Source organism: Luteibacter flocculans (genome assembly GCF_023612255.1).
In the GTDB taxonomy this organism is placed as follows: Bacteria; Pseudomonadota; Gammaproteobacteria; order Xanthomonadales; family Rhodanobacteraceae; genus Luteibacter; species Luteibacter flocculans.
The window spans coordinates 1,940,708-1,998,378 of record NZ_CP063231.1; the positions used below are offsets into that span (position 1 = coordinate 1,940,708).

Annotated in this window: 29 protein-coding genes (2 of these 29 running past the window's edge); 12 read left to right on the forward strand and 17 right to left on the reverse strand. The window is 65.2% G+C overall.

Annotated features, from left to right (window positions below; all coding sequences use genetic code 11):
- The 5 genes from IM816_RS08250 to IM816_RS08270 all read right to left on the reverse strand — a co-directional run.
- Positions 1-5,170, reverse strand: partial view of a non-ribosomal peptide synthetase gene (locus IM816_RS08250; RefSeq protein ID WP_250340511.1) — the 5' portion only. It extends 1,181 nt beyond the left edge of the window; 5,170 of the gene's 6,351 nt are visible here — the first part of the coding sequence; the start codon lies at positions 5,168-5,170; the stop codon falls past the left edge of the window.
- Positions 5,167-11,820: a polyketide synthase gene (locus IM816_RS08255; protein WP_250340512.1), complete on the reverse strand. Its 6,654-nt coding sequence runs from the start codon at positions 11,818-11,820 to the stop codon at positions 5,167-5,169. The genes IM816_RS08250 and IM816_RS08255 overlap by 4 nt, the downstream gene beginning before the upstream one ends.
- A 540-nt stretch (positions 11,821-12,360) precedes the next feature.
- On the reverse strand, positions 12,361-15,324 hold the full coding sequence (locus IM816_RS08260; protein ID WP_250340513.1) for a hypothetical protein: 2,964 nt from the start codon (positions 15,322-15,324) through the stop codon (positions 12,361-12,363).
- A 51-nt stretch (positions 15,325-15,375) separates the two neighbouring features.
- Positions 15,376-17,328, reverse strand: coding sequence for a hypothetical protein (locus IM816_RS08265; RefSeq protein ID WP_250340514.1), 1,953 nt, complete (start codon positions 17,326-17,328; stop codon positions 15,376-15,378).
- 60 nt (positions 17,329-17,388) lie between these two features.
- Positions 17,389-19,410: a hypothetical protein gene (locus IM816_RS08270; protein WP_250340515.1), complete on the reverse strand. Its 2,022-nt coding sequence runs from the start codon at positions 19,408-19,410 to the stop codon at positions 17,389-17,391.
- Positions 19,411-20,178: 768 nt separating this feature from the next.
- Here IM816_RS08270 and IM816_RS08275 point away from each other — a divergent pair.
- Positions 20,179-22,320 (forward strand): autotransporter family protein, encoded by a 2,142-nt coding sequence (locus tag IM816_RS08275; RefSeq protein WP_250340516.1) that lies wholly within the window; start codon positions 20,179-20,181, stop codon positions 22,318-22,320.
- Between the two features lie 53 nt (positions 22,321-22,373).
- Here IM816_RS08275 and IM816_RS08280 read toward each other — a convergent pair whose 3' ends face one another.
- Positions 22,374-23,099 (reverse strand): hypothetical protein, encoded by a 726-nt coding sequence (locus IM816_RS08280; RefSeq protein ID WP_250340517.1) that lies wholly within the window; start codon positions 23,097-23,099, stop codon positions 22,374-22,376.
- 336 nt (positions 23,100-23,435) lie between these two features.
- Entirely contained in the window at positions 23,436-24,161 is a 726-nt protein-coding gene (locus tag IM816_RS08285; protein WP_250340518.1) for a hypothetical protein, read from the reverse strand.
- Positions 24,162-24,253: 92 nt separating this feature from the next.
- Here IM816_RS08285 and IM816_RS08290 point away from each other — a divergent pair, with 92 nt between their 5' ends.
- A complete protein-coding gene (locus IM816_RS08290; RefSeq protein ID WP_250340519.1) occupies positions 24,254-24,919 on the forward strand; it encodes a J domain-containing protein in 666 nt (221 codons plus the stop codon).
- 25 nt (positions 24,920-24,944) lie between these two features.
- Here the strand turns inward: IM816_RS08290 and IM816_RS08295 are convergent, their stop codons facing one another.
- From IM816_RS08295 to tviB, 4 genes are all read right to left on the reverse strand, one after another.
- Positions 24,945-26,345: a TIGR03013 family XrtA/PEP-CTERM system glycosyltransferase gene (locus IM816_RS08295; protein ID WP_250340520.1), complete on the reverse strand. Its 1,401-nt coding sequence runs from the start codon at positions 26,343-26,345 to the stop codon at positions 24,945-24,947.
- A gap of 182 nt (positions 26,346-26,527) precedes the next feature.
- Positions 26,528-28,189: a GMC oxidoreductase gene (locus IM816_RS08300; RefSeq protein WP_250340521.1), complete on the reverse strand. Its 1,662-nt coding sequence runs from the start codon at positions 28,187-28,189 to the stop codon at positions 26,528-26,530.
- 18 nt (positions 28,190-28,207) lie between these two features.
- Complete coding sequence (locus IM816_RS08305; RefSeq protein ID WP_250340522.1) at positions 28,208-29,254, reverse strand: NAD-dependent epimerase; 1,047 nt, start codon at positions 29,252-29,254, stop codon at positions 28,208-28,210.
- 14 nt (positions 29,255-29,268) lie between these two features.
- On the reverse strand, positions 29,269-30,537 hold the full coding sequence (gene tviB / locus IM816_RS08310) for a Vi polysaccharide biosynthesis UDP-N-acetylglucosamine C-6 dehydrogenase TviB (protein ID WP_250340721.1): 1,269 nt from the start codon (positions 30,535-30,537) through the stop codon (positions 29,269-29,271).
- 362 nt (positions 30,538-30,899) lie between these two features.
- On the opposite strand from tviB, the gene IM816_RS08315 reads away from it, so the two are divergent.
- The 3 genes from IM816_RS08315 to IM816_RS08325 all read left to right on the forward strand — a co-directional run bounded on the left by IM816_RS08315 (position 30,900) and on the right by IM816_RS08325 (position 34,800).
- Positions 30,900-31,553, forward strand: coding sequence for a response regulator (locus tag IM816_RS08315; RefSeq protein WP_250340523.1), 654 nt, complete (start codon positions 30,900-30,902; stop codon positions 31,551-31,553).
- A complete protein-coding gene (locus tag IM816_RS08320; RefSeq protein WP_250340524.1) occupies positions 31,550-33,838 on the forward strand; it encodes a hybrid sensor histidine kinase/response regulator in 2,289 nt (762 codons plus the stop codon). The genes IM816_RS08315 and IM816_RS08320 overlap by 4 nt, the downstream gene beginning before the upstream one ends.
- A 101-nt stretch (positions 33,839-33,939) precedes the next feature.
- Positions 33,940-34,800 (forward strand): aldo/keto reductase, encoded by an 861-nt coding sequence (locus IM816_RS08325; RefSeq protein ID WP_072320844.1) that lies wholly within the window; start codon positions 33,940-33,942, stop codon positions 34,798-34,800.
- 57 nt (positions 34,801-34,857) lie between these two features.
- Here IM816_RS08325 and IM816_RS08330 read toward each other — a convergent pair whose 3' ends face one another.
- A complete protein-coding gene (locus IM816_RS08330) occupies positions 34,858-36,159 on the reverse strand; it encodes an NAD(P)/FAD-dependent oxidoreductase (RefSeq protein ID WP_250340525.1) in 1,302 nt (433 codons plus the stop codon).
- A 358-nt stretch (positions 36,160-36,517) separates the two neighbouring features.
- Here IM816_RS08330 and IM816_RS08335 point away from each other — a divergent pair, with 358 nt between their 5' ends.
- Complete coding sequence (locus tag IM816_RS08335; protein ID WP_250340526.1) at positions 36,518-36,664, forward strand: hypothetical protein; 147 nt, start codon at positions 36,518-36,520, stop codon at positions 36,662-36,664.
- On the opposite strand, the gene IM816_RS08340 is transcribed toward IM816_RS08335, so the two are convergent.
- A complete protein-coding gene (locus tag IM816_RS08340) occupies positions 36,652-39,567 on the reverse strand; it encodes a TonB-dependent receptor (RefSeq protein ID WP_425602637.1) in 2,916 nt (971 codons plus the stop codon). The genes IM816_RS08335 and IM816_RS08340 overlap by 13 nt on opposite strands.
- 725 nt (positions 39,568-40,292) lie before the next feature.
- Between IM816_RS08340 and IM816_RS08345 the strand changes: the two genes are divergently transcribed.
- From IM816_RS08345 to IM816_RS08365, 5 genes are read left to right on the forward strand one after another with little or no spacing between them, the layout of a single operon-like run.
- Positions 40,293-43,028 carry a TonB-dependent receptor gene (locus IM816_RS08345; protein ID WP_425602638.1) on the forward strand — a complete coding sequence of 912 codons (2,736 nt, stop codon included), beginning with the start codon at positions 40,293-40,295 and terminating at the stop codon, positions 43,026-43,028.
- 2 nt (positions 43,029-43,030) lie between these two features.
- Positions 43,031-44,914 (forward strand): glycoside hydrolase family 35 protein, encoded by a 1,884-nt coding sequence (locus tag IM816_RS08350; RefSeq protein WP_250340529.1) that lies wholly within the window; start codon positions 43,031-43,033, stop codon positions 44,912-44,914.
- A complete protein-coding gene (locus IM816_RS08355) occupies positions 44,895-46,259 on the forward strand; it encodes an APC family permease (protein ID WP_250340530.1) in 1,365 nt (454 codons plus the stop codon). Before IM816_RS08350 ends, IM816_RS08355 begins: the two co-directional genes overlap by 20 nt.
- Positions 46,238-47,182, forward strand: coding sequence for a carbohydrate kinase family protein (locus IM816_RS08360; protein ID WP_250340531.1), 945 nt, complete (start codon positions 46,238-46,240; stop codon positions 47,180-47,182). The genes IM816_RS08355 and IM816_RS08360 overlap by 22 nt, the downstream gene beginning before the upstream one ends.
- On the forward strand, positions 47,160-48,575 hold the full coding sequence (locus tag IM816_RS08365) for a family 4 glycosyl hydrolase (RefSeq protein WP_256470272.1): 1,416 nt from the start codon (positions 47,160-47,162) through the stop codon (positions 48,573-48,575). The genes IM816_RS08360 and IM816_RS08365 overlap by 23 nt, the downstream gene beginning before the upstream one ends.
- Before the next feature lie 1,106 nt (positions 48,576-49,681).
- Here the strand turns inward: IM816_RS08365 and IM816_RS08370 are convergent.
- The gene (locus IM816_RS08370; RefSeq protein ID WP_083527363.1) at positions 49,682-50,503 is read right to left on the reverse strand and encodes an alpha/beta fold hydrolase; all 822 of its coding nucleotides are present in this window, start codon (positions 50,501-50,503) and stop codon (positions 49,682-49,684) included.
- A 517-nt stretch (positions 50,504-51,020) separates the two neighbouring features.
- On the opposite strand from IM816_RS08370, the gene IM816_RS08375 reads away from it, so the two are divergent.
- Positions 51,021-51,671, forward strand: coding sequence for a hypothetical protein (locus IM816_RS08375; protein ID WP_250340533.1), 651 nt, complete (start codon positions 51,021-51,023; stop codon positions 51,669-51,671).
- A gap of 3 nt (positions 51,672-51,674) precedes the next feature.
- Here IM816_RS08375 and IM816_RS08380 read toward each other — a convergent pair whose 3' ends face one another.
- The 3 genes from IM816_RS08380 to IM816_RS08390 form a co-directional block, all read right to left on the reverse strand.
- Positions 51,675-55,823, reverse strand: a complete 4,149-nt coding sequence (locus IM816_RS08380; protein WP_250340534.1) for a CheR family methyltransferase — start codon at positions 55,821-55,823, stop codon at positions 51,675-51,677.
- A gap of 77 nt (positions 55,824-55,900) precedes the next feature.
- The gene (locus IM816_RS08385) at positions 55,901-57,211 is read right to left on the reverse strand and encodes a sigma-54-dependent transcriptional regulator (protein WP_250340535.1); all 1,311 of its coding nucleotides are present in this window, start codon (positions 57,209-57,211) and stop codon (positions 55,901-55,903) included.
- A gap of 115 nt (positions 57,212-57,326) precedes the next feature.
- On the reverse strand, positions 57,327-57,671 hold the 3' portion of the coding sequence (locus tag IM816_RS08390; RefSeq protein WP_250340536.1) for a manganese catalase family protein. 546 nt of this gene lie beyond the right edge of the window; the window shows 345 of its 891 coding nt (coding positions 547-891); the start codon falls outside the window, past its right edge; the stop codon is at positions 57,327-57,329.

Here is a 57,671-nt window from a genome sequence, read left to right on the forward strand (position 1 = left end):
CGCCGTTGCGCACGTCGAGCGCGCCTGCCAGTCCTTCGACGATGGCAGCGAGCGCCCGATGCGACAGGGACATACCCCGCGGCTTGCCGTCCGTGCCGGCGACGTGAAACGCGATGGCTGCCGCGTCCGGCTCCGGCGTGGCGTATTCGCCGAGTTCGATGGTGACGCCATCGATATCGCCGCGATTCTGGTCGACCCACAGCGCGCATGCGCAGGGCCAGTCGAGAATGTCTTCCAGCGCCGCGTCACCCAGCAGCACGGTCATGCGCGCGTCCGCGACGAGATCGCGCAGACGTGCCGCCGGATCCGCACGGTCGAGCAGCAAGGCGGTGCCGCCGGTCATCGCAATGGCAAGCAGGCCTGCAAGGCGGTCCGCACCCGGGTCGACGCAGAGTCCGACGACGCTGCCACGCGTCGCTCCACGGTCGTGCAGCAGCACGGCCATCCGCGCGGCACGCTGACGCAGCTCGGCGTGGGTCACTTGCCGTGTCCCGTCCACCACGGCAATGGCGTCAGGCGCGGCGCGGGTCAGCAGCGCCTGCAGGTCCGCCGGCAGTTGCGTGGGTTGCAGGGTGTCGTTCCAGCCGCGCATGCGTTCGCACTCGGCGCGGGTCGCGGCGGTCAGCGTACCCACGGCGATGGAGGGATCGGCTGCCACGCGATGCATCATGTCGAGGTAGCGTTCGCGCATGCCGCGCGCGGTGTCTGCCTGGAGCAGGTCGGCGTTGTAGGTCACCCCGCCGACCATGCCCGCGTGACCTTCGAGGAACCACAGCCCGAGGTCTTCGGTGGCGCCGCTCTGGAACAGAAGGATCTGCTCGTGCGCCAGGCCACCCCAGTCGACCACGCGCTGTCGCGCATCCTGAAACGAAAACAAGGCCTGGTAGAGCGTGGCGCCGGCACCGTGACCGACGCGAAGTTCCCGCTGCAGGTATTCGAGCGGCACGTCCGGGTGGCCGAACGCCTCGATCGCCACGCGCTTCACGTGGCGGACGAATTCGAGGAACGACAGACCGGGGTCCACGCTCACGTGCAGCGGCAAGAGGTTATTGAAGTAGCCCATGACCGATTCGACCTCGGTCTGGTTGCGTCCGCGCACCGGCGTACCGACGACCAGATCGCGCTGGCCGGCGGCGCTCGAGAGCATGGCGAAGTACAGCGCCAGCAACGTCATGTTGAGCGTGGCGTCGGCCTGCCGGGCCACTTCGTGCATCGCATCGGTGTCTTCCCGCGACACGCGGATCCATTCGGTGCGACCGAGGCCCGACATGCCGGGACGGCGCGGATGATCGGTCGGCAGCGCGCGTACGTCGCCCATCTGTGCCAGGCGCTCGCGCCAGAAGGTCAACTGCTTGCCGAACGCGCACGAGTCCAGCCACTGGCCGTACCACTGCGCGAAGTCGCCGTAGGTCACCGGCAGCGGGGCGAGGGGCGAGGGCTGGCCGGCTGCAAAGGCGCGGTACAGCGCCGACAGTTCGTTGTAGAGGATGTCGAACGACCAGCCGTCCCAGATGATGTGGTGCGGCATGAAGAACAACGCGTGCTCGTTGTCGGCGAGGCGGAACATGCGCGCGCTGAACAACGGAGCGGTGCCGAGATCGAACGGCGTGTCGGTCAGCTCCTGCAGGCGCTGCATGAGGCGCGCCTCGCGTTCCTCGGCCGGAAGGTGGCTCAGGTCTTCCGCGGGAAACAGCGGGTACGTCAGCCGTGGTTGCACGACCTGGACGACCTCGTCGTGGTGATCGCGGAACGACGTGCGCATGATCGGCTGACGCTGGATCAAGGCCTGGAAGGCCATGTCGAATGCGTGTTCATCGAGCGGGCCACGCAGACGGTGCGCGGACGGCGCGTTGTAGGTGACGCGCCCCGGATGCATGCGTTCGAGTGCCCACAGGCGGCGCTGCATCAGGGACAGCGGTGCCGTGTCCTGGTCGGCATCGGCACGGTGGGCGATCGGGTCGGTGGCCGGTGCGGCACCGCTGGCGACCTGCGCCCCGATCGCTGCCGCCAGTTGTTCGATCGTCGGCGCATCGAACAGCGTGCGGAAGGACAGCGTGACACCGAACTCGCGGTTGAGTCGCGCGGTGAGCTGCGCGGCAAGCAGCGAATGACCGCCCAGGGCGAAGAAATCGTCGCGTACGTCGAGATCGGGCAGACAGAGCACCGCCTCCATGGCCGCAGCCACGCGACGTTCGTCGTCGTTGCGCGGTGCCACGCGTTCGCCGGCCGTGGCGATGGAATGCGCAAGCGGCGGTGGAAGCGCCTTCCGATCGATCTTGCTGTTCGGCAACAGCGGAATGGCTTCAAGCACGAGAATGTGCTGCGGCACCATGTAATCGGGCAGGCGCTCGCGCAGCCTCGCGCGCAGCGCATCCTCGCTGGGCACGACATCGCCGCGGCCCACCACGTAGGCCACGAGACGCACGTCCCCCGGACGGTCTTCGCGCGCCATCGCCACTGCGCGTGCCACCTCGGGCGCATCCGCGAGCACGCTTTCGATCTCGCCCGGTTCAATGCGATAGCCGCGCACCTTCACCTGAAAGTCGAGGCGCCCCATGTGTTCGAGCAGCCCGTTGCTCAGCCAGCGGCCGCGATCGCCCGTGCGATACATGCGCGAATCGGGTGTTTCCGACCACGGATCGACGACGAATTTCTCCGCCGTCAGCTCGGGCCGGTCGAGGTAGCCCAGCGTGACGCCCGCACCACCGATGTGGATCTCCCCGGGCACGCCGAGCGGGCAGTGGTTGCCGCGCTCGTCGAGGATGTGCACGGTGGTGTTCGCGATCGGGCGGCCGATGTAGATGCCTTCGCGCGGATCGGACACGCGCCAGTACGTGGAATACACCGTGGTCTCGGTCGGGCCGTAGCCGTTCCAGACTTCGCCGCAACGGTCGAGCAGCGCTTCCGCCAGATCGACCGGTAGCGGTTCGCCGCCGGAGACGGCGCGGAACGCGGGCCGGCCACGCCAGCCGGCGTCCACGAGCAGGCGCCAGCCGGCGGGCGTCGCCTGCATCATCGTGGCATCGCTGTCCTCGATGAGGCGACGCAACTGGCCGCCATCGCGCACGTCGTCACGGCCGGCGATCACGATCTCCGCACCGCTGGTCAGCGGCAGCAGCAGTTCCATGAAGGCGATGTCGAACGACAGGGTCGTGACGGCAACGAGGCGGTCGTCGGGCGCGATGCCCGGCACACGCTGCATGCTGGTGAGGAAGTTGGCCGCCGCGCGGTGCGGCACGCGCACGCCCTTCGGCCGGCCCGTGGAACCCGAGGTGAAGATCACATAGGCGACGGAGTCGGGTGTGGCGGCGCGACGATCGCGTTCGGGTCGGTCGAACGACGCGCGTACGACCTCGTCGCTGTGCAGCGCGAGGACGCGTGCCGGATCGAAGGCGAAAGGCAACGGCGCGTCGTCGTCGACGACCAGCGCAGCGAGTGCGGCGTCCTCCGCCATGAAGGCGAGACGGTCGGCGGGAAAGGTGGGATCGAGCGGCACGTAGCCCGCGCCGGACTTCAGCACGCCAAGCACGGCAGCGACCATGTCGATGCCGCGACCGAGGGACAGCCCGACCAACGCACCGTGGCCGATACCACGTGCGCGCAGCGCGTGGCCGATGCGGTTCGCGCGCGACTCGAGCGCGGCATAGGTCAATGACCGGTCGGCGTGGCGCACGGCGGCGCGTTCGGGCGCGCGATCGACCTGCTGTTCGAAGAATTCATGCGCGAGGCGCAATTCGGGAAACGGTGTCGGCGCAGGTTGCAGTGCCGCCAGTTCGCGATAGACGGCGGCAGAGACCACCGGCAAGGCCACGGCGGGCTCCTCCGGATGCTGCGCGGCCTCGCGTAACAGCGTGGCATACGCGTCGAGCCAGCCCTGGATCGTGGCGCCGTCGAACAGGTCGGCGTTGTACTGGCACTCCAGGCGAAGACCGCCATCGACCTGCACGGCATTGACGAACAGTTCGAAATTCTCGTATTCGCGCGGTACGGCTTCGACCTCGAAGCGCAGGCCGGGAAAGGTCACCGTGCTTTCGTCGAGCGTGGCATCGAGGTTGAACAGCACCGACACCAGTGGCAGGCGCGACGGGTCGCGTACGAGCGAGAGCCGTGCGAGCAGGCTGCCCAAGGTGTAACGCTGATGTTCGAAAGCGTCGAGCAGGTGATTCCGTACCTCGCCGAGCACGTTGGCGAAGCTGGCGCTGTCGTCCACGCGGGCGCGCAGGGGCAGCACGTTCACGCAGTGACCGACGAGCGTCTCCTGGCCTTCGGCCGCTTGTCCCGCAGTCGGGATGCCGATGACCACGTCGTCCTGGCCCGCCAGGCGACGGAGTAGGACGGCGAAGGCACTCAGTAGCGTCGCGTAGAAGCTGGCACCATGCGCCGCACCCAGTCGCTTGATCGCGGCCACCTCGAGCGGGTCGAGCGTGCGGTCTTCGCGCCGGGAGGCGAACGTCCGCCGACGGGGGCGGGAGCGGTCGGTCGGAAGATCCAGCACCGGGGTCGGACCGGCGAACCGATCGAGCCAGTACCGTTCGTCCTCTCGTGCCGCGCCGCTGCCGGCGTGCGCTGCCTCGGCCAACGCGAAGTTCGAGAACGCGCCCGCCTCAGCCGGACCGGGGCCCAGACCGAGACGCTGTGCGTAAAGGGCGGCGAGATCGCGAACGATCACGCCGAACGACCAGCCGTCGCAGACGATATGGTGCGCAGCCAGGGTCAAAAGGTGGCGGTCGGCGGCGAGGCGGAACAGTTCCGCCCGCACCAGCGGGCCGTGTTCGAGATCGAAAGGCGTCGTGACGATGCGCGAGAACGCGGCCTGGAGGCGTGCGTCGCTTTCGAACGGTGCGAGCAACGACAGGTCGTGAGACGCCAGTGGCAGCGTGGTGCGTTCGGCGACGAAAAGACCTTCGCCGTCAGCGCTGAACGTGGCGCGCAGCGCCTCGTGACGTTCGACGAGACGTTGCAGGGCCCATTCCAGCGCCGGCACGTCCAGCACGCCCTTGAGCGTCAGCGAGATCGCCTCGTTATAAGCCAGCGACGCTTCCGGCTCCAGACGCGAGGCAAGCCAAACTTCGCGCTGCGGCGGCGTCGTGGGTACGAGTCGGGCGAGCGGCGCACCCGCGAACGGGTCGTAATCCACGGCCGTAGCGGCGGTCACGTCATTCGGGGTCATGCGCTCACCCTCAGGTATTTGCCCGGTGCATCGGGGTTGGGTACGAACCATGCGGGACGGCCTTCCGGATCCTTGCCCAGCCGCGCGCCGGGTACCGGCGGCTGCGCCGCGTCGAAGGCGGCAGGCTCGCGTCGCCGCGGCAGGAATTCGGCTTCCTGCATTTCGAGAATCGACTCACGGAACGCCTGGGCGATCGCCGCGAAATCCGCCTCGCTGTGCGCGGTGGTGAAGAAACACGGGAAGTTGTCGAGAACGTGGATGCCGCGGCTGCGCATCATGGCGAAGAGCAGATCCTGCAGCGGATGGTCTTCGGTGAACACGGTTTTCCACACGGAGGCGAAGTGCACGGTCTGCACCGGCGCACCGACGCTCGCGCAGAACGCGTTCAGTTCCTCGGCCATCGCCGTGACCTTCGCATTCAGCGACGCCTGCAGCTCGGGGCCGTGCTCCTTCAGATGCGTGAGCACCGCATGCGCGGCCGCAAGGGCGAGCGGGTGACGCACGAAGGTGCCGGCGAAATAGGTCACGCCGACCGTCGGCGTGGAGTCGTCGCCGAACTGCCAGTGGCCACCGTCGAGCGCATCCATGAAGCGACGCTTGCCGGCGATCACGCCGATGGGGAAGCCACCGCCGACGACCTTGCCGTAGGAGCACATGTCGGCGTCGATGCCGAGCACGGCCTGCGCACCGCGCGGGTGTGCACGGAAGCCGGTCACCACCTCGTCGAAGATAAGCAGCGAACCGGAGGCCTCGGTAATCGCGCGCAGTTCCTGCAGGAACTCGATCGGCTGGAAGTCCGGACGGCGGCTCTGCACGGGTTCGACCATCACGGCAGCGATGGTCGAGGCGCGCTCGCGAATGATCGCCAGCGACTCGGGCGTGCCGTACTCGAGCACCAGCACGTGCTCGGACGTGTTGCGCAGGATGCCGGGCGCGGCCGGTATCGAGGTCAGTTTCTTCGTGCCACGCACGATCACTTCGTCGAAGATGCCGTGATAGGAGCCGGTGAAGATCACCAGCGTGTCGCGGCCGGTGACCGTGCGCGCCACGCGCACGCAGCCCATCACCGCTTCCGAACCCGTGTTGCATAGGGCAGCGCGGTCGAAGCCGGTCAGTTCGCAGATCTGCTTTGCCACGATGCCGGCGAGCGGATGCTGCGGACCGATCTCATAGCCGTCGTCGAGCTGCTTGCGCACGGTGTCGAGCACGAAGTCCGGCTGCCAGCCGAACAGATTCATACCGAAACCGTTGAGTGCATCGACATACGCGTTGCCGTCGAGATCCCAGACCTTCGAGCCCTTGGAACGCTCGATCACGATCTGGTAGATGATTTCCTTGAGCAGCGGACGGAAGCCGTTGACCACACGCGGATCGGCCAGATGCGGGCGGTGTTCCTCGGTATAGGCCTTGGACGCCTTGGTGCGTTCGATGTAGCGACGCATGAAGGCATCGAGCCGCGCGCGCTGGCGGGTGGAGAGATCGGTATGCGTCGAATGGATGCGCGCGATGGCACCGAAGGCCTTCTTGACGTCATAGGTCGTGTGGGCGAGCGCGGCTTCTTCGTCGTTGGCCGGGGACAACGCACTACTTGTAGGAGCCGCCATGGCGGCGAGGGGGGCTCGCGAAATCCCATCGGTTACGAGCGATTCTCTCGTCGCCATGGCGGCTCCTACAGGGGTAGGGTCCGCCGCCGCCGGCAGCGGCGCGGGAGCGGCGGCTCCCGCCAGCAACGCCAACTGTTCCCGCATGATCTGCATCTGCTGCGCGATCACGTCCTGGACCAGTCCGCCACCGGCGGCGATCGCCACCGGTGCCGCCGCCGCGGCGGGCACGGCGACCGCCGCGGCCACGGGCGCTGCCGGCTGGGCTTCGGCCGGCAACAGGCGATCGATGTGTGCCGCGAGCCGTTCGAACGAGGCGCAGCCGTCCATCAGTTCGCGGAAGGTGATCTTCAACGCATAGGTCTTCTGCAACTGCAAGGCGACCTGGGTCAGCGACAGTGAGTCGAGACCCAGTTCCACGAAGTTGGCCGACGGGTCGACACCTTCCAGGTCGCTACCGGACACGTCCTCGAACAGCGCCACGAGTTCGCCGAGAAGGCGCTGAGTCCGGGCGGGATGACTGGGGGCGGACGGCATGGGCATGGGAGACTCCGGAACGGCGGAAGGACGGGCGGGCGGGGCAGTGGGCACCGCGTTGGCGATGGGGGTGACCGAGGCGGGCAGGCGGGCGTCGATCCAGTGCCGCTTGCGTTCGAAGGGATAGGTGGGCAGACGCACGCGGCGCCGATGGTCGCGATGGTCCAGCGCCGCGACGGTGACCGGCGCGCCGGCCGACCACAGCGTGCCGGCAGCGCCGAGCCAGGCGGCGCGTTCGTCGGCCGGGCTGTCGCCCAGGCTGGCGACTATCGTGCGGCCGCGGCTTTGCGCATGCTGGCGAGCCAGTGAGGTGAGCGTCGAACGTGGGCCGACTTCGAGGAACGCATGCGTGCCGTCGTCGAGCGCATGCAGCATCGCGGGCGAGAAGCGCACGGTATGGCGAAGGTGCCGCGCCCAATAGGCCGGCGAGGTCGCTTCCTCGTCGGTAAGCGTGGCGCCCGTGAGCGTGGAAACGATGCGGAGGCGTGGCTTCGCGAGCGATACGGCCTGCACTTCATCAAGGAAGTCATCGAGCACCGGGTCCATCATCGCGGAGTGGAACGCGTGCGACGTGTGCAGCAACCGACACGCGACGCCTTCGGTTTCCAAGGTGGCGCGGAACGCTTCGATGGCGTCGCGTGTCCCCGAGACGACGCTTGCGTTGGGGGCGTTCTCGGCGGCGAGGGACAGTGTGGCCGGAAGGCGCGCATGCAGCTCGGCGGCACCCAGACGAACGGAGAGCATGGCTCCGGCTGGCAGCGCCTGCATCATGCGCCCGCGCCGTGCGACGAGGCGCGCGGCATCGGCCAGCGTCATCACCTCGGCGATCACGGCGGCGGCGAACTCGCCCACGCTGTGACCGATCATGGCAACGGGTTCCACGCCCAGGCTCATCCAGAGCCGCGCCAGCGCGTATTCGATGGCGAAGGTGGCGGGTTGGGTCAGGGCGGTGGCTTGCAGCGCCTCGGCGTCGTGGGCGAACAGGCGCTCACGCAGGTCGAAGCCGAGTTCGTCGCGCAGGGCGCAGGCGACCTCGTCGAGTGCGGCACGGAACACCGGCTCGGTGGCGTGCAGTTCGCTGCCCATGCCCGCGTATTGCGAGCCTTGGCCGGGAAACAGGAAAACCATACGCGGGGCAGGGTCGGCGCACGCGCGACACATCGCAGCGGCGGCGATGTCGCGCAGCCCCGCTACCGCATCGGTCGTCGTGTGCGCGACCAGGTGCGTGCGTTGCGCGAAGGCCTTGCGCCCGTTCGCCAACGTCCAGGCCGCATCGGCCAGGTTGCCGTCGGGATGCGCGGCAAGATGGTCGGCGAGGCGGGCTGCGGCTTGTCCGAGTGCGTTGGGCGTGCGCGCGGACAGCAGCAACAGTTGCGGGCCACTCGCTGCGTCCGACGGGCTGCGCTCCGGTGCTTCTTCCAGCACGAGGTGAGCATTGGTGCCGCCGACGCCGAACGAGCTCACGCCAGCGCGCAACGGGCCACCGTTGGTCTGCCACGAGCGCAGCGTGTCGTTGACGACGAAGGGCGAATCATCGAGTCCCAGACGGGGGTTTGGCGAACGGAAATGCAGGGATGGCGGCAGACGGCGCTCGCTCAGTGCGAGCGCCGTCTTGATGACGCTGGCGGCACCTGCCGCCATCACCAGATGGCCCACGTTGCTCTTCAGCGAACCGATGGCACAGAAGCCCTTGTCGGCGGTGCTGCGGCGGAACGCCTTGGTGAGGCCTTCCAGTTCGATCGGATCGCCCAGCGGCGTGGCCGTGCCGTGGGTCTCGACGTAGGAAATGTCGCGAGCGGACACGCCGGCATCGTCCAGCGCCATCGCGATCACCGCCGCCTGGCCGGCCGCGTTCGGCGCGGTGAAACTGGCTTTGACCGCGCCGTCGTTGTTCACCGCTGCGCCGCGGATCACGGCGTGGATGGTGTCGCCGTCGCGCACGGCGTCGCTGAGGCGCTTGAGCAGCACCACCGCCGCGCCGTCGCTGAACACGGTGCCGCGTGCGTCGACGTCGAAGGTGCGCGTGTGGCCGTCCGGGGAAAGCATGGAGCCTTCCTGGGCAAGGTAGCCGCTGTTGGGCGGGCAGGCAATGGACGATCCGCCAGCCAGCGCCATGTCGCAGCGTCCGGCGCGCAAGGCGTCGAACGCCTGCGCGATCGCCACCAGCGACGTCGAACATGCCGTATTGAGGCTGATCGCCGGGCCGGTAAGGTTGAGCTTGTGCGCCACGCGCGTGGCGAGGTAATCCTTCTCGTTACCGAGCATCACCTGGAACGCGCCGAGCTTCTCGATGAGATCGGGGCGGCCGCTGATGTGCTTCTGGTAGTAGGTCGCGTTGTGCATGCCACCGAAGACACCGACCGGCGTCGTCTGACCGTCGGGCACGTAACCCGCGCGCTCCATGCACTCCCAGCACAGTTCGAGGAACAGCCGCTGCTGCGGATCGGTCAGCTCGGCTTCGCGCGGTGACATGCCGAAGAAGCCCGCGTCGAACTGGTCCGCGTCGTCCACGACACCGCGCGCGGCAACATAGCCGGGTTCATCGCGCTCGGCCTGGCTCACGGCAGGATCGAGCTCGTCCGGCGCGAAGAACCGGATCGACTCGCGGCCCGCGCACAGGTTGTCCCAGAACGTCTCCACGTCGGGAGCGCCTGGGAAACGGCCTGCCATGGCAATGATCGCCACCGGCTCGCCCGGCGCGCGCGCGGCCGAGGCCATGCGCTCCACCAAGCCTTCGTTGGCGGTACGCCCCTCGATGGTGGCCGCGAGCGCGGCCGGCGTCGGTTCGGCGAAGAAGCCCACCAGCGAGGGCACAGGAGAAAGCTCCTCGTGTACGCGGGTCATCGCCCGCGTGGCGAGCAGCGACGTGCCGCCGAGGTCGAAGAAGTTGTCGTCGCGCCCGACCTGGGTCACCCCAAGCACGTCGGCGAAGATCGCGCAGAGTCGCGTTTCGACGGCGCCGCGCGGTGCCACAAAGGCGGCAGCCAGTTCCGGTCGTGTGCGATCGGGCGCAGGCAGGGCCTGGCGGTCGAGCTTGCCGTTCGCGTTGATCGGCATAGCCTCCATGCGTACCCAGGCCACTGGCAGCATGTAGTCGGGCAGCACATGCGCCAATGCATCGCGCAATGTACGTGCGCTGACACTGGGGTCGCGGCTCACGTAATAGGCGATGAGACGCTTCTCGCCGGGCGCATCCTCACGCGCCACGACTACGGCGTCCGTGACGCCGGGCAGGGCGCGCAAGGCGACGTCGATCTCGCCGGTCTCGATGCGGTAGCCGCGAATCTTCACCTGGCCATCGACGCGACCGACGAAGGCGAGGTTGCCGTCCGGCAGCCACTGCACGAGATCGCCGGTGCGATAGCGCGTGCCGCTGGCGACGAATCGCTCGGCCGTCAGTTCCGGTCGGTTGAGATAGCCGCGTGCGACGCCGCTGCCACCGATGTACAGCTCGCCGACGGTGCCCGCGGGCACGTCGCGTCCTGCCTCATCGAGCACGTGTAGCGAGGTCTCGCCGATCGCGCGGCCGATGGGAATCGCGCGCAGGTCGGCGGGCAGGTCGCGCGGGATCGTGTACGTCGTGGCGAACGTCGTGCACTCGGTGGGACCGTAGCCATTGATGAGCGTGGTGCCGGGCAGGGCAGCGTATGCCTTACGTACGTGCGGTACCGACAGCGCTTCGCCGCCGGTGAGCACCACGCGCAGACCGGCCAGGCGAGAGGCATCGTCGTCCACGATGGCGTTGAACAAAGCTGCCGTCAGCCATGCGATTTCCGCACCATGGCGCTCCACCGTGCGAGCGATGCCGCAGCCGGTCGGTACGCGTTCGCTGTAAACGACGCAGGTGCCGCCATTCAATAGCGGCGCAAAGATCTCGAACGTGGAGGCGTCGAAGCCCAGCGGTGCAGCATGCAGCACGTTCGGCGCATCGAAGTCGATGTAGTCGGAACGTAGCACGAGGCGAAGGATCGCGCGGTGACGAATCTCCACGCCCTTCGGCGTGCCGGTCGAGCCGGAGGTGTACATGGCGTAGGCCAGGTCGTCGCCCGACCCCTGGCGACCTAGCGCCAGTTCGTCGTCACGCTCCGTGCGTCCCGCGGCATCCAATTCGGCCAAGGTAAAGATGGGCGCTCCGTTGGCATCGACCTGTTCCGCCGCGTCGTCGACGACGAGCGCGGCCACGGTGGCATCGCGCAGCGCGAAGGCCACACGCTCTGCAGGCCAGCGCGTGTCGATGGGAAGATAGGCCGCACCGGCCTTCAACACGGCGAGGATGACCACGACGGCCCCGACCGAACGATCCATCAGCAACGCCACGTAGCTTCCGGGTTCCACGCCAGAGGCCAGCAGGCCATGCGCGACGCGGTCGCTGCGCGCGTCCAGTTCGGCGTAAGTCAGCCGTGCGTCGTCCGATACAAGCGCGACGCGGTCGGCGCAGGCGCGGGCAACGGCGGCAAAGCGGGCGTGGACGGTGGGCGTGTCGTGCCCGGAGAAGGAAAGCGCGTTGCTCATGATCTGGCCTCGTACCCGCGGGGAACACGTGAAGGCATAGGCCGAATGGTCGATGCGGCACACCGGGCGGTCGGACCGGCCCGGTCGCTACGCCGTTCACCGACGTGCGTGCCCCTGGTCATGCTCGTCCACCCCGCCGTGCCTTCGGCTTTCATGCGATCCCCTGTCACGCGTGCGGGCCGGGAGGCCCTGCGCGTCTGTGGCATCTTTTATAGCCCCGGGTTCCGAGGGGGCATATACAACTGGCGCGCTAGCCGGGGTTGGGCAAATGGCCGATTGCCGCTGTCGCTAACGGCTCATGCCGCGGCTGTGCTCACCACAAACACCCCTTGTAGGAGCCGCCATGGCGGCGAGGCATGCGAGTGGCAGCTTGCCGGTGGGAGCCAGCCTGCTGGCGAAAAGCCAACGAAGCGGTGTAGCCGTGAGTCATGTCCCCATCGCCAACAGGTTGGCTCCCACCTTTGCTTCGTTGGCGACTCATTGCTTCCGCGAAGCGACAAAAAAGGCGCCTCTCGCGAGGCGCCAGGCGCTGTCGGTGACTCAACGGCGGAACTTGAACGTGTCGAAGCGCACGACGTCGTTGGCGCGTATCTCCATGTGTCGGATGCGGCGGCGTCCGTTATCGTCGTAACGCACCTCGTGCTGTCTCGTGACGTCTCCGCCGGGAACAGTGATGACGCCGCTGATGATGGTCAGGTTCCGATCCTTGAAGGACACGGTGACGTCGCGATTTACGGATGTGATCATGAAACGCACCACGTCCCACGGTTCCGCCAGATCCACGAAGAACACGTTGTTGTGGCTCGTGCCTGTCGGATTGCCGACGTAGAGAACCTTGCCCTTGAACTCCGGTGTAGGGGTGAAGGCATAGGATTCCACGCCCATCCTTTCTTTTGTATCGGTGACTTCTTCCCAGTCGAACTTCACGCTCATCACGCTCGTGCCGTTCTCGGGGAAGTTCAGTTGTTCCTTGAGGCCTATGTCGCGGATGCGGTCGTTGTCGAAGTTGTATTCGAGATCCCATGTCGAGTTGAGAACCGTGTAGGTCGGCGACCTGAACGTCTTCGCCGTCGCCTCTGCGCCGCCATCGAACGCCACCTTCAATTCGAGCGTCACGCTTGCCTGGTCGGCGAGCGCCATGAGCCAGTTGCGTGACAGGGGATGACGCAGATTGCCCGGCGCATTGACCAGTTGCCCTTCGGCCAGTAACAGCGAGTTGGCTCCGGATATCGCACGAAGCCAGTAACGCTGACCACTGGACATCAGGGGCCAGGGCCGCGCTTCCACGGTGGCATCGCCGTTGAAGCTGCTCAGCACCAGGGTAAGGGCGCCGTTGGCCTCGACGATGACGGGGACGGGGACGCGCGGATCGCCGGAGGACAGGTCCAGCACGCTGAGTCGCAGCACGGGAGAGGTGCGAGGAGCACCGCCAAGTCTCGGGGTGACAATGTAGTAGACGTCCACCGGCTGGCCCAGGTTACGACCGATAACGGCAGCTTCCACGGCGAACAGCATGCCGGTAGAACTCCCTGTCTGTGGCGGAGTCACCGTGTTGCCGCCCGGGCCCGTAACCGTGACGGCAACCTGCTGGTCAGGCGTGATGGATACGGTCGCCGGGATGCGCACGGTGATACCGCTTCCGGCGAGGAAGGGGTCGAGATTCGCGCCAGTCGCCTCGTCCACCGTCGGCATCGGTAGATCCTGAGCAGCAGAGCCGATCCGGAACGTTTCACCAAGCGAATCGGCTCTGCCGCCTGCGGCTCGGGTGACGACGTATGCGGCGACCAGCGTTTGATTGCGGTTTGCTGTGATCACCTGAGCAGGTACGAGAAACGAAGGCGGTAAGGCAGGATTGGCGACCGGGATGGAGTCATCGTAGGGAACTACGCCACCGCGCAGGGTGACGTCGATCCGATCGTTGACGGCGATGCCCGTATAGGCGGGAATGTCGATATGCGGGCTGGGGTAAAGGTCGGGGTCGAGCACGCCGTTGACCGCTTCACGGATCGACGGTGCTTGCAGCAGCGGTTGCGGATTGGCCGTGCGAACGTCGAGTTGTAGCGCGTCGGAGCGGAGCGGCGCGAAGCGAATCTCCCGGAATTCACGGGTGCCGACCTTTCTTGCGAGTGCGAAGGGCTGCACCGTGTAGTAGAGACTCAGCGTGCCGTTCACCAGGGCCTCGATCTGCGCACGAGGTATGGTGAACCTGACGGGGCTGCCGACCATGCCGCTGGAAATCGGCAGGCTCTCGCTCCATCGCGTGGGCGACCCGTTGGAGGTCTGCCCGTCGAGAATGAGCTCCAGGACATCGCCGCTTCGCATGCCTGCCCACGGCGGCACGGTGGCATGTGCGCCGCTGGTCGGTACGTTGGCTGGATCAAGCGTGTTGCCAGTCGCCTCGTCCACGGCCGGAGGAAGCAGGCGAACAGCCTGGCCGACGAGCTGAAGATTACGACGGGCAGACTGCCGCGTGGTGCCGTTGAGCGCGGTGATCGCGTAGCCGGCGCGAGCCGTGCCCTGGGCCAGGGGCACCACGAAAGCGTTTGGGATGGTGAACACCAGCGTCTGGTTGTCACGAGTGGCCGTTTGCGGGGGCGTATTGAAAGTCACCGGGCCACCCGTTGCCGTTGTGCCGGCCCATTGCACGACCACCGATTCGCCGGTCAGTACACCACTGGCTTCGACGTATACGCGAACATCGTTCGTGCCGAGCGTATCGACGTCGATGGTCGTGCCCTGATTGCCCACCGTCGGTTCCACTGCGGGTGCCGGCGGTGCGTTGGGATCCGGCACGTTGACCAGGGCAAAAGGTGACCACAGTGACCAGTTCCTGACCTCGTCGTACACCTGGTAAGTCACGATGAGCCGCTCGCCGATACCACCGATGTCGATCATGTCGCTATCGATGTCGAATACGACCGGCCGCCCCACCTCGGCCTCGGTCAAGGGGCCATAGGTGACATCGTTGCCGTCCGCATTCCATTGGACGGTGACGATGTCGCCGGCCGCCATGTTCTCGTAAGGCGGCACCGTGACCTTCGCTTTCTTGTCGGTGCCGATGTCCGTCGGCTCGACGGTGGGAGGATCGAGATTCTCGTTCTGGTATGGCGTGGTCGGGTCGGGGTCGAGTCCACCCGGAACAGTGAGCTTGACCACAACGGTTATCGGCGGAGACTTGACCGTATTGCCGAGCAATCCGCGGACTTGCGCACGCACGTCGTGGATGCCAGCTCGTTGGTTGACGATCGCCGTCGCTGGGACGAAGACCTCCAACCCCTTGTTGACGTCTATGGCGTTTGCCAGGCGCGAGCCGACGACGGTTTCCGCAGCACCCCATAGAATCTCCAGTACGTCGCCGTCTTCGTAGCCGTCCCATGGCGGCACTTGGACGACGATCGATACATTCGGGTTGCGTTGCAGGTCTTCGTAACCCAGACCACCGTCGAAGGCATCCGGGATGCGGGGGCTCGGCAACGGCGCCGGCCCCTGGAGGGTGTCGTTCATGGCGGTACTCCTTGTGACGCGGGTCATCCCCGCGCGTTCCCTATGGTGTGTTCACTGGCGTGTTGCGACGTAGATCCATGCCTGCGTGGCTGGTGCGCTTCCGGCATCGTTCGTGGCAGCGTAGTCGAAGGTCGCGCTGCCGAAGGGGATGAGCAGCAACGTCTCGGTCGGGATGGTCACGTCGATGAAACGAGCCATCTCGGGTGGTGACACGCTGTCGTCCTGCCTTGGCACGAGATCCGCGGCGGTCACCGTGTGGGTCAACTCGAGTCGTGAACCGTCGATGGGGTCGACGCCGGGCGTGGTCTTGTCATATCCCTGAAAGACCATGTGCAACGTGTCGCCGACCTTGATGTTGTCGTAGGCATACACTCGGAGCGGCGTTCCACCGTCGCTCACCGCCTTTTCGTAGTCGATCTGATCGGGAATGCCAACGCCTGCCGGACCCTCCAGCCATTTCGCAGCACGCAGCGGATCGCCGCCACCGGGAATGTCCGCCACGTCCAAGATCTGAACGGCCTGGTCGGGCGATCGCGCGGCGTTCTCGAACGGCGGCATGGCAAGCTTTCGTGTCGCGACATAACGGACCATCCACGTGCCAGGGCCGTATGTCGTGAGCACCTCTTTCGGCACCGTGCGCTGCACGTCGTCGCCAGCCGTCGTAACGATGAAGGGCGCGTCTACGGCGACACCATCCCAGAAGAGCTGCACGCTGTCGCCGGGCAGGAATGCCGGCGCGGACGGCGTGCCCGCGGTCATCCCCGGAATGATCGCGGTAGCGTCTTCGTCGATCGCATCGGCAGGGATCACATTCACCGGACCGCCGGCGGCGGATTGGACCGATGGTGGTTGGATGCTTTCATGCACCGGCGTAGCCGGATCGGGATCCTTACCGCCAGGGGTCGACAAGTTGACCGGTGCGCGAGTGAGTTGCGCGGGGCTTCCGATGTCGTTGTCGTCACGAAACACGGTGTAGCCCACGAGTGCCAGCACGGTCCTGTTGTTATCCCCCGACCCCGACAACCAGTCGTCATAGACGTCGGCGTAGGGCGCGGTAACGGTTAACAGCGGATCTTGCCCGTTTTGTGTCACGGGTATGGGCGGCGAAAGCCGTGCGTTCCAGGACCAGACGATCGTGTCGCCGGTCTGGATGGCCGCGTTCGCGGGAATCTCCACAGTGACACCGCCATGGATGCGGGCATCGCTGTCCGTCACGAGTCCGTCCGCGGCCCCGGGGACGACGGGAGGCAACAGGTCCGGAATGGCGTCGCTTAGCCGCACGGAGAGGACGACGGCCATGGAAGGCGCCGATTCGTTCCCCGCGCGATCGGTGACGCGATAGGAGAACCGATGATCGCCGTCGCCGGCGGCTTCAAGTGCAGCCAGTGGGAAGGGTAGTTGGAGACGGGGGCCCACATCCTGAGGTACTTCAAGGGGCGTGCCGACCGGATTTTCATCCAGCAGCGCCTGTATCTGATCGCCCCAGGCTTGCTGAAAATAGGGTGCGACCATGGATGCCAAGTACTGCCCCCCTCCTGGGGCGACGGAAAGCTTGTCGGGTGTTACGCCGTCCGCGATGACTTCGTCGTCAAAAAGCAGTGAGGGGAGCAAGGCCCCGCCGGGTGCCGTGTAATCGGCAATGAACTGCTGTCCTGGTGGACCGAAATCCTCCCCGTGGCCACCGGAACGATAGATCACCTTGTAGTTGATGGCATGCGGCCCCTCACTTCGCACAGAGGCCGGAAGCGACACCGGTACGATGCCATCGAGGTAGGGATCCAGAAGGATCTCGTCACCGACGTTCGTATCGTCGACCAAGAGCTGGAGAACGTCTTTATTAATGGCACTCTTGGGACATGACACGGTCAGAGGGATTTCGATATTTCGGACTTGCGCCAACAGAAGATGGTCAGGCGCCATGCCTTCTGGCACCGGGGCCAATACATCACTGGCAAACACCAGCGGGTCTGGAAGCACCGCGTCCGGAGTGCGGTCTTGCGGCACTCCGGACCCAGCCTTCGACGAGGGAGTCCTTTCCACGTCGCTTGCTCCTTAGGGCGGAACTTAGGGAAGGGTGCCCCGTGAGTCCATGTCGACGAGGTATTCGGCTGAAGCAACAGGAATCGTGGGGTCCGCGACACCGAAGACCGTATAGCTAATGTGGAAGTGAAACCCGATGCCGAGAAGGTCATATCTCATCAGCGTGCTTTCCTCGATGTGAACACGTGTCGGGCTGGTCTCGTCGGTGGGATGCAGGTCTGGAATCTCGAAGTCGCGCTCCGAGACAGGAGTTTGCGTGGCCTCAGATCGATAAAACGGGCGGAAAGCCTTGGCGGTCACCGTGATTGCATCCCCTGGCTTCTGATTTACGTAGGCAGGAATGATGAATTCGGTGCCGTCCACTGCCTCTTTCCGTGAAATCAGTTGCCTGGTCGGATCGTCGGGGTAGGTGCCATCCGCTTCCGGTATGGAACCGACCGGCAGGGGATTGCCGCCCCCGGGGAGTTCGTCCGACCCTTTGACGAGGACATCCTGCGGCGGCGAGTAATCTTCATTGGAGCCGCCTGAGGTGAGACTGCGTGCGATGCGGTAACTGAGAGGAACCGTGCCGGAACCCACGGTCTTGATGGCCGCATTGTTGAGGACGATATCGTTGATGTCGACGGCTGCGGTGACATCGGCATCCGTGATGGGGCGAGGCGTGAGGTCGACACTCCCATAGCGCACGGTGAGGATGTCGCCCTCCACAAAAGGTGTAGCGGTGAGGGATCCCTCGAGCAACCACGGCACCGTTACGGTCGCATCTTCTTCGAAGTCGGGACCGGAAATTTCGTTTTCGGCGCCGCTGGACGCGGCGAGCGTGGGTCGGGTGAGGTTTTCGTTCTCGGGCGTTTCCGGATCCGGATCCTTCCCTCCCGCCACGAACAGGTTCACCTCGACGGTATGAGCCGGGGATCGACCGCGGGAGATGGTGTTGCGGTAAACCGTATAAGACACATCCACGGCGCGTGCTTCGTCTGCCGGGGCGCCGCCTGAATGCCACTCGTCGCTCACGATGGCATACGGCAACAGCACGGTGATCTCTGTGCCAGTCTGTGCGGGCACCCTCGTGGCGATCCGGGAGCCCCATTGGACCTCGATCTGGTCTGTGCTGCTGAGGGAAGGGTTGCCCGGAATAATCACTTCGAGACCACCTGGCTTGCGCGCGTCGGCCTCATCAATCAACGGCACATCGGCGTCGTCGTCGAAAGCCGGCACACCGGGTTTGATAAGATCTGTAAGGTAGTCTTTGAGCAGCGCGGTCAGCGTCACTACGCGCGACTCATCGGAAACATTTCCCGCGCGGTCGGTAACGATATAGCCAAAATCGTGCGGGCCATCTCCCTGGTCTTCGATGAACGTGCGGAAGTAAGGTATTTCTGTGGTCATGCTGACGGTCTGCACGATCACGGCTGCGGAATCGTCCGATATGCCGTCAATCTTCGGCGTAATCTTGTCGCCAGGCGCTTTCTGGAAATAGCTTGGTACTTGCGCCGGCAGATATTCGCGATCGCTCGCGTCGGTTTCGAGGGAGTCGGGAATGATTCCGTTTGCGATGACGGACGCCTCGAAGCGCGGTTCGCCGAGGAATGGCGCGCCCTCCGCCGTATAGTCGGTGATGTATCGTTGGCCGAGCGGCCCTGTGTTTGGCAGCCCCCCGCCGCTGAGGAAATCCACGTCGTAATTAATTTCGACCGTACCTTCGGGCACACTGTCCCTGTCTTCGCCTGTCAACGTCAGGGTTACTTGACCGGCCGAGTATTCCTCATCGGTGACCTCATGGGGAGAACCAACCCTAGTTCCATTGAGTTCAAGCTGAAGGGTGTCCCCGGGATAAATTTGCTCATTCAGGGGGAGAGTAAGGTCTAGGCTTGTCCCTCGGGTGGACGCGAGAAGGAGGTTATCTGCGAATCCGTTGGGAGGGAGTGGCGCGAGCGCGTCGCTAGGGAATGCCAAAACTTCCGGAAGTGGGTCATCGGCGAGCGCCCCAGGCGCTGGCGCGGTCGATGCTTTACGCATAGCCTTGTATGTCTTCGATCCATCCATGGTTCGTTTCTCCGTCGTGGCAATCATTAAGTCGCGGCAATCATGTTGTATCGCTTTCCCAGGCGCCCCTTCACGTTAGGTCGTTGCTATCGGCGCGGCAATATGGCGTTCGCTGTAGGGTAACTATGCGCAAAAAAGGGAAAGCAAGGCCCGCCATAAACGAACCGTGGCCGAATACGGAAGGATTCACGGCGTTATCACGCTCGTTGCGAGTACTAGGGGTGCGCGGAACAACTATGGCCCTTGTCGCTCCGGGGCCGTTCAACCCAGGGAACGGGTAAGGGCGATTTTTGGGAGTTTGCCGTATAGCCAGGGCAAATGATCTGGGATGGAATGCGGGGCTGCCCTGGATGGGTTTATCGATACCGCCATCGTGTTGGCGGCTTGCGAGGATCGGCTATGCCCCAGCTTCTGAATCATCTATCCCGTACACGCCTGGCGATCGCTGTTGTATCGGTTTCGCTTGCACCCATGTCAAGCGTCAGCGCCGGTGATCTCATCGGCACGTCGCATACGGTTCTGCCTGCGGATCCGGTGGAGGCATGGACGCTATCTCAGAATGCCTCGCTGACACTGTCTCCCGGGTCGAACGCGAACGCTATCGTATCTGCCCAGTCTTCGGTCCTCCTCGACAGCGGTACCGTAAGGGCCGCAGATGTCGGGTTGGAGTTGCTTAACGGATCCAGTGCCAGTGTACGGAACGGCTCGCTGATCGTCGGCGACAGTGTCGGTCTCCGGACTCGGACCGATACGAAACAGGCAAACGCGGTGCCCTCGACCGTCGGTGTCGTCGACAGCAGTATTTCCGGCAAGAGCATAGGCGTGCAGCTTAGTGGAGAGAGCTCGTTCGTGAGTTCCGGGTCGACCATCTCCGGCACGGGCACGTCGGGCATAGGGTTGTATCTGGTTTCTGGCGACGCCCGGCTCACCGCTGGCACGAGCGTCAGTGGGATACGTTACGGTATCCGGATCGTGCGCGACGACAGGGGGGGCATCGTGCCTTCGTTCCGCGTGCTGACCATCGATGCCGCTACCGTTACCGGTGTCAACGGTAGCGGGATCATCCTCGACCTCCTTGGAAGAGAGCCAGCGGCAGACGCGCGGATCGACATCCGCAATGGGAGTACCGTTTCCGGTGGCAATGGCGTGGCGATCGAGCTGGCTAAGGAGACCACCGCTGACGTAACGGTCGATCGCAGTACGCTGAGCGGCAGCCTCCGTGTGGCCGATGGCGGTGCGCTGACAGTGAGCCTCGATAACGGGGCGACGCTAATCGGTTCGACGACGGGCAGCATCGCAGCGACGTTGGGCGCATCCAGTCTCTGGCGAGTGACCGGCGATTCGGATGTGGATTCCCTCGCACTGAATGGCGGAACCATCGCGTTTCAGCCCAGTGGCGATGCGAGCCATCGATCCACGCTGGTGCGGGGCGATCTCTCAGGCACGGGCGGCGTTGTTGCGCTCAACACGACGCTTGACGCAGGCGGTCCGCTGTCCAACCAGTTCACCGACCGTCTATTGATTCAGGGCGACGTCACGACGACGGGGCCGATCCAGCTCCAAGTCGTACCGACGGGCGGCGGTGCCAACACCGACCTCAACAAGGACGGTGTGGTCGATGCACACGAGGGCATTTCGCTCGTACAGGTCGGAGGCAACTCGCGCGCCGATGCGTTCACCCTCCGCGGCGGCTATGTGGCCGCGGGCCCTTATCAGTACACGTTGCACGCCTTTGGCCCTGGCGAGGTCGATCAGGCACAGAACGCCCTGCCGTCCGGTCCTCTCCAGTGGGATTACCGCCTTGGCAACCGCATCGTGTGTGACGGCGACTGCAATCCTGTCGAACCCGAGAATCCCGATCCCGGCAATCCCGATCCGGGCAATCCCGACAATCCAACCGACCCGGGGAACCCCGATCCTGGCGTCACACCGGAAGAGCCCAGCCGCGAAGCCGTCGTGCCGCAGTTGCCTTCGTATCTCTCCGCGCCGGCCGCCCTGCTGACCTACGGGGACATGATGAACGACGGGCTCCGCCAGCGGCTGGGCGACATTCGCCAGGGCATGTCGCATGATCCGGTCGGTGGCGAAGTCTTCGCTCGTTACCTCGGTGGTCAGTTGCGCTATCGCTCGAACCTCTCGTTCCAGGACTATGGTTACGATTTCGATCAGCAGGTCAACGCGCTGCAGCTTGGCGGCAGCCTGATCGCGCTGGACGGCGACAACGGCACCTTGCGTGCCGGCTGGGCCGCCGACCATGGCACCACACGCGTCACGCCGAAGGCCGCCGACGGCAACAGTTCCGCCAAGTACACTGCGAACGGTATTTCGGGCTGGGTCACCTGGCAGCACGGCAACGGTTTGTGGGTGGATGGCGTGATCGGCGCTACGCGCTATCGCGGAGACATCGGGACGGATCTGCGCGGGGCGGGCGTTGGGCGCATCCGTGCCAATGGCTGGAGCATGTCGGTGGAAGTCGGCAAGCCTTTCGCGCTGGGCAACGACTGGACGGTGGAACCACGGTTCCAGTTGAAGCACCAGTCGCTGAACTTCCGCGACTTCGTCGATGTCGATGGGCTCGACGTGAAACTCGGTACGGCGAAGCAGACCAGCACGCGACTCGGCGCTCGGCTCTCGCGCACGGCCAACCCGGTGTTCATGCCGTATGTGGGTCTAGATCTCACCCACACGAGCAACGGCGATCCGAGCGTGGACGTGTCGAGCGACGAATGGAACATCGAGGACCGCTTCGGTTCCGGCCGCGTGGGCAACTCGTATCGCGTCGCCGCCGGTGCGGTGAGCCAGCTCGGCGAGCATGTGCAGATCTACGGCGAGGGCACCTATCAGCATTTCGTGGGCAGTTACGGCATGCGTGGATGGGCCGGTAACCTGGGCATTCGCGTCAGCTTCTGAGGTACGTTCCGGGACGCAGCAGCGCCCCGGCGGGCCCGCCGTTCGATGGGCTATCAATGACCCAGGAGTACGTTCATGGAAACGGGGCGCGAGTCAGCCGACACGTTTCCCGCGCGATCGCGGATACGGTAGGCAAAGTCGTGAGATCCACTCAGCCCGGAAAGCATGGTGCCGGGGTAGATGACATGGATTAGAGAGCCCTCGACCGGAAGCTCCGTGACTATCGTAGGCGCGCCCTCCACACCGTCGATCAAAGGAGTGATCGCATCGTGGATGGCGAGACCTGTGTATCCGGGAACGAGAGCTATGAGATTGCCGTTCGGGTCGAGTCGGTCCGGGGTCAAGCCGTCGTCAGGGGAGAAGTAAAACACGGGAGATGCAAGGAATGGCAAGCCAGGAGGTTCGTAATCGGCGACGAATCCTTGGTCTCTCGGGCCAGTCTCGGATTGTCCTCCGCCAGCGAGGTATCTGATCACGTAATTGATCTGATAGCGGCCGCTTTGATCGTGACGAGCAGCGCTCAGCATGAGCGGAATGGGTGCATCGGGATCGACAATCGAGAATGAAGTGTCCTCGAGCTCTTCACCGTCGAGTACGAGCGTCACGGTGTCGCCATTCACGACGGGTCTATCCTTGAGAGAAGGAATCTTCAACATCAGGTCTCGACCCTTGGTACGCGCGCGCAGCAAGTTATCCTCGATGTCGTCCGGGTCAGGTGCAAGGTCAGCCGCCGCAAATCGAATGCGAGCAGTCGCTTCGTTGGGTTGATTTCCGTTCACGATTCACTCCTTCGGTTGTATCAATAGGTGACGACACCTCGAACCGTCGGCGGTGCGCTCCCTGCGCCCCTCCCTTCATGCACGTCCCTGTGCATCGGTGCTTCCTGCATCGTCCCTGGCGTCCTGCTTGTCCGCCGCGGTCCGGGGTGTCGTGGAAAGAGGCTATCCCTATGTCCTGCAAAGAAAAATAAGCCTGTGGTTGTAGGCGCGAGTGTCCGTTTGCGGACACTTTCACGGTGCGCTGAATGTATCAACTGTCCGCTTCGAAACGCAGAGCCCGATATGGCGCGGTATGTGGCGAGTTGCACGGATGCAACAGTGTCCGAATCCGGACAATCAGCGAATCGCCATTAGCCATAGGGCCGCGCCTTGAACCGGCTCGGCGGTCCAGTGCACGCGATATGTGCCGGGTTCTTTCACTTCTCGCCACGCGACGACGCCTTGCACGCCGCTTTCGTCCGGCAACGTGGTGAAGGTGTCGATGACCTGGAAGCCGTCGCTTGGCGTGACCGTCATCCGCTTCACGCCGCCGTCGCCCCACCAGAAGGCCAGCAACGTCGCCGGCCCGTCGACATGGATCGTATCGCTGACGACGACGGGCGCGGGATGGGCGTAGGACTGCGCCATCGCCTGCACGCGCGTGGCGTGGCGTACTTCGACGAACGGCAGCGACAGTTCTCCCGTGGGCTCACCGCGCTTTCGGATCGATACGGTATGTCCCGGGCCGCCCTTGCCGCCAAGCGCCACATAGGCGCGTACCGCGAAGCGATCACCGTAGTTCGCATAGGTCATGGATCGGCCCAGCGGCCGCCACGTATTGCGATAGCTGTCGATCGGCGCGTCGTCGTTGCTCGCGTAGCCCGCATTGAATGCAACGAAGACGCTGCCGGACGGCTGGGTATCCATTGGCGGCGTCACGGCGGGATCGGCGCCGATGCCTTCACCCTGGCCGAGAAACACGTGGGCACCCAGCGCGGGCGGCGGCGTGGCGGCGTCCATGGCGAACAATGCGCCGGGTGACATCACGGCGGCGAGTGCGGCAACACAGGCACGGAAGCGCATGGGCCTTCTCCAAAAGTTGTACTTGTCAGTATGCAAGGGCTGCGCCACGCTGCGCAGGAGAGGGCGACACGCGTTGCCTCCAGGGAAGTCACGTGGCGCACGAGACCGATTTCATCGATTTGTACCGAAAGCTGCGCCTGGAGCCCGGCTGTACGTTGGACGACTTCAAGCAGGCCTATCGTCGTCATGTCGCGCTCTGGCATCCCGATCGGCGCCGTGGATCCCGGGCGGACACGCTTGCCGCGGCACGCCTGCAACGATTGACCGTGCAATACGCGGCGGCCATGGATTTCCATCGTCGCCATGGGCGCCTGCCAGGCGCACCGATCGGCGCACGCAGCGCGGGGCCACGGGTCGAGGCAGAGCGGGACGAGGCGTCGACTGCCACTCCTCTGCGCGCTTCGATGCCGCCGTCTGCAAGGCCGCGCGCGCACATGGCCATGCGCTGGTGGCTTGCTGGCGCGGTGCTCGGCATCGGTGCGCTCGCACTGTGGATGTGGCCCGACGATGAGCCCGTCGAGACGGAAAGCGTCGCCGAACCGGTGGCGATGGTGGAGCACGACAGGCCGGCCGCCCGCTTCATTGCGCTGGGCATGACGCCCGCCGATGTGGCAGCGATCGAAGGCGAGCCGACACGCCGCGGTGCGGATCGCTGGGAGTACGGCCCATCATGGGTGCGCTTCGAAGGCGGCGCGGTGACCGATTGGTACAGCTCGCCGCTGCGCAACCTGCGTACGGCCTCCACGCGCGCGCATTGAACCGCGCCGCTCGCGTGGCACGCGATCAACGCGCGCCACGACCGAAGATCACCACCTCCACGGTCTCGATCAGGATCACCATGTCGAGAAACAGGTTGTGGTTCTTCACATAGAAAAGGTCGTACTTCAGCTTCTCGGCGGCATCTTCTTCGGATGCGCCGTAGGGGTAGCTGAGTTGGGCCCAGCCGGCGAGACCTGGTTTGATGCTGTGGCGAAGGTTGTAGTAGCGGATCTTCGTCTCAAGGTCGTTCACGAACTGCGGGCGCTCGGGGCGCGGTCCCACGATGCTCATGTCACCGCGGATCACGTTCCATAGTTGCGGGAGTTCGTCGAAGCGCAGCTTGCGGCAGATGCGGCCCACACGGGTGACGCGATCGTCGTTGCTCTTGGCCCAGCGCGCGATGCCGTCCATCTCCGCATCGGTGCGCATGCTGCGGAATTTGTACAGCCAGAACGTGCGGCCGTGTTCGCCCACGCGCTCCTGCCGGTAGAGGATCGGCTGGCCACGTCCCGATTCGATGCGGATCGCCAGCGCCACCCCGAGCATGATCGGCCAGCAGAGCAGGGCGATGCAGCAGGCCGCGGCAAGATCGAAGCCACGTTTGACGAAGACGGCCAGCGGCGTCGCGTTGAACCCTCCGGAAAAGACCAGCCACGACGGATCGAGCATGGTCAACTGCACGCGTCCTGCCTCGCGTTCCACGAACGTGGTCAAGTCGGTGATCTGCACGCCAAGCTGCCGGCAGGCCAGCAGGTCGTCCATCGGCAGGCTGCCACGGCGATCGTCCACACCCACCACGATCTCGTCCAGGCGCTCGCGTCGGGCGAACGCGGCCAGCGCGTCGCTGGGTCGCACCAGCAGCGGTTCCGGAATGGCGATGGTTTCGCCGGGCCCCGGCACGTAGCCGAGCAGACAGAAGCCGCGACGATCGGAGCGGCGGCGCATGCGGTTGTGGATCTGCGCGGCGCGTTCGCCCGCGCCCAGCACGAGCACGCGCCGCTTCAGCGATTCCATTTCCACCAGGCGCATGAACAGCGCGCGGAACGCGGACGTGACCACAAAGCCGATGATCAGCGCCATGCCGAGTACGCCTCGGCCGACGTAGGCCTGCGGGATCACGTAGTAGCCGACTACGAGCGCGAGGCCACCGATGACGAAGGCGATGGCATGCCGCGCCAGTTGGCCGCGCCAGCTCATGCGCAGAGTGGCGCGGTATTCGCCGAGCGCGGCCATGCACAGGAAGATGACGATCGCGAACATCGCTGCGCGTGCCGCCAGCGAATGCGACGACGCAGCCAGATCCTCGGGCGACGGCGCGAAGCGTATCCACGTGGCAGCATTGATCGATGCTGCCAGCAGTGCGAGCTCGCACGCACCCAGCAGCGTGAGCCAGCGCACGATCGGCTGTCTGAACAGGCGAATCATCGGAAATCCCCTCCATGCACGCAGGTGCTGCATGCCGTCGCGCAAAGGCTAGGAACGTGCCGCTGCCGTGTCGATTGCACTTCCGGCCTGCACGCGGCTAGGCCGTATGGCCGCCTGTATCAAAGTCGATACACATCAGCGGCGGTGCACCGTAACGTCGTGCGTCACGATGCGTGAGGGGCTCAGGCCAGACCGGTCGCCAACAGCACGCGCAATTGTTCGGCGAGGCGCAGGCTCAACGCGATCACGGTGAAGGTCGGGAACGCCCAGCCTCCGGTCGGGAACACCGAACTGCCGGCTACGTGCAGGTTGGCGACGCCGTGGACCTTGCCCTGCGCGTCGACCACGCCTTGCGAGGGATCGTCCGCCATGCGCGTGGTACCGATGTGGTGCGCCGTGCCATGCACCTCCGGGTCGGCCCCGCCGCGGGTCCAGGGGGCGGGCTCGAAACGCCCGCCGCAGGCGGCCGCAAGGCGTTCACCGGCCAGCACCGTCGTGGTGTGCCAGGTATGCCGGTCGAGATCGTTCAGGCGCCAGTCGATGCGCACGCGGCGCAAGCCGAGCGCATCGCGGTCGTCGCCCAGAGTGATGCGGCTGTCGCGTTGCGGTGCCTGTTCGAAGAAGCCGACCAGTTCGACGCGATCGCTGCGTACGGTGGGGCGATCTGCCACCTTCTGCGCCACGGCCTTCACCACATCTCCCAAATGCAGACCGAGGCGAACGGCGCTGATGGCGAGGCTCTGCTGCACAGTCACCATGGTGCTGTCCGGTCCGTTCTGCAGGGCGGCGCACAGACGCGCTTCGAGCAGCGTCGCCTCGTCTTGGCGACGAGGTGAACGCAGCGCCGCGCGCACGTCGCGCAGGGCGCGAATGCCATGGGGTACCTGGCCTTCGACGGCGAACGGATGAACCCTTGCGTTGAGGCTGCGATGACGACGCTGCGCGTCGAAGGTCAGGCCGATCTCGGCAGACAGTGGCGCGCGTATCTTGCCGATGGTGCGTTCGTAGGGACGAGACAGCGTGTCGGGTTCGTCGGACACGACGCTGCCGATACGGCCGCTGGGATGGTCCATGAAGTAACGCCCGACCAGGTCGCGATCGTTGCCCAGGCCCGCTGGGGCTACGCTGTCGGACAGCAGCAGGATGCGTGCATTCTCGATGCCTCCCGCGGCCAGCACGTAGTGCCGCGCCCGCACATGCCCCCGCCGTCCATCGAGCGAGCCGATCCGTGCGGCGGTCACGCTGCGCGCGCCGTCGCCAGCTTCCAGCTCCATGAGGTTGGCATGCAGCAGCACCGTGATGTTCGCGGCGCTGCGCAAGGAGTCACGGTAGGTATCGCCGAACATGATCGGACTGCGTGCGAAGACGAAGTTCGCCAGTGTGTCCGGATCGAGATCGAGCGGGCGGCGCGGCGGCGGCCCATCGAAGGCCCCGGGGCCGAAACCGTAGGACGGATCGATGCGGCAGAATTCACGAGCGCGCTCGTACCAGGGCGCCAGGTCCACATAGCGGAGCGGCCAGCCACTGTCCGGCACCCATTCGCGGGCTTCGAAGTCGCTGTCGGCAAGCGGGATGCAGCCACCGCCCCACAGCGTGCAGCTTCCGCCGAACACGCGCATGCGCGACGTGCCGGCATCCAAAGGCAGGTCGCCTGCCGAGCTACCTTCATACAGCGACTGGCTGCGGTCTTCGCCGGATAGACCGCCTCCCTCGATGAGGCAGACCGTGGTCGAAGTACCGATGAAGGCGTGCGCTATGGCGATACCGGCGGGGCCGGCACCGACGATACACAGGTCGGCCGAGACGTCGGACGGTGCCGACGGGTCGAGGTAGTCGATGATCACGATGTGTCTCCGGGCGCGTTACCGTCGTCCGTGTGTGTCGTGGTCGGGACCGTCCTGGTGCCCGTAATAGCCTCGGTACCACGTGACGAAGCGGCTCACGCCCTCGGCCACGTCGATCTTTGGTTCGTAGTCGGCCGCTTCGGCCAGCGCGGAGACGTCAGCCTCCGTGTCGGGTACGTCGCCAGGTTGCAGAGGCAACCATTCCAGCCGCGCCGTACGCCCGAGGCACTGCTGGAGTATGTCGATATAGCGCAGCAGCTCCACAGGTCGCTCGTTGCCGATGTTGTAGATCCGATACGGCGCCACGCCGCTCGTGCCCGGGTCCGGCGCGTCGCCCGACCAACGTGTGTTGATCGTCGGTGGCCGGTCGAGCATGCGCACGACTCCTTCGACGATGTCGTCCACGTAGGTGAAGCTGCGCTTGTGCCGGCCATGGTTGAACACCCGCAGCGGCTCGCCCGCGAGGATCGCCCGAGTGAACAGGAACAAAGCCATGTCGGGCCGGCCCCAGGGCCCGTAGACGGTGAAGAAGCGCAGGCCGGTGCAGGGCAGGCCGAAGAGGTGCGCATACGCATGCGCCATCTGCTCGTTGGCTTTCTTCGTCGCCGCGTACAGCGTCAGCGGATGCTCCGTCGATTGCGTTTCCGAAAACGGCATGCGCGTGTTCGCACCGTAGACCGAACTGGTCGAGGCGAACACGAGATGATCGACACCGTGCCGACGGCACCCTTCCAGTACATGCAGAAAGCCGGTGACGTTGCTCGATACATACACATGCGGATTCTCGGCGGCGTAGCGCACGCCGGCCTGCGCGGCCAGATGCACCACGCGCTGTGGCCGATGCGTGGCGAACGCAGCCTCCATGGCGTCCCGGTCGGACAGGTCGGCATGGATATGCGTATAGCCGGGGTGGCCGTCGAAGTGCGCGAGCCGTGCCTGCTTGAGGCTCACGTCGTAGTAGTCCGAAAGATTGTCGAGGCCGATCACCTCGTCGCCGCGCTGGAGCAAGCGCGTGGCGACATGGTATCCGATGAAGCCGGCCGTACCGGTGACCAGGATCTTCATGTCGCCGGGACTACTCAGAGCCTGCCGTCCACCACGTCGCGCGGCAGCACGTATTTCACGTCGTAGATCACGCACGTAGGCTTGCCGAAGGCGCGGATGCCGGTCGCACCCCAGGTCACGAACTGGTGATGCCCCACAGCCACGATGATGGCGTCATAGCTGCCGTGCACAGGTTCGGCTACAGGGTCGATGCCGTACTCGTGGCGGGCTTCGTCCGCATGCACCCAGGGATCGTGCACGTCCACGCGCATGCCGTATCCGGCGAGTGCGCCAAGGATATCCACGACACGCGTATTGCGCAGGTCGGGACAGTTCTCCTTGAAGGCCAGGCCGAGCACGAGCACCCGTGCGTCGACGGGATTGATGCCCTTGCGGACCATCAGGCGGATCGCCTCGCCCGCGATGTACGGACCCATGCCATCGTTGGTGCGGCGGCCGGCCAGGATGACGTCCGGGTGGTGACCGACCTGCTGCGCCTTGTGCGTCAGGTAGTACGGATCGACGCTGATGCAGTGGCCGCCCACGAGACCCGGGCGGAACGGAAGGAAATTCCACTTGGTACCAGCGGCTTCGAGAACCTCGAGCGTATCGATGCCGAGCTTGTTGAAGAGGATGGCCAGATCGTTGACCAGCGCGATGTTGAGATCCCGCTGCGTGTTCTCGATGACCTTGGCGGCCTCGGCTACCTTAAGCGAACTCGCCCGGTGGGTGCCCGCCGTGATGACGGAGCGATACAGTGCGTCGACGAAGTCGGCCACCTCGGGCGTCGAGCCCGATGTCACCTTGAGAATGCTGCTCACCCGATGGCTCTTGTCGCCCGGGTTGATGCGTTCGGGGCTGTAGCCGGCAAAGAAGTCCACGTTGAAGGCCAGGCCGGAACCGCGCTCGAGCAACGGTACGCAGACCTCTTCGGTACAGCCGGGGTAGACGGTGGACTCGTAGACCACCACGTCGCCGCGCTTCAACACCTTCGCCAGCATCTCGCTCGCGCGTACCAGCGGGGTGAGATCGGGTCGACGCGCGTCGTCGATCGGGGTGGGGACGGTCACGATATAGACGTTGCATTCGGCCAGTTCGCTCACGTAGGCCGAGAAGCGCAGTCGCTTCGCTTCCGCAAGCTCGGCGGTTTCCACTTCGAGCGTGGCATCGTGTCCGCCGCGCAAGGCGTCGACGCGTTCGGAGCGAATGTCGAAACCCAGCGTGGCGAAGCGCTTGCCGAACTCCACCGCCAGCGGCAGGCCGACGTAGCCCAGGCCCACGATGCCGATGCGCACGGTGTCCAGCGAGGGAGCGGCGAAGCGCTCCTGTCGGGTCCACGGCGACGCGCTCGCGTCGGATTCGACCATGCCAGCGGTGCCGGCGGCCATTCTGCGGCTCTCAGTGTCCATGCCAGCATCTACCCCTTGGAAGGCGTCACAAAACCCCGTCTGACGGGGGCCACCAAAGCGTAGCAACGCGCGCGGGCATTGCCTGTATGGCTTACGGAGGTGGTCGAATGGCCGATATCGGCAACCTGTGCGAGGTCGAATCGAGTGCTTCGCCGAGCATGGCAACGTTTACAAGGTGGCGGCTCCGAGATATGGTTCGTCCCGCATCGCCCACGCAAGTGGGCATTCGATTACAACTATGGCTTCATGGTCCACTCATGTCCGCGCGATCCTATTTTGGCTCTGTGCGCGTGGCCTTGCTGGACGACCACGCGCTCGTCCTGAAGGGGCTGACTGCGCACCTTGAGAAATCTCCCTCCATCGTGATTGTGGGTAGCCACGCCAGCAGCCGGCCGTTCCGCGCGATGCTGGCGAGCATGCCGGTCGACGTCGCCATCATCGATTATTCGCTTGCGCTGGACGACATCGATGGCGTAGCCCTGATCAAGCTCCTGCGGGCGTCGTACCCCAAAATGAAGATCCTGGTCGTCTCGGCGCACGAACAGGGCCTCGTCGTGCACAGCCTGCGCCAGGCAGGCGCCGATGGTTTTGTGGCGAAGAGCCAGGACCCGGACGAGGTGATCCGTGCCATCGACGCGCTGATGACCGGACGGGAGTACCTTCCGTCGCGCGATGCCGAAGCGGCCGAACGGCCGAACCTGGTGCCGCTGTCTCCGCGCGAATGGGAAGTGGTCCGGCAGTTGCTCGAAGGCATGACCGTGGGGCAGATCGCGGCCCGTTCGGGGCGCAGCCTGAAGACCATCAGCACGCAGAAATCGGCCGCCTTCCGCAAGCTGCGCGTCACGTCGGACAACGAGCTGTACCTGATGCGCGACTACATCTTCGCGTTGGACGGCGGACCGCCGAAGTGAGGCGCGTCCTTGCCTTGATCCTGGGGCTGTTCGTCGTCGCCGTCGTCGCAGGAACCGAATCGCCGAGTCCGGAAGCGCGCAAGCGGTGGGTCGCGGCCCACCCGACGCTGCGGATCGGTATCGATCCGCAGCAGGGATCGGAGGCGGGCGAGGGCTGGGGCAATCCGCTGGTCAGCCAGTACCTGGAACTTGTTTCGCGGCATACGGGGCTGCGCTTCGTCACCGTGCGTATGAAGTCATGGGAGGACGCCGTACGCGCGTTCGACGACGGGCGCATCGACATGCTGCCGTCGCTCAGCGATCGCCTGCTTGCGGCGGACGTGGGTGACCGCGCGCTGGTGTCCTCGCCGTTCTACGTCGGTCGAACCGTCATCATCAGCCGCACCGTCGGCCCGGCCACGCTCGACATGCATGCGCTGGAAGGCCGCACGGTCGCGTTCAAGGGCGGCGGCGCGTATGAATCGTGGCTCCGCCGGGAACACCCCGCGATCACGCGCTTGCCCCTGGCGGACATCCACCAGGTACTGGCGGCCGTGGAGAGCGGCATTGCCGATGCCGGCATCGGCGTGGACGTGGCCTACCATCCCATCGTCCGGCGCGATTACGCGCTGAGCCTGCGCATTGCGGGCAACGTGACAGAAATGCCTGTGGCTGCCCGGGTGGCGGTGCACAAAAATGCGCCGGAACTGCTGGCGATCATCGACGACAGCCTGCACGGCATCGGCCCGGAGGAGAACCGGGCGGTGATCGAGCGCTGGCTTGAAACCGCGTATCTGCGCGCGCCCACCTTGTCGCAGGTGGCGTCGGCCTATCGGATCGAGATCGGGCTTGGCGTCGCGCTGATTCTCGCGTTGGTCTTCGCGCTTTGGCAGCTGCGCCGCGCGCAGTTGGCCTCGCATCGTGGCGAGCGGCAGAAGACCATGCTGCTGGCCGTCATGAGCCATGAAGTGCGCAATGCGGTGAACGCGGTGGTCTCGTCGATCGAGCTGTTGTCGCGCACCTCGCTCGAAGGACCGCAGCGCGATCTCATGGCGATCGCGCAGTCGAGCAGTCGCAGTCTTCAGAATCTTCTTAAGAGTGCGCTCGATTACAGTCGCTCCGAGAGCGAAGGCTTCACCCCGGATCTGATTGCGTGCGACGCCGTGGGCATCGCACGCGACGTGATCGAAGGGCAGCGCGCCGCTATCGACCAGAAGGGCCTCGACGTTCGGCTCGATCTGCCCATGGGCGCACTGCCGTGGTTGCTGCTCGACGAGACCCGGCTGCGCCAGCTCATGGAAAACCTGCTCTCCAACGCGGTGAAGTTCACCGAGCAGGGACACGTTGGTATTGCGCTATGGCAGACCGCCAGCGAAGCCACCGGTGAGGTGCGCCATCTGGTGGTGGAAGTGTTCGATACCGGTATCGGCGTGCCGCCCGAACGGCAGCGCGAGTTGTTCCGACCGTTTTCGCAGGCGCACGGCGCACACTCCAAGCGCATGGGCGGTACCGGCCTGGGCCTCGGCATCTGCGCCGAGATCGTGCGCCACCTGGGCGGTCGCCTGGAACTGAGCAGCGATGTCAGCGTGGGCACCGCCGTACGAATCGAACTGCCCACCAGTCGTGTGCCCGTGGTGCCGGCGACCGAAGACGCCGGTGAGGCTGCCATCGACGCATTGCCCGCGGCGGCCGGCACGGTGCTGTTGGTGGAGGATCACCCGGCCAATCGGCAGATCATTGCCGCCCAGCTCAAGTTCCTTGGATACGAAACGGACGCGGTGGATCACGGACAGGCGGCCATCGACACCTTCGTCCCGGGTCGTTACGCGGGCGTGCTGCTGGATTGCGAACTGCCCGACATGCAGGGCTACGACATCGCCGCCGAGCTGCGCGCACGCGAGGCGGCCGCCGGCATCGCACCGACGCGGTTCATCGCCATCTCCGCCAACGATGGCGAAACGCATATGCGCCGTTGCGTCGAAAGCGGGATCGACACGGTGCTCGGCAAGCCGCTGTCGCTCGATCGTCTGCGCGACGCGCTGGTCGGCGCGCCCGGCACGACCCTGGCCGAACACACGCTGCGTGAGGAAAGCCTGCGCGATCTCGCCGCGATCCACGCCGCCCTGGAAGACGCCGACCCGGAGCGGGCCCTGCGTGTGACCCATCGGCTGAAGGGCGCCGCGCTGGTCTCCGGGGCCATGCAACTGGCGGAAGATGTGGAGCGGGTGGAGGCGCTGCTGCTGGCGCGTCCGGTGGCGCGTGGCGACATTGGCGCGCTGTTGCAGGAAATTGCGGATCGGCTTTAAGGGTAGCTTCGTGCAAGCGAGCGGCGACGAGAACCTTTAGACGTTCATCATCGTCCCAATGTCATTGGCATCCCCTTTCATCCGACGCAATGGAGTCACCCATGACAAGCATCAACGCATCCGCAAGCGGCACGTTCAAGATCGGTGGCGACCTCGAGGTCAATCGGCTCGGCTTTGGTGCCATGCGCGTCACCGGCAAGGGCATCTGGGGTGAACCGGCAGACCCCAAGGCCGCCCGTGACACCCTGGCGGCGCTGCCCGGCCTCGGCGTGAACCTCATCGACACGGCCGATAGCTACGGCCCGTTCATCAGCGAGGATCTGATCCGCGAAGTGCTGCATCCGTACAAGGGCCTGGTCATTGCGACCAAGGGCGGCCTCACCCGCCATGGCCCGGACATCTGGGCGCCCGTCGGTCGGCCCGAATACCTGCGCCAGTGCGTGCTCATGAGCCTGCGCCGTCTGGGCGTGGAACGGATCGACCTGTGGCAGTTGCATCGCATCGACACCAAGGTGCCGCGCGACGAGCAGTTCGGCGTCATTCGCGACATGCAGAAGGAAGGCCTCATTCGCCATGTCGGACTGTCCGAGGTGAGCGTCGAGGACATCCAGGCGGCCGAGCCTTTCTTCAAGGTCGCCACAGTGCAGAACCTGTACAACCTGGGCAATCGGCAGAGCGAAGCTGTGCTCGATTACGCCACCAAGCACAACATCGGCTTCATTCCCTGGTTCCCGCTGGCTGCCGGTGAACTGGCCAAGGAGGGCTCGGTGCTTTCCACCATTGCGAAGAAGCTCGGGGCGACCGACGGACAGGTGGCGCTTGCGTGGCTGCTGAAGCGTTCGCCCGTGATGCTGCCCATTCCGGGCACCGGCAACCCGCATCACCTTGCGGACAACGTCAAGGGCGCGTCACTCGAACTGTCCCAGGAAGATTTCGAGGCGCTCGAACACGCAGTGAAGTAACGGATTGACGAAGCGCGGGAGACGACGAACGCCACGTCGTCCCCGCGCTTCGTCATCTCAATGCAATTTGACGGGCGGCAGTGTCGTGTTGCGCAAGCCGTCTGCCAGCCACAGCGCCAAGGCGCGGAACCATCCGTGCAGCGCGACGCGATGCATGTGCTGCAGCCATACGTAGAGTCCCTTGGCGAGCAGGCCGCGCATGGGAATGGGCGTTTTGCGTGGCACGGCGGGGAGTTCGCCGGTCGCCTGGCGTTCGCCCAGCGACACCAGCGTGCCTTTCGATCGATAGACGAAGGCGCGCACGGTCTCACTGCGCAGCGCGCGGGGCAGGGCGTCCGCCAGGTAACCCGCCTGCTGATGCGCCGCCTGGGCGGTCGGTGGCACGCTGGCGCCTTCGGCGCCGGCCGGTGCATACGCGCAATCGCCGATGGCATACACGTTTGCCACGCCCTTCGCTGCGAGGCGTTCGTCCACGACGATGCGCCGGTCCTTCGATAGCTCGAAAACCCCCAGCTCCGCCACGATCGGATGGCCTGTGACGCCCGCTGCCCAGACGCGAATGTCGCAGGGCACGGTGCTGCCGTCAGACAGATGGAAGGCTTCGGGTGTCACGGCATCTACGCCGACGCCGAGACGCACGTCGACGCCGATGTCTTCCAACGTGCGCTGCGCAGAGGCCGACGTGCTCGGGTCTACCGCAGGCAGCACGCGTGGCGCCATGTCCATCAACGTGATGTCGAGCTTGGACGCCGAGCCCAGCCCGCCATAGCGGTGCATGTCGTCGAAGGCGTGGTGCAGCTCGGCGGCCAGTTCGACGCCTGTGGCGCCTGCGCCCACGATGCCGATGCGGATGCGACGCTCCGGATCGCCTGCGCTGCGCAGGGCGAGTGCGAGGATTTTTCGACGCAGCGCGATCGCCTGGGCGGGGCTGTCCAGCATGTCGCAGTAAGCGAGGACGCCGGGCGTGCCGAAGTCGTTCACGCGGCTGCCGATGGCGAGCACCAGCGTGTCGTAGCGCAGCGAGCGCGGCGGGAGGATCAACTCGTCCGTCATCGGCAGGCGAACCTCGTCGAGGTCGATGCGGCGTGCCTCGACGTCGAGGCCGCGCAAGGCACCCGGCTCGTAGCGATAGCCGTGGGACTGGGCATGGGCAAGGTAGGGCACGGCTTCCTCGCCATCGCCCAGTAATCCCGCGGCCAGTTCGTGCAGGCGCGGCTTCCAGAAATGGCTGGCATCGCGATCCACCAGCGCCACGTCGAGATCGCCGCGCTTGCCCAGTCGTGTCGCGAGTTCGATGCCGGCGGCACCGCCTCCGACGATAACGACGGTATGCATGCCACGGTGGTCAGGGAGTGTCATCGAGGGGGTCCTCCGAAAGTCTTCGGTGGACAGCATACGGAGCACGTCGTAGCCGGCTTGCGAAGACCTGCGATCCCGTGCACGGAACCGCCCCGGGCATGACGGCAACGTCGCTTCGCGGCTCATGCAAGTTACTGCGTTCTCCCCATCGCCAGCAGGCTGGCTCCCACCGAGCAATGCTCCTCCGGTCCGACGATGGAGGCATGCAGTACTGGGGTGCTGTCGACCGGAACATGTAGTGCTGGTGGGAGCCAGCCTGCTGGCGATGGGAGGCATGTAGTGCTGGTGGGAGCCAGCCTGCTGGCGATGGGCTAGCGACGCGGCGTATAACGGGGGGCGTTCCGTCAGGAAAACGCCCATGTCTTCCACCGACAACCCGCCCGTCTGCCCGATCTGCCACGGTGAGGGCACCGTGCTCCATGTGGACGAGGAGGTCGGCTGCCAGGTCGTGGTGCCGTGCTGGGCCTGCGTGCCCAGCACGGCGCGCGAGGATCAGAGCTTGTAGTTGACGCCGAACATCACCGTGCGACCGAAGGTGTCGTATTCCAGAGGTCGGGCGACCTTCACATTGTTCGGCAAGCCCGAGATCTGTTCGGTCTTCATCGGCGAGTTGGTGAGGTTGTTCACCTGCAACAGGATCGACAGACCGTTCCACGTGCCGTGCTCGAACGCGTAGCCCAATTGGAAGTCGGTCTGCTTGTCGGCCAGCACGCGGGTGTAGCCGAGCTGGTCGAACAAGGCCACCGCCTCACCAGTGAACGAGGAACGGTAGCGCTCGGCGATGCGCACCGACCAGCCGTATTTTTCGTAGTACAGCGCCAGGTTCGCCACCTTGCGCGACAGACCCGGCAGCGTCGACGGGCTGCCCGGAATGCTCGATACCGCGCTCACGGGCAAAGTGCTGTTCGTCAGCGAGAAATTTGCCTGCGCGCCGAAGCCATCCAGCGCGCGGGCGATCAGGCCGCCCTCGATCGCGCCCGAAAGTTCCAGACCCTGCATCTTGCCGCCGGTACCGTTCTCGGGCCGCGTGAACGAGCCTCGCGTGCTGGTGGGCGTGAGCGTCGGGTTGTCGTTGACGTAGCGCGAGAAGTCGTAGTCCAGCGTCGTCTGGTTATAGATGTAGTTGAGCAGGTTCTTGTTGAACACCGCGGCGGCGACGTAGCTGGCGGTACCGAAGTATTTTTCCCAGGACAGATCGGCGCCCACGGCGATGTATGGCTTCAGTTTCGGATTGCCGCCGCTGCCGGACCACAGTACCTGGCCCGCCGCGGGGCCATCGTTGACCAGGGCCACGCCGGCGGACGTCGCCACCTTCTCGTCGTCGATACGCCCGCGGGCCATGGTCTTGGCGAGGCCGAAGCGGAGGAACTGCTTGTCGGCGATCTCGGCCGCGAGGTTCAGGCTCGGCAGCACCTTGGTGTACCGGGTGCCGTCTGAGATACGGCCGACCAGGGTGTCGCCGTTGGTCTGCAGGGCTTCCGAGGATTGGTCCGTACGCACGGCCTGTACGCCGACGTTGCCGCGCAACGGCACGTCGCCCAGCGTCGTATCGATGTTGAACTTCACGTACGCGACCGGGACCTTCTCCCGCACCGAGTAGTTTCGGCTCCAGTCCGCCTGGCCATTGCGCTGAGTAAGGTAGAACTGCCCCGCGAGCGCGCGCAGCACGTCGTAGTTCACGACGCCCGGGATGCCGCCATAGCTGAGGTCGGTGGTACCGCGCAGGTATGACGGATCGATCGGTGCCGCGAACCCTGGAACGTAGTCCGCCTCGGTTGATCCGTTGCCGTTGAGCCAGGCGAAATAGACGTCCGCCTGCTTGGTCTTGCGGCGGTCCGAATAATTCACGCCGACGTTCACGTCGGAGAAGATCCAGCCCACCGGGTGGCTGACTTCGAGGCGGAATGCCTTGATGGTGTCCTTCTGGTGGTCGAATTCCTCGCGACCGTTGTAACCGTAGTCATTGGGATCGGTGAAGAACATGGCCGAGGGATCGGCGAAATCGACGCCTGGGCGAAAGTCGGGAAAGCCCTCGTGTTCCGGCGTCGCGAAGTCCGTCGACGAGGTCGCCTGGCCCGGCAGGCCCGCGAAAAGGTAAGCATCGTGCAGGCGCTTCTTTGCGCTGGAATACGATGCATCGCCCGTGATCACCCAGCCATTGCCGAAGTCGTATTGGTTGTTCCAGCCAGCGGAGAAGAGCCGGTCGCGTTCCTTGGTGTAATCGTTCTGCAGGATCGACTTCAGGCCGTCGATGTGGCCCGTGGTGACGATCGGATAGGGCAGCGCCGGCACGTAACCGACATTGTTGTAGGACACGTTGTCGTACGGGCTGCTCGACCACTGTACGCCGTTCAGATAGGTCTTCTGATCGAAGGTGGAGTAATACAGATCCAGCGTGGAATGATAGTTGTCGTTCGGCGCCCATTCGAGCACGGTCATCAGACCGTTGCGCAGCTGGTTCTCCGACTTCGCACGAAGCTGCATGCCTTCCTGCGAGATCACGTTGTCCGGCATGCCAGGCGTATGCGGTGCGCCCCAGTTCGACTCCGCACCCTGCGAGCCGTTGTTGAGGCTCCACCACCATGCCTGGTACTGCTTCTCCTGCACGGGAGAGTCGAGCTGGGCGAAGCCGACCGCCAGGCCCAGCGTGTGATCGAAGAACTGATCGATGTACGAAAAGCTCGCACGGTGCCCCGTGTCGCCCACGCCAGTGCCGTGATTGAGGCTGCCATTGGAGTTGTTCTCGCCGCGCAGGTTGGCGGCAAAGGCGCGCTTCGGCAGGTCAAGCGGCTTGATCGTGTGCAGGTCCACCGTGCCCGAGAGACCCTGGCCGATCAGGCTGGCGTCCGGCGTCTTGTAGACGGCTGCACCGCTTATCAGCTCCGACGGATATTGGTCGAAATCGACACCACGGTTCTCGCCGATGGTGGCCTGCTCGCGGCCATTCAGCGTCGTGCCGGCGAAGTCGGGCGACAGGCCGCGGATCGAGATCTGGTTGGCGCGACCGTCGACGCGCTGCGTCGCGAGACCCGACAGGCGCGCCAGGCTCTCCGCGATGCTGCTGTCCGGCAGCTTGCCGATGTCCTCGGCCGAGATCGCCTCGATGATGTTGTCGGAACTCTGCTTGGCTTTGATCGCGTTCTGGATGCTGCCCTGGATACCCGTGACGATCACGGCATCGAGCGTGCTTGCCGCATCCGGATTCGCGGTCCGCTTGTCCTTGGGTGTAGCCGACTGCGGCGTCGTCGGTGGCTGCGTCGTCGATGACGCGGACGATTGCTGCGGCGCTGCCGATGCGTCCTGGGCCGGCGCCGTCTGCGTCATCAACGCCGCGATACAGGCGGTCGCGAGAAGCCGCGGGCGGAGCGAGGGCACGGCGCGGCCATGCGTCGGGTGGCGACGAGTCATCATGTTGTTCCCTGCGTTCGTAGATACCGGCGACCCCTTCCGCCGTGGGCCGCGAGAATGAGGGAGTGCCACGCAACTGTCATCCTGCGTCGCAGCAGAATGTTGCGACGGTCCGTTCACCGCTGATGCAACGCAACATACCGTCACCTATGCAAATTCGGCCGTTGACGGCGATTTGACGGTGCGCTATACCTTGCTCGCCGCGATGCCTCCGAATGGACGTCCATCGCGCGCGGCGGCCACATGCATGGGGTATGTCGGCCAGCGCAGCTCGCTATGAATGACGGGACAGCCACGATGCGTCGCCTCGATTCAAACCAAGCGAATCCAAGCTGCGCCTTCGCGGGACGCACGTTCCCACACGTCATGGCCGATGGCCTCCCCATCCTCGCACGCGCCAAGTTGAGTGCATTGCGCTCGCGTGGTAAGTGCGTCGCCGGTTACTCCCCCCCGCACAGCGTCCGCTGATTCCTGATCGACTGATCGGCACGTTGCTCCGTTCTGGCGGCTCGTCGCGTCACGCCTGTTTTCGCAGGCGTAGCGGCTATGCGTCGCGTGGAATTCGAAAGCGAACCCGCTGATCAGCGGACGACGCCATGCGCGGCGAGGGCCCGCGCGGCGGCCTATCGAACACTTTCGGGGTGGGGTGACTTGTGCGTAACGAACAGGGTCTTTGCAGGAAAACGCTTGTCGCGGCGCTGTGTGCCGCTCTGGGTACGCTGGCGATGCCGGCCTTTGCGCAACAGGCGACGCAGACGCCGCCGGCTGACGGCAGCACGGCGACACCGGCACCCACCAAACCACCAGCCAAGGACAAGGCGGTGCAGATGAAGGCGCTGAGCGTCGTCGCCAACCGCTACGACGCGACCAATATGCGCATGGACTCGGTGAACACCGTCGAGGTGCTCTCCGCAAACGATCTGCAACACACGGCCGTCCACAACGTGGCCGAGGCGTTGGGCCTCATGTCCGGCGTGAACGTGACGACGACGGGCACCGGTTACTTCGGCGGCATCGATGGCGCGGCGCGCGGCGAAGGCATGTTCGCGTCGGTGCGCGGTCTGCCGTCCGAGTACAACGTGAATCTCATCAATGGCAGCAACGTCGCCCAGGGCATGCCGTATAGCCGCAGCGTCCAGTTGAGCCTGCTTCCCCCTTCGGGCTTGCAGACCATCGTGCTCAACAAGACCTCGATGGCAGACATGGATGGCGATGCGATCGGCGGCACGATCGACTTCCGCACGCCGAGCGCCTTCGACTTCAAGAAGGACTTCAGCGGCAGCGTCACCGCCAGCGGTCGCTCCGAGAGCCGTGCGCGCGACTACGGCGGCAGCGGACTCGGTAGCGGCCTGGCGGCGGAACTGCAGACCAAATTCGGCGCGGAGAAGCAGTTTGGCGTCTATGTGAGCGGCTACTACGACTATCGCAACATTGCCAACAGCGAGATCGGCGCGGCCGAAAGCGCATCGAACGATGGGTCGTGGGCGTTCCTGCATGCCACTGCCGAGGGCGACAATGCGCCGGGCTACGATCCCGCACACAACCTCGTCAGTACCGGCACCAACGTCGGCATCGCGTCCGGCTTCGAGCGCCGCTATGGCGGCAACATCTCCCTCGACTGGAACATCGATCCGACGTTGAAGGCCTACGCGAAGATGACCTACGCATATGCGCTGACAGAACAGAATACGACGTATACGCAGTTGCTGCCGTCCAACGTCACCTACGTGCCGACCGCTACACCTGGCGTGTACGCGCCGAACATCGGGCGCATCGCCAACCGCTTCTGGTTCGAGACCAACCCGGAACGCGCGGACCTCGCCACCTTCCAGTTCGGCGCGGACAAGACGGCGGGCGGCTGGACGATTTCGCCGAACGTCTTCTGGAGCTTCGGGCGCAACGATCGACCGAATCACGTCGAGATCGACGGGCGTGAGGACAAGTACTCGCAGGACAACTTCGCTTATAGCGGCAGCTCGCTACTGCGCTACGGCAACGGCGGATTTCCGTATCCGCAACTCACCCCCGGTTTGCTCGGTTCGGTCAACAACATCGGGGCGATGTGGGCCAACGACTATGGCGAGGTCACCCGGATCCGCTCCGGCCAGAAGCGCGGCGGCGCGAAGCTGGATCTGCGCTACGACTTCGAGAACGGTCCGGTGTCGTCGGTGAAATTCGGCGTGAAGTACAGTGACAGCTCGCGCGAATTCACCAATCGCGACTGGTCCACGGGCGGCATCAACGATGGTGTGACCACGCTGGACGATCTCGGCATCTTCAAGGGTTACTACAATTCGATTTTTCCGGACAAGTACCACTGGCGCACACCTGACGTGAGTCGCGCGGCGGTCGCAGCGCTGATCGACCAGCACGTGTTGCCTTCCGATCTGGATACCTGCAGTCAGCTGGATTTCAACAATTACAACTGCGACACCATGCGCGGTACCGAGGCGGTCACGGCCGCGTACGCCATGGCGACGATCGAGCAGGGGCCGCTGGAGATCATTCCCGGGGTGCGCTTCGAGCACACGTCGATCCACAACACCTTCTGGACCACGCCGACGGACGCCAACGGCAACGAACTGCCCGGCTACTTCGACAACAACCGCACCATCTACAACGAGCCGCTGGGCAGCCTGTTCATCAACTATCGACCGAGCGGCAACGTCGTCTATCGTGCGTCCATCTGGCAGAGCTATACCCGCCCCGCGTTCGTGCAACTCGGCGGGGGCTCGCAGATCAACACGTCCGACGGCGTGACCACGATCACGCGCGGCAATCCCAATCTGAAACCCATCAAGTCCACCAACGTGGATCTTGCCGCGGAGTGGACCACGGAGCGCGGCGGCTATGTGTCGCTGTCGAGCTTCTACAAGAAGCTGCGCGACTACATCTACGACAGCGGTGGTGGTCAGGCCAACCCCGATACGGTGGGTGAGGGCACGCTATTGACCAAGACCCCGACCAATGGCGGCGACGGCAAGGTCTACGGCCTGGAGGCGACGTGGCGGCAGAAGTTCCAGGATCTTCCGGCGCCGTTCGATGGGCTGGGCTTCAGCGTGAATGCCACGCGGCAGAACTCGAAGGTGGATCTCGGTCGCGACGGCTTCGGTAACGAGCGTCTGCAGGCGGCACCGCAGCGCATGGCGAACGCCGAGCTGTTCTACGAAAAGAATGGCTTCTCGTTGAACCTCAGCTATCACTACACCGGTTCCTACCTGTCCACCTACGACTTCCTCAACCAGGGCAGCCCCTGGGACGACCTGTGGATCCGGCCTATCCGGCGCGTGGACTTGCATGCCGGTTATCAGCTCCCGAACGGCATTCAGCTCGACCTGCAGGTGAGCAACCTCACGAAGCAGTATTCGTACTGGTCGCACATCGGCAGGAACAGCCTTGCCAATTCGGACATCGTCGATGCAGGCATGACGACGCTGCTCACCGTCAAGTACGCGTTCTGATCGTGCAGCGAAGGCACTTCCTCGCGTTCTCGCTGCTCGCGCCCCTGGCGTGGGCAGCGAGGCCGGTACTGGGACGAACGGCACCGCCGTTTCGTCCTGTGGCGCCGGACGGGCGCCCGCATCGCTTCGCCCTCGGCCGACGATCCTTTCTGCTCGACGGTCACGCGTTCCGCATCCACAGCGGCGAGATGCATCCCGCGCGCATCGCGAAGGCGCATTGGCGCTCGCGCATCCGCATGGCGCGCGCAATGGGGCTCAACACCATTGCGCTCTACGTGATGTGGAACCATCACGAGCGCGAGCCGGGGGTGTTCGACTTCGACAGCGAGAACCGCGACATCGAGGGATTCATCCGCCTGTGCCAGGAAGAGGGCCTGTGGGTGTACCTGCGTCCCGGCCCCTATGTATGCGCCGAATGGACCAACGGCGGTCTTCCGGCCTGGTTGTTGCGCGACCCCGACACACGCCTGCGCGATCGGGACGATCCCCGCTACATGGCCGCCGTGCGGCGCTACGTGGCCGAATTGGCACCTCGCATCGCCCCGCTCATGGTCGGTCGGGGCGGGCCTATCCTCATGCTGCAGGTGGAGAACGAGTATTCGATGTTCGCCGCCGACGTGGGTTACCTGGAAGCCATCCAGGCGATGTGGCGCGAGCACGGTATCGACGGGCCGTTTTCGGTGTCCGACGGCTGGGACGACCTGCAACGGCGGCGCGCCTATCTTCCCGGTGCGGCGCTCGGCCTGGACGGCGCGGACGCGGCGACCCTCGCCAGGGGCGCGACCTTCGCGGGCGAGGCGCCCGTGTGGGTGGGCGAGGGCTATCCGGGGTGGCTCACGCATTGGGGCGAGCCGGCCTTCGCGGCGAAGGACTATGTGGAGACGTTGCGTAATGTGATGCGTGCCGGATATTCGTTCAATCTCTACGTGGTGCATGGCGGCACCAACTTCGGTCTCACTGCCGGCGCCAATGCCGAGGACGATGGCTCGCAGTTCCAGCCCGTCATCACCAGCTACGACTATGGCGCGCCGATCGACGAGCGTGGCGTACCGACGGCGCAGTACTACCGTTTGCGTGCAACGATTGCGGAAGCCACGGGCGCTGTGCCACTGCCGATGCCGAGCGCCGAGCCGGCCGGCACGTTCGCGTCCACCGTGTTGGCCCCTTACGCCTCACTGTGGGACAACCTGCCAACGACACCGGCGCGTGTACCGCGGCCCGGACCGAACGAGATTCTGTTCGGACAGGATCAAGGGTTGGTGCTCTATCGCAAGCATGTCGAACGCGGATCGCGCCTGCGCCTGGAAGGCGTGCGCGACTACGCGGTGGTCCACTTCGACGGCCGCGAGATCGCCCACGTGTCGCGCATGGTCCATCCGGCGCTTTCCTCGACGGCGGACGTCGCGTTGCCGGCGCCAGGCACAGTGGATGTCCTGGTCGACGCCTTTGGGCACATCAATTTCGGCCCGCGACTCGGCGATCACAAGGGCCTCGTCGGTCCGGTCACGCTGGACGGCGACGTGCTGCACGATTTCGACGTGTGGCCGCTGCCGCTCGACGGCGATTGGTTCCGAGATCTGAAACCTGCGCGCGCGGCGCCGTCACGGCCGGGTGTGTTCTTCCGCGGCACCTTCCGTATGCAACGCCCGGGCGACGTCTACCTCGACATGCGCGAGTGGACCAAGGGCTATCTCTGGGTAAACGGGCGACTGCTCGGCCGCTACTGGCACATCGGTCCGCAGCAGCGATTGTTCTGCCCCGGCCCATGGCTGCACGATGGCGACAACACGGTGCAGGTGCTCGACCTGCACCGCACGGCGGCTGCGTCGATCCATGCGGCAGAGCGATTGCATGACGGAGGCGCCGATGCGAGCCGACACGACTGACCTCGCTACTGCGCGCAACGTGCCGCCGCGTGCCATCGGCTTCTGGGGTGGCCTGTCGGCGAACGTGCTGAACATGATCGGCATCGGGCCGTTCGTGACCATTCCACTGGCCTTGTCTGCGTTGGCAGGGCCGGGCGTGCTGTTGGGCTGGATCGCCGGTGCCGTGCTCTGTCTCTGCGACGGGCTGGTGTGGGCCGAACTTGGCTCGACCATTCCCGAGTCGGGCGGCCCGTACCATTACCTGCGCGAGGCGTATGGGCGCGAACGCGCAGGACGATTGTTCGGGTTTCTCTACCTGTGGCAGACGCTGTTGACCGCGCCGCTGTCCATTGCCTCGGCGGCCGTCGGTTTCGCGCAGTATTTCGGGTACCTGGTGCCATCGCTGGGGGAGGGCGGTCGCGTATTGCCCGCCGCTGGCCTGTGTCTGTTCAACACCGCCGTGCTGTACCGGCGCATCGGCGAGATCCAGAAGCTGTCGATGCTGGTCAGTGCGGTCGTCGTGGTGGCGTGTGCCTGGGTGGTCGCCAGCGGCATCGCGCATTTCGACATGCGCAACGCGGCGCATTTCCTGCACGCACGCGCCGACGATACGCACGGCTTCTGGCTGGGGCTCGGCGCCGTCGCCTTGATCGCGGTGTACGACTACGGTGGTTACAACAACGTGTGCATGCTGGGCGGAGAAGTGGTGCGCCCGAGGCGCACGATTCCCCTCGCCGTGCTCGTCTCGATTCCATTGGTTGCCGTGCTGTATCTCGGCCTCAACATGAGCATCCTCGGCGTGCTGCCTTGGGATGAGGCCGCGAAGTCGAAGGCGGTAGTGGCGGACTTCATGCAGGCCATCCACGGCCGCATCGGCGGCACGATCGCGGTGCTGTTGATCCTGCTGGCCGCGTGGGGCTCGGCGCTGGTCGTGCTGCTGGGCTATTCGCGCGTGCCGTATGCCGCCGCTGCGGACGGTCAGTTCTTCCGTGTATTCGCGCGGCTGCATCCGCGCGGTGGTTTTCCCACCGTCTCGCTGCTGTTCGTTGGGGCGACGTCCGCACTGGCCTGTTTTGTGTCGCTGGAGCGCCTCATCGCCACATTGATGGTGGTGCAGATCCTGTTCCAGTACATCGCCCAGTGCTTCGCCGTGGTCGCGCTGCGTCGCCGCCACGCGCCCGGTGACGTGTTCCGCATGCCGCTGTATCCCTTGCCCATCGTCGTGAGCGTGGTGGGTTGGCTCTACCTCGTTGCCACCAGTGGCTGGCCGTCGATCGTGACGGCCGTGCTCGCCGTCGTGGTGGGCACCCTTATCTTTCTTTGGCAAGCACGGAGAACCCGATCGTGGCCGTTTCCTTCGACATGAAGCCGTGGGACGTCGCCGTGGTCGGCGAGATCTACGCCGACCACGTGTTCGGCGGCTTCCCTGCCTGGCCTGCGCCGGGCGAGGAAGTGTTCGCCGAGCGCTATCTGCGCGAACTGGGCGGCGGCAGCGTGAACACGGCTTGCGGCCTGTCGCGGCTCGGCCGTCGCGTACGCCTCGTCGGGCTCATCGGCGATGCCGACTTCGACTGGTTCGAATCGCGATTGTCGGAATTCGGTGTCGAGATGGGCGGTATCCGTCTTGGTGCCGAAGGGACCGGCATCACCGTGAGCCTTTCCACGCCGGAGGACCGCTCCTTCTTCACGTACCGCGGGGCCAACCGCGGCCTGGACGACCTGTTGGACGTCCAGGCGGTGGTGGCCGATCTCGCCGCGGCGCGGCACGTGCATTTCGCCATGCCCTTGTCGCGCGAGCTTGCCACGCGCGTGCTTCCCCCGTTGAAGCACGCGGGTTGCACCACTTCACTCGATGTCGGCTTCAGCCCGGAGTGGCTGCGCGACCCGGCCAATGACGCGACCTGTCGCGACGTGGATGTGTTCCTGCCCAATGCGAAGGAAGCGGCATTGCTGGTCGGCTCGGACGATCCCACGGCATACATCGACTGGGCGCGCCGCCAAGGCGTGGCGACCGCGGTACTCAAGGCCGGCGCGCAAGGCGCGTGGCTGGCCGACGCGGCTGTCATTCATCTCCCGGCGCCCGTCGTGGAAGCCGTGGACACCACGGGCGCCGGTGACGCCTTCGATGCCGGTTTCATCGATGCCTTGCTAGACGGCGATCCGCTGATCGGGCGCGTCGAACGTGCGTGCGTCTGCGGCGCGTTATGCGCCACCGCGCCGGGCGCCTTGCAATCCCTTCCCCATCCCCCGCAATTGAGGACACTTCGTGAGCGTACGTACGGACCGTAGGATCGCATTGATAGGAGGGGGCGGCGTGCGTTCGCCCCTGGTGGTGTTCGGCGTGAACGAGGCCGCGGAAGCGCTCGGCGCGGCCGAGATGGTGCTCTACGATCCGGACCCTGCGCGTCTTCGGATTATGGTCGATCTCGGGCGCGCGATCGTGCGTCGCTTTGGTGGCGATCTCCGCCTGCGCGGCGCGACGTCGCTGGAAGAGACCATCGAAGGCGCCGACTTCGTGCTCAACAGCATTCGCATCGGCGGTATCGCGGGCAGGGCGGCAGACGAACGGGTATCGATCGAGCAGGGTTATCCGGGCCAGGAAACCACCGGGCCAGCCGGCGTCGCCATGGCCTTGCGCACGATCCCCGTCGCCATCGAACAGGCGCGTCTCGTGGAACGTCTGAGCCCGGCGGCATGGCTGGTGAACTTCACCAATCCCGCGGGGCTCATCACGCAGGCGGTGAGCGACCACAGCAAGGCGCGCATCGTCGGCATCTGCGATACGCCGACGGAACTGTTCCACAACATCGCGCGCGCGCTGGGCGAACCCGCGGACGAGGTCGAGTGCGACTACGTTGGACTCAATCATCTGGGTTGGGTGCGCGGCGTGCGCGTGCGTGGCGAAGACGTGTTCGACCGGCTGCTGGAAAGCGACGAACTGTTGCGCCAGCTCTATCTGGCGCCGCTGTTCGACCTGGCGATGATCCGCACATTGCGCCTTATTCCCACCGAATACCTCTTCTTCTACTACGAGCGCCGCCGCGCGCTGGACAACCAGCGTCGGCAGGGCGGCAGTCGCGGCGCGGAGATTCAACGGCTCAACGACGACCTGCTTTCCGCGCTGACTGCGCGGCTGGACGCCGGAGATGGCGATGCGGCGGTAGACATCTATGCCGCGTATCTCAATCAGCGGTCGGGGTCGTATATGAAGCTGGAAGCCGAGGGTGGGTCCGCGTTCGATCACGGTGTGAGTCTGGACGGCGATCCGTTCCGCGTCGCCACGGGCTACCACCGCATCGCCATCGACGTGATGAGCGCATTGACCGGCGCCAAGCCGGCCCGCATCGTCGTCAACACACGTAACCGCGGGGCCTTGCCCGACCTTCCCGACGAGGACATCGTCGAGATCGCCTCGGACATTTCACGGGATGCCATTGTGCCGCGACCGATTGCGCCGCTGCCGGATGCCGTGCATGGCCTCGTGCGTTCCGTGAAGGCCTATGAACGTGCGGCGATCGCATCGGTGCTCGACGACCGGCGTCTGGTGGCCCGCAAGGCTATGCTCATCCATCCTGCGATCGGCGAATGGACGCCTTCGGGCGACCTGCTGGACGCTTTGCTCGGCCACGCTGGCGACGATGGCGAATGCCTCTGCCACGGACCCGTGCTGCGTCGCAGGTGAGAGCATCTGGAAGCATGTGGGAGCCGCCATGGCGGCGAGAAGCCAAGCGAAGCGGTGAAGCCAACACCCGTGGCCCACCAACATCACTGACCCTCAAGCAAGTTTCCCTCGCCGCCATGGCGGCTCCCACAGTAAAAAACGCCGCAACAGGATCCTGTTGCGGCAGCGCGAGAAGCGAAAAAGCAAAGGTGGGAGCCAGCCTGCTGGCGAAAAGCCGACGAAGCGGTGTAGCGACGAGGCACGTTCCCATCGCCAGCAGGCTGGCTCCCACCGGCAGGCTCCGAGGGACCAAGAAACAGGTGGGAGCCGCCATGGCGGCGAGAGGCCAAGCGAAGCGGTGAAGCCAACACCCGTGGCCCACCAGCATCTCGGACCCTCAAGCAGGTTTCCCTCGCCGCCATGGCGGCTCCCACAGTAAAAAACGCCGCAACAGGATCCCGTTGCGGCAGTGCGAGAAGCGAAAAAGCAGAGGTGGGAGCCAGCCTGCTGGCGAAAAGCCGACGAAGCGGTGTAGCGACGAGGCACGTTCCCATCGCCAGCAGGCTGGCTCCCACCGGCAGGCTCGGAGGGGCCAAGAAACAGGTGGGAGCCGCCATGGCGGCGAGAGGCCAACGGAGCGGTCCGGCAGGCTCCGAGGGACCAAGAAACAGGTGGGAGCCGCCATGGCGGCGAGAAGCCAACGAAGCGGTGAAGCCAACACCCGTGGCCCACCAGCATCTCGGACCCTCAAGCAGGTTTCCCTCGCCGCCATGGCAGCTCCCACAGTAAAAACCGCCGCAACAGGATCCCGTTGCGGCAGTGCGAGAAGCGAAAAAGCAGAGGTGGGAGCCAGCCTGCTGGCGAAAAGCCGACGAAGCGGTGTAGCGACGAGGCACGTTCCCATCGCCAGCAGGCTGGCTCCCACCGGCAGGCCCCGAGGGACCAAGAAACAGGTGGGAGCCGCCATGGCGGCGAGAAGCCAACGGAGCGGTGAAGCCAAAACCCATGGCCCACCAGCATCACGGACCCTCAAGCAAGTTTCCTCGCCGCCATGGCGGCTCCCACAGTGCAAAAAAAACCGCCGCAACGGGATGCCCGTTGCGGCGGTGCGAGACCTCTACCTCAGATCAGGCCTTGATAAAGGCCAGCAGATCCGGGTTCAGCACGTCGGCATGGACCGTGAGCATGCCGTGCGGGTAGCCCTTGTAGACCTTGAGCTCGCCCTTCTTCAGCAGCTTCGCGCTCAGCGGCGCCGAATCCGCGAACGGAACGATCTGGTCGTCATCGCCGTGCATCACCAGCGTCGGCACGTCGATCGCCTTCAGGTCTTCGGTGAAGTCGGTTTCCGAGAAGGCCTTGATGCAATCGTAGTGCGCCTTGATGCCGCCGATCATGCCCTGGCGCCACCAGTTGTCCACGGTGCCCTCGATGGTCTTCACGCCCGGGCGGTTGAAGCCGTAGAAGGGGATCGGCACTTCGCGATAGAACTGCGCGCGGTTCTCTGCGAGCGACTTGCGGAAGCCGTCGAACACGGAGATGTCCAGACCGCCCGGATTGGCGGGCGTCTTCACCATGATCGGAGGCACGGCGCTGACCAGGACGGCCTTCGCCACGCGACCCTTGCCATGGCGCGCCACGTAGCGAGCGACTTCGCCGCCGCCCGTGGAATGGCCGATGTGGACGGCGTTGCGCACGTCGAGGTGCGCGGCCAGCTCGGCGACGTCGGCGGCATAGGTGTCCATGTCGTTGCCGGTGTCGGTCTGCGTCGAGCGACCATGGCCACGGCGGTCATGGGCGATGACGCGGAAGCCGTGGTTGAGGAAGTACATGAGCTGGGCGTCCCAGTCGTCCGAGCTCAGCGGCCATCCATGATGGAACCATACTGGCTGGCCCTTGCCCCAGTCCTTGTAGAAGATCTGGGTACCATCTTTCGTGGTGAAGAGCGACATCGAGCTTTCCTTCTTGCTGTTGGATGAGGAGGGGCTCGCAGCGCTGGCCGGCGCGGAGGCGGCGAGTGCACCGGCGCCGAGCACCGTGCCTGCGGCGAGCGTGCCCGCGTTGAGGACGAAGTTGCGGCGCGTGGCGTCGAGCGCCGGTTCGATGGATTCGGTCACGGGTCTGTCTCCTTGGTGGGCCCGGGACATTCTTGGCCTTCGGCATTCGGCGGGATAGGACGCGCGTGCCCTCGTTTTTGAACGATTGCGGGGTGACGGGCTGGCAGCGTGACGAAAGTCGCATGGTGCTGCGGCTTCCCCTGCATCCCCATCCGACGGGTATCCCGCCCCTCGGGAGGCCGTATGTACAGCGACTGCCGGGCGTGGCAATAGTTGGCCCATTCCGCGGCGGACAGATGACACGCCCTGGCTGTGTGTTCGGGCACCTTGACACGTCGGGTACGTCCTGCGTTTGAGTTCTTCACGCGGCGGCGCCTATGGTCAAGGCGTTCCCACTTCCGCTCCCATCGACATGAATCACTCCACGGACGACGACACCGCCGCGCCGCTGGGCGAATCCCGGTTCCGTCGCGAAACGGCGCACGCGCTCAGCACGCCGTTGGGCAGCCTGTTGCTGCAGGCTGAACTCATCGATCACTACCTGCGCCAGTCCAAACTGCCTCAGGCGAGAGAGGCGATGGCAACGCTGCTGCACGATTTCGAGACATTCGGCCGTCAGTTCCGATCCGCTTTTTCGGCCATGGCGGATATCGCCGAGGAAAGTACCGATCGTGGCGATCCGCGTTCCAGTCTTGCGGCAGCGCTTGCGGAACTCGGCGAGCAATGCATCCCGATCAGCTATCGCGGACCCTCGCCGCAGCTTGCCCTGTCCGAGGCAGCGCTGACCGCGCTCATGCGGCGCCTTGCCATGCTCGCGACCGAGTCCGGCATGACCGATGCCACCCTCGTGGCGGATACAGCAAACGGCCAATACGTGGTCTCGCTTGGTGGGGCGGCGCGAGGTGATACAGCGGGGAAGCGCCTGTCGCTCGATCCGCCCCAGGCCTTGCATCTTGCCGTAGCGCGGGAGATCGCCGCGCGCCACGGTGGTCATGTGAGCACCGATCGGCCTGGCACCCTGGTGGTAAGCCTTCCGCTCGCGCCACCGCGCGCAGAAGGCTGAGCGTCAGTTCCCCGGGCGCTGCGTTTTCGCACGGGCCACGCGCCCGAGCAGGGCCAGCAGGGCGCTCATCGACACGGGCTTGCTGAGGTGTGCGTCGAAGCCGGCCTGCAGTGCCTTGCGTTCGTCCTGGGGCCGTCCGAAACCGGTCAGGGCAATGGCGGTCACTCCGCGGGCGCTGTCCAGTTCACGCACGCGACGGATCAGATCGAAACCGTCCATTTCGGGCATGCCGATGTCCGAGAGCAGAATGTCGTACTCGCCCGTGGCGAGCCGTTCCAGCGCCTGCTGGCCCGACGGCACCGCGGCGACGGTGGCACCTTCCAGTTCCAACAGCTCGGAGAATGGCGCGAGAAGTTCCTCCGAGTCGTCGACGAGGACGACGCGGCAACCGGTGAGGTTGCCGCTGGGCAGCGACAGCACCGAGCCGTGGGCGCTGGCGACGGCTCGCAGAGGAAGCGTCACCGTGAACACCGCACCCCTGTCCGGGCCGTCCGACTGCGCGGCCACCGTGCCGCCATGCAGTTCGACCAGTTGCTTGACCAAGGCGAGACCGATGCCCAGACCGCCACTGGCGAGATGCCGTCGGTGATTGCCCTGCTCGAAGATGTCGAAGGCGCGGGCGAGCACATCGGGAGGCATGCCTATGCCGTCGTCCGCGACGCGCAGCGACACGGCGTCGCCGCCGCGATCCAGGCGCACTTCGATATGTCCGTCGTGCCGGGAGAATTTTCCGGCGTTGCTGAGCAGATTCCATACGATCTGTTCCACGCGCACGGCATCGGCCATCAGCGTCACGTCTTCCGCGGGGAGTTGCACGTCCAGACGGATATCCCGACCTGCGAGGTCCTTTTCGATGCCTTCGGCGATGCGGCGAATGCAGTCGGAGACGTTCACTGGGGCGACGTTGAGGGTGAGCTTGCCGGTATTGATCCGCGACAGGTCGAGCAGGTCGTCGATGATCTGTGCCTGGCCTTCCACCGTGCGGCGAATGGCTTCCGCGGCCTTCCGCAGGCGCGGATCGTCTTTGGCGGCGGCTGTGCGCGCCACCAGTTCCGCATTCATGAGAATGAGATTCAACGGGTGCTTCAATTCGTGCGACATCACCGCCAGGAACTCGTCCTTCAACTCGATCGTGCTCTGTGCCTGCTGGCGGGACGCCTGCTCGGCCGTCAGCAGTTCCTCGCGCAGGCGCTCGCGTTCCTTGTCGGTGGTGACGTCGCGGGCGATCTTGGCAAAGCCATGGAAGCCCCCGCGGTAGAGCGGCGTAGTGATGCCGCTGCAGAAGATTCGCTGCCCGTCGTTGCGCACGTGCCAGCGGTCGTCATGCGCGCGTCCTTCATGGCGGGCCTGCTCCATCTCGCGGCGGAACGCTCCGCGTGCGCGATCCTCAGGGGTAAAGATGAGATCGCCGTGGTGGCCGATGGCGTCGTCCGCCGAATAGCCGAAGATCCGCTGCGCGCCCTTGCTCCAGGACGTGATGATGCCATTCGTATCGGTCGTCAGGATCGCGAAATCGGTAGCGCTGTCCGCGACGAGTCGCATGCGCTCGTCGCTGTGGCGCGCGGCTTCCTCGGCGGTGCGCCGACGCGTGATGTCGATGAACGTGAGCACGGCGCCTTCGATGCGGTCTTCGGCCGTGCGGTAGGGAAGAATGCGCGCGATGTACCAGCGGCCGTCCTGGCTGCCGACTTCGCGTTCCACCGTGCGCAGCGACTGAAAGGCCTCGGCCGCGTCGTCGGCCAACGCCGGATAGTCCAGGCTGTGGTTGAGGTCCAGCAGAGGACGGCCGAGGTCGGCGGCAATGAGCCGGAAGACGTCCGCGGCGCGGGGTGTGAAACGCTTGATGCACATGTCCCGATCGACGAAGACCGTGGCAATGTCGGTCGAGGCGACCAGATTGTGCAGGTCGTCGTTGACCTTGGCGGTTTCCTCGACCTTGAGCTTCAGCTCGTGATTGACCGTAATCAACTCTTCATTGATCGACTGCAGTTCTTCCTTGCTCGTTTCGAGTTCTTCCGTGGCCGAACGCAGTTCCTCGTTGATCGACTGCAATTCCTCGTTCGAGGCCTTCAATTCTTCGCTGGAGCTTTCCGATTCCTCCACCGTGGCCTGCAGTCGTTCCTTGGCACGCTTCAGTTCCTCTTCCAACTGCAGCAGCATGGGTGTCTGCTCGGCCTGAATCTCGCCGTGGGTCGCGCTGTCCTTGATCGTTGTCTCGTGGAACAGCACGAGCTGATACCCAGCCTCGCTATCGGGACTGCGAACAGGCCGTACTTCGATCGACACGGCTACCGGTACCCCGTCCCGGTCCAGTACGACGGCGCGTGAGCGTGCGGGCTTGTTCTCCTGTGCGGCCTGGAAAAGCGAGGTGCGCAACTCTAGCCGAAGCTCGGGCACGATCAGCGCCGTGAGTTGATAGGAGGGCGCACCGCCGATCATCCGCAGGTACGGCGCCGCGTCCTCCGACATGTGCGCGATGTGCCCCTCGCGATCGACGAGCACGCTCGGGGGCGCGTTGTCCTCCAGCGCCTTGCGATGCACTTCGCTGAGCGAGCGGAGCCGGCGTTCGTGCGACGCGGCGGCAGCCGTAGCAGCCTCGGTGGCGACCTGGGCCGGCATTTCGCGAGTGGGGCCCTTCAGATAATGCGCCACATGCCCGCCCGGCGCCGCCCGGTAGATGCGGTTCTTCTTGTCCACCGGGATGAAAAGCTTCGATGCGGCGTCGGCCGATTCCGAACTCCCGAGGAAAAGGTAACCCCCGGGACGAAGCGCGAAGTGGAACATTTCGAGGATCTGTACCTGAACGTCTCGCGTGAGGTAGATCAGAAGATTGCGGCAACTGATGAGGTCGAGCTTCGAGAAGGGGGGATCCTGCAGCACGTTGTGCCGTGCGAACAGCACCTTCTCCCGAAGATGCTTCGGTACGCGATAGAAGTTGTCGTTGCGCGTCAGAAACCGGTTGACCCGGCTGGGTGCGATGTCGGTCACGACGGCTGCCGGATAGTTGCCCTGCCGGGCTTGCGCAATCGCATCGTCGTCGATGTCGGTAGCGAACACCTGCACGGATGCGTCTGCCGGGGCGGCCTCCGTAAGCAGCATGGCAAGGGAATAGGGTTCCTCGCCCGTGGCGCAGCCGGCACTCCACGCGCGAAGACGGCCCCGTTCGCCCAGGTCGGCCACCAATTGCGGAATGACCTCGCGCTCGAGTGCCTCGAAGGCTTCACGGTCGCGGAAGAAGTTGGTGACGCTGATCAGCATGTCCTTGAGCAGCGCGGGGCGCTCGTTCGGATGGTCATGCAGAAAGTGGCGATAGTCTTCGAGCGTGTGCAATCCGTTGACCTGCATGCGACGCTCGATGCGTCGCAGGACCGTGGCTCGCTTGTAGGCGCTGAAGTCGTGGCCGGTCTTGGCCCGGAGTATCAGCATGATGTCGCGGAAGGCGTCCTGATCCAGAAGTTTCCCCTGGGCCTGGGGCTCGCCGGGTTCGTTGCCCGCCTCCGATGCGTCCTCCGGCACGCGGATGTGCGCGGCCTCGCGCGTCAGAGAGAGAATGCGCTCGGGCAATTCGGCTACCGGCAGCACGATGTCCACGGCGCCCGTGGCGATCGCGGCACGCGGCATCTGGTCGTACTCTGCGTCGAGGGGGTGCTGGGCAAGCGTGATCCCGCCGCGCTCCCTGATGCGCGCGATCCCCACGGAACCGTCGGCGCCCGTACCCGTAAGAATGACCGCGAGTGCGCGTTCGCGATGTACCTCGGCCAGTGTGCGGAAGAAGAAATCGATGGCGACGTGCTTGCCGCGGATCTTCTCCATGTCCGTTACCCGCAGGTAACCGTCATTCATTGACAGTGCCTTGCGTGGCGAAATGACGTAGACCTCGTTCATGCGCAAGGGAACGGGCTGAGTCACTTGGGTCACTCGCATGGACGTAGACCGCTGGAGGATGCGGTCAGCCACACTGTCGTGTTTGGGCGAGAGGTGCATCACCACGACGAAAGCCATGCCGGGTGCCGCAGGCATGCCTTCGAAGAAGCGGGCCAGCGCCGCCAGGCCGCCCGCGGATGTGCCGATGCCGACGACCGGGAAGGTGAGGTCGCTCACCTTGACGGTGGGATCGGTTTCCGGATCGGGTGGGGGCATCGGCAGGGACATCGGAAGACCTTCGGGGACGAATGCGCGATTGTCACCCAGTCATGGCCGACGTGGGCGATTCGCCAAGGGAACCCGCATCAGGCATCGGTGGCGAGTGGCGAAAACGCAGCCTGGCGGTAGCGGACGAGCTTGTTGTAGATAGTCTTGGTGCTTATCCCGAGTTGCCTCGCGGCCATCGTGCGGTCGCCGCCACAGGCGGCCAGCGCTTCGAGGATCGCCGTTCGTTCGACGTCCGCGAGCGTTACCGGCCTTGGCGGCGGAAGAGCAGCCTGCGCATCCGTCGGGCGCTGCAATACGAGCCGTTCGCCACCTTGCAGGTAGGCTCGCTGCACGACCTGCCTCAGTTCGCGTACATTGCCGGTCCATGCATGGCCGCGGAGGGCATCGAAGGCGTCCGCCGCAAAACGACGCAGCGTTCCGTACTCCGCATTGAGCCCGTCCAGGATGGACTGCGCAATCGGTATGAGATCGCCGGGACGCTCACGCAATGACGGCATGCGTACCTCATAGCCGGCGACGCGGAAATATAGGTCGGCGCGCAGCCGTCCTTCGGCTATCGCCTCACGAGGAACGCGATTGGTGGCCGCTACGATGCGCACGTCCACGCGGCGTGGCATGCGGCTGCCCAGTGGCGTGATCTCCCCGCTTTCAAGGAATCGGAGCAGCGCGGCCTGAACGCCGAGGGGCGCTTCGGCCAATTCATCGAGGAACAGCGTGCCGCGATCCGCCTCGGCGATGAGGCCTGCCTGATGCTCCACCGCGCCGGTGAAGCTGCCGCGCTGGTGACCGAACAACTGGCTCGCGAGCAGGTCGGGCGATAGCGTCGCGCAATTAATGGCGTGGAAGGGCCCATCCCGTCCGCTGCGCGTGTGGACGAGACGTGCGGCCAGCTCCTTTCCCGTGCCGCTTTCGCCGTAAATGAGCACGGGAATCTTGCTGGGTGCCACGGTGTGCAGTTCTCCCAGCACCGCGCGCATCGCGTCAGACTCGCCGAGCAAGCGCCCCCTGTGGGCTCCGCTGGCGCTTTGCGGCGTACAGGCCAGCAACGCCTGAAACGTGGCAAAACGGAAAGGCTTCGTCAGTACGCCGAGTGTGCCGGGGACGCATTTGCCCGCCCAATGCGCGAGCGCGGCGTCGCCACTCATCACGATCTTCCGCGTGCTGGCAAAGCGAGGCTCCGACAGCAACTCCAGGCCGCAACCATCGGGTAACCCGATGTCTACGAGGGCGCAATCGAAACGACGTGTGGCCGCGGCTTCCACGGCCTCGCCAAGGGTCGTGACCGGGTGTGCTTCGAAACCCACCTCGCGGGCAAATCGAACGGCCTTCTCTGCAAAGGGGCGATCATCGTCGAGGACGAGCAACGTGCTGGCAGGCATCGTGGGCATGACGAAAGACTCCGGGGACTTCGGAGGCTGCGTCGCCCGCCGTGAGGACAGGGTCAACGCAAGGTCATGGCTCGGCACGGCCGGGACGCGGCAGTGTGCCGCGTCCCTTGCACCATCAGCCTTTCGATTCCTGCTGAAGCGTCCCAAGGTCCGCGCCAGTGACTGGGTCGCGCTCGGGGTCGGATTGGCCGCGTAGTGCGAACGCCTGCACCGCTGCCTTTTCCTTGGCGGTCAGCGCGACGTCTGCATGACCGTCGCCTCCGTCCACGGGGATGTTCTTCTCGTTGGGCACCATGACCTCACTGAAGCCCTTGCCCTCGGCCCACGGCCCTGTGCTATCGCCTTCGCCACGCGACGTATTCACATAGGTATCCGTGAAACGAGGATCGCCCGGCAGCTTGCCCGGCGGGAAGCTCTTGTCCATCGAGTAGAGCGCCTTCTCGAACGACTTCTGGTGAGC

Bases quoted from the DNA above. Each gene is read 5' to 3' on its own strand.
- IM816_RS08255 (WP_250340512.1), bottom strand. From the start codon at position 11,820: ATGAGCAACGCGCTTTCCTTCTCCGGGCACGACACGCCCACCGTCCAC.
- IM816_RS08345 (WP_425602638.1), top strand. From the start codon at position 40,293: ATGCCGGCCTTTGCGCAACAGGCGACGCAGACGCCGCCGGCTGACGGC.
- IM816_RS08370 (WP_083527363.1), bottom strand. From the start codon at position 50,503: ATGTCGCTCTTCACCACGAAAGATGGTACCCAGATCTTCTACAAGGAC.
- IM816_RS08325 (WP_072320844.1), top strand. From the start codon at position 33,940: ATGACAAGCATCAACGCATCCGCAAGCGGCACGTTCAAGATCGGTGGC.
- IM816_RS08355 (WP_250340530.1), top strand. From the start codon at position 44,895: ATGCGAGCCGACACGACTGACCTCGCTACTGCGCGCAACGTGCCGCCG.
- IM816_RS08270 (WP_250340515.1), bottom strand. From the start codon at position 19,410: ATGGATGGATCGAAGACATACAAGGCTATGCGTAAAGCATCGACCGCG.
- IM816_RS08260 (WP_250340513.1), bottom strand. From the start codon at position 15,324: ATGAACGACACCCTCCAGGGGCCGGCGCCGTTGCCGAGCCCCCGCATC.
- IM816_RS08330 (WP_250340525.1), bottom strand. From the start codon at position 36,159: ATGACACTCCCTGACCACCGTGGCATGCATACCGTCGTTATCGTCGGA.
- IM816_RS08375 (WP_250340533.1), top strand. From the start codon at position 51,021: ATGAATCACTCCACGGACGACGACACCGCCGCGCCGCTGGGCGAATCC.
- IM816_RS08285 (WP_250340518.1), bottom strand. From the start codon at position 24,161: ATGCGCTTCCGTGCCTGTGTTGCCGCACTCGCCGCCGTGATGTCACCC.
- IM816_RS08315 (WP_250340523.1), top strand. From the start codon at position 30,900: ATGTCCGCGCGATCCTATTTTGGCTCTGTGCGCGTGGCCTTGCTGGAC.
- IM816_RS08305 (WP_250340522.1), bottom strand. From the start codon at position 29,254: ATGAAGATCCTGGTCACCGGTACGGCCGGCTTCATCGGATACCATGTC.
- IM816_RS08340 (WP_425602637.1), bottom strand. From the start codon at position 39,567: ATGACTCGTCGCCACCCGACGCATGGCCGCGCCGTGCCCTCGCTCCGC.
- IM816_RS08295 (WP_250340520.1), bottom strand. From the start codon at position 26,345: ATGATTCGCCTGTTCAGACAGCCGATCGTGCGCTGGCTCACGCTGCTG.
- IM816_RS08335 (WP_250340526.1), top strand. From the start codon at position 36,518: ATGTCTTCCACCGACAACCCGCCCGTCTGCCCGATCTGCCACGGTGAG.
- IM816_RS08380 (WP_250340534.1), bottom strand. From the start codon at position 55,823: ATGTCCCTGCCGATGCCCCCACCCGATCCGGAAACCGATCCCACCGTC.
- IM816_RS08385 (WP_250340535.1), bottom strand. From the start codon at position 57,211: ATGCCCACGATGCCTGCCAGCACGTTGCTCGTCCTCGACGATGATCGC.